At 63.0% G+C, this 57,671-nt stretch carries 47 protein-coding genes (2 of these 47 running past the window's edge); 26 read left to right on the top strand and 21 right to left on the bottom strand.

The genetic code is table 11. The annotated features are described in order from the left end of the window. A protein-coding gene (locus LJ737_RS08755; RefSeq protein ID WP_227764751.1) for a class I SAM-dependent methyltransferase crosses the window boundary here: on the bottom strand, positions 1-245 show its beginning. It extends 529 nt beyond the left edge of the window; only the first 245 of its 774 coding nucleotides appear in the window; the start codon lies at positions 243-245; the stop codon falls past the left edge of the window. Between the two features lie 195 nt (positions 246-440). Between LJ737_RS08755 and LJ737_RS08760 the strand changes: the two genes are divergently transcribed. Continuing rightward, entirely contained in the window at positions 441-1,001 is a 561-nt protein-coding gene (locus LJ737_RS08760; RefSeq protein WP_227764753.1) for a hypothetical protein, read from the top strand. A 75-nt stretch (positions 1,002-1,076) separates the two neighbouring features. Here the strand turns inward: LJ737_RS08760 and LJ737_RS08765 are convergent, their stop codons facing one another. The 7 genes from LJ737_RS08765 to rpsF all read right to left on the bottom strand — a co-directional run bounded on the left by LJ737_RS08765 (position 1,077) and on the right by rpsF (position 10,345). Further along, complete coding sequence (locus LJ737_RS08765) at positions 1,077-1,700, bottom strand: TM2 domain-containing protein (RefSeq protein WP_227764755.1); 624 nt, start codon at positions 1,698-1,700, stop codon at positions 1,077-1,079. Positions 1,701-1,973: 273 nt separating this feature from the next. Further along, entirely contained in the window at positions 1,974-4,529 is a 2,556-nt protein-coding gene (priA, locus tag LJ737_RS08770; RefSeq protein WP_227764756.1) for a replication restart helicase PriA, read from the bottom strand. A gap of 159 nt (positions 4,530-4,688) precedes the next feature. After that, positions 4,689-6,752 (bottom strand): thioredoxin domain-containing protein, encoded by a 2,064-nt coding sequence (locus tag LJ737_RS08775; RefSeq protein WP_227764759.1) that lies wholly within the window; start codon positions 6,750-6,752, stop codon positions 4,689-4,691. A 96-nt stretch (positions 6,753-6,848) separates the two neighbouring features. Then, on the bottom strand, positions 6,849-9,020 hold the full coding sequence (locus LJ737_RS08780) for a GSCFA domain-containing protein (RefSeq protein ID WP_227764760.1): 2,172 nt from the start codon (positions 9,018-9,020) through the stop codon (positions 6,849-6,851). Between the two features lie 221 nt (positions 9,021-9,241). After that, positions 9,242-9,685: a 50S ribosomal protein L9 gene (gene rplI / locus LJ737_RS08785; protein ID WP_227764763.1), complete on the bottom strand. Its 444-nt coding sequence runs from the start codon at positions 9,683-9,685 to the stop codon at positions 9,242-9,244. Positions 9,686-9,714: 29 nt separating this feature from the next. Continuing rightward, positions 9,715-9,966 (bottom strand): 30S ribosomal protein S18, encoded by a 252-nt coding sequence (gene rpsR, locus LJ737_RS08790; RefSeq protein ID WP_078012240.1) that lies wholly within the window; start codon positions 9,964-9,966, stop codon positions 9,715-9,717. Positions 9,967-9,970: 4 nt separating this feature from the next. Further along, positions 9,971-10,345 (bottom strand): 30S ribosomal protein S6, encoded by a 375-nt coding sequence (gene rpsF / locus LJ737_RS08795; RefSeq protein ID WP_227764765.1) that lies wholly within the window; start codon positions 10,343-10,345, stop codon positions 9,971-9,973. Between the two features lie 378 nt (positions 10,346-10,723). On the opposite strand from rpsF, the gene LJ737_RS08800 reads away from it, so the two are divergent. The 23 genes from LJ737_RS08800 (at position 10,724) to hmpA (ending at position 39,195) form a co-directional block, all read left to right on the top strand. Next, positions 10,724-12,052: a cytochrome c3 family protein gene (locus LJ737_RS08800; protein WP_227764766.1), complete on the top strand. Its 1,329-nt coding sequence runs from the start codon at positions 10,724-10,726 to the stop codon at positions 12,050-12,052. 137 nt (positions 12,053-12,189) lie between these two features. Beyond that, on the top strand, positions 12,190-15,258 hold the full coding sequence (locus LJ737_RS08805; RefSeq protein ID WP_227764768.1) for a TAT-variant-translocated molybdopterin oxidoreductase: 3,069 nt from the start codon (positions 12,190-12,192) through the stop codon (positions 15,256-15,258). Between the two features lie 28 nt (positions 15,259-15,286). Beyond that, positions 15,287-16,741, top strand: coding sequence for an NrfD/PsrC family molybdoenzyme membrane anchor subunit (gene nrfD / locus LJ737_RS08810; protein WP_227764770.1), 1,455 nt, complete (start codon positions 15,287-15,289; stop codon positions 16,739-16,741). Beyond that, positions 16,734-17,258 (top strand): DUF3341 domain-containing protein, encoded by a 525-nt coding sequence (locus tag LJ737_RS08815; RefSeq protein ID WP_227764772.1) that lies wholly within the window; start codon positions 16,734-16,736, stop codon positions 17,256-17,258. Before nrfD ends, LJ737_RS08815 begins: the two co-directional genes overlap by 8 nt. Beyond that, positions 17,258-17,980: a c-type cytochrome gene (locus LJ737_RS08820; RefSeq protein ID WP_227764775.1), complete on the top strand. Its 723-nt coding sequence runs from the start codon at positions 17,258-17,260 to the stop codon at positions 17,978-17,980. Before LJ737_RS08815 ends, LJ737_RS08820 begins: the two co-directional genes overlap by 1 nt. Positions 17,981-18,090: 110 nt before the next feature. After that, complete coding sequence (locus LJ737_RS08825) at positions 18,091-19,314, top strand: quinol:cytochrome C oxidoreductase (RefSeq protein ID WP_227764777.1); 1,224 nt, start codon at positions 18,091-18,093, stop codon at positions 19,312-19,314. Between the two features lie 43 nt (positions 19,315-19,357). After that, positions 19,358-20,431 carry a cytochrome c oxidase subunit II gene (locus LJ737_RS08830; protein WP_227764779.1) on the top strand — a complete coding sequence of 358 codons (1,074 nt, stop codon included), beginning with the start codon at positions 19,358-19,360 and terminating at the stop codon, positions 20,429-20,431. 23 nt (positions 20,432-20,454) lie between these two features. Continuing rightward, on the top strand, positions 20,455-22,314 hold the full coding sequence (locus LJ737_RS08835) for a cytochrome c oxidase subunit I (RefSeq protein WP_227764782.1): 1,860 nt from the start codon (positions 20,455-20,457) through the stop codon (positions 22,312-22,314). An 18-nt stretch (positions 22,315-22,332) separates the two neighbouring features. Further along, positions 22,333-23,505 (top strand): COX15/CtaA family protein, encoded by a 1,173-nt coding sequence (locus LJ737_RS08840; protein WP_227764784.1) that lies wholly within the window; start codon positions 22,333-22,335, stop codon positions 23,503-23,505. A 52-nt stretch (positions 23,506-23,557) separates the two neighbouring features. Then, the gene (cyoE, locus tag LJ737_RS08845) at positions 23,558-24,421 is read left to right on the top strand and encodes a heme o synthase (RefSeq protein WP_227764786.1); all 864 of its coding nucleotides are present in this window, start codon (positions 23,558-23,560) and stop codon (positions 24,419-24,421) included. A gap of 84 nt (positions 24,422-24,505) precedes the next feature. Then, positions 24,506-25,093, top strand: coding sequence for a cytochrome c oxidase subunit 3 (locus LJ737_RS08850; RefSeq protein WP_227764788.1), 588 nt, complete (start codon positions 24,506-24,508; stop codon positions 25,091-25,093). 21 nt (positions 25,094-25,114) lie between these two features. Continuing rightward, positions 25,115-25,882: a cytochrome c oxidase subunit 3 gene (locus LJ737_RS08855; RefSeq protein WP_227764790.1), complete on the top strand. Its 768-nt coding sequence runs from the start codon at positions 25,115-25,117 to the stop codon at positions 25,880-25,882. A gap of 91 nt (positions 25,883-25,973) precedes the next feature. Beyond that, the gene (locus LJ737_RS08860) at positions 25,974-26,324 is read left to right on the top strand and encodes a cytochrome C oxidase subunit IV family protein (protein WP_227764792.1); all 351 of its coding nucleotides are present in this window, start codon (positions 25,974-25,976) and stop codon (positions 26,322-26,324) included. A 122-nt stretch (positions 26,325-26,446) separates the two neighbouring features. Continuing rightward, positions 26,447-27,001 carry an SCO family protein gene (locus tag LJ737_RS08865; RefSeq protein WP_227764794.1) on the top strand — a complete coding sequence of 185 codons (555 nt, stop codon included), beginning with the start codon at positions 26,447-26,449 and terminating at the stop codon, positions 26,999-27,001. Next, positions 26,988-27,551: a DUF420 domain-containing protein gene (locus LJ737_RS08870; RefSeq protein WP_227764796.1), complete on the top strand. Its 564-nt coding sequence runs from the start codon at positions 26,988-26,990 to the stop codon at positions 27,549-27,551. The genes LJ737_RS08865 and LJ737_RS08870 overlap by 14 nt, the downstream gene beginning before the upstream one ends. A gap of 66 nt (positions 27,552-27,617) precedes the next feature. Next, positions 27,618-27,881, top strand: coding sequence for a hypothetical protein (locus tag LJ737_RS08875; RefSeq protein ID WP_227764798.1), 264 nt, complete (start codon positions 27,618-27,620; stop codon positions 27,879-27,881). Next, positions 27,871-28,284: a DUF983 domain-containing protein gene (locus LJ737_RS08880; RefSeq protein WP_227764799.1), complete on the top strand. Its 414-nt coding sequence runs from the start codon at positions 27,871-27,873 to the stop codon at positions 28,282-28,284. Before LJ737_RS08875 ends, LJ737_RS08880 begins: the two co-directional genes overlap by 11 nt. A 102-nt stretch (positions 28,285-28,386) precedes the next feature. Beyond that, the gene (locus LJ737_RS27105; protein WP_227764802.1) at positions 28,387-32,082 is read left to right on the top strand and encodes a sensor histidine kinase; all 3,696 of its coding nucleotides are present in this window, start codon (positions 28,387-28,389) and stop codon (positions 32,080-32,082) included. A gap of 108 nt (positions 32,083-32,190) precedes the next feature. Beyond that, positions 32,191-32,952: a CPBP family intramembrane glutamic endopeptidase gene (locus LJ737_RS08890; protein ID WP_227764804.1), complete on the top strand. Its 762-nt coding sequence runs from the start codon at positions 32,191-32,193 to the stop codon at positions 32,950-32,952. A 145-nt stretch (positions 32,953-33,097) separates the two neighbouring features. Beyond that, entirely contained in the window at positions 33,098-36,964 is a 3,867-nt protein-coding gene (locus LJ737_RS08895; protein WP_227764806.1) for a DUF8818 domain-containing protein, read from the top strand. Positions 36,965-37,117: 153 nt separating this feature from the next. After that, positions 37,118-37,333, top strand: a complete 216-nt coding sequence (locus LJ737_RS08900; RefSeq protein ID WP_227764808.1) for a hypothetical protein — start codon at positions 37,118-37,120, stop codon at positions 37,331-37,333. Positions 37,334-37,498: 165 nt separating this feature from the next. Further along, complete coding sequence (locus LJ737_RS08905; RefSeq protein ID WP_227764809.1) at positions 37,499-37,936, top strand: RrF2 family transcriptional regulator; 438 nt, start codon at positions 37,499-37,501, stop codon at positions 37,934-37,936. 50 nt (positions 37,937-37,986) lie between these two features. Further along, a complete protein-coding gene (gene hmpA, locus LJ737_RS08910; protein ID WP_227764812.1) occupies positions 37,987-39,195 on the top strand; it encodes an NO-inducible flavohemoprotein in 1,209 nt (402 codons plus the stop codon). Between the two features lie 170 nt (positions 39,196-39,365). On the opposite strand, the gene LJ737_RS08915 is transcribed toward hmpA, so the two are convergent. The 9 genes from LJ737_RS08915 to allB all read right to left on the bottom strand — a co-directional run bounded on the left by LJ737_RS08915 (position 39,366) and on the right by allB (position 48,615). Continuing rightward, positions 39,366-39,983 (bottom strand): 3'-5' exonuclease, encoded by a 618-nt coding sequence (locus LJ737_RS08915; RefSeq protein ID WP_227764814.1) that lies wholly within the window; start codon positions 39,981-39,983, stop codon positions 39,366-39,368. A 174-nt stretch (positions 39,984-40,157) separates the two neighbouring features. Then, positions 40,158-41,435: a tetratricopeptide repeat protein gene (locus LJ737_RS08920; RefSeq protein WP_227764816.1), complete on the bottom strand. Its 1,278-nt coding sequence runs from the start codon at positions 41,433-41,435 to the stop codon at positions 40,158-40,160. A 332-nt stretch (positions 41,436-41,767) separates the two neighbouring features. After that, entirely contained in the window at positions 41,768-42,319 is a 552-nt protein-coding gene (locus tag LJ737_RS08925) for a hypothetical protein (protein WP_227764817.1), read from the bottom strand. 162 nt (positions 42,320-42,481) lie between these two features. After that, the gene (locus LJ737_RS08930) at positions 42,482-43,918 is read right to left on the bottom strand and encodes a DUF6986 family protein (RefSeq protein ID WP_227764820.1); all 1,437 of its coding nucleotides are present in this window, start codon (positions 43,916-43,918) and stop codon (positions 42,482-42,484) included. A 148-nt stretch (positions 43,919-44,066) separates the two neighbouring features. Beyond that, positions 44,067-44,408 (bottom strand): hydroxyisourate hydrolase, encoded by a 342-nt coding sequence (uraH, locus tag LJ737_RS08935; RefSeq protein ID WP_227764823.1) that lies wholly within the window; start codon positions 44,406-44,408, stop codon positions 44,067-44,069. Positions 44,409-44,492: 84 nt separating this feature from the next. After that, on the bottom strand, positions 44,493-44,999 hold the full coding sequence (uraD, locus tag LJ737_RS08940) for a 2-oxo-4-hydroxy-4-carboxy-5-ureidoimidazoline decarboxylase (protein ID WP_262907869.1): 507 nt from the start codon (positions 44,997-44,999) through the stop codon (positions 44,493-44,495). A gap of 155 nt (positions 45,000-45,154) precedes the next feature. After that, complete coding sequence (gene allE / locus LJ737_RS08945) at positions 45,155-45,901, bottom strand: (S)-ureidoglycine aminohydrolase (RefSeq protein ID WP_227764827.1); 747 nt, start codon at positions 45,899-45,901, stop codon at positions 45,155-45,157. A 132-nt stretch (positions 45,902-46,033) separates the two neighbouring features. After that, positions 46,034-47,275, bottom strand: coding sequence for an allantoate amidohydrolase (locus LJ737_RS08950; RefSeq protein ID WP_227764828.1), 1,242 nt, complete (start codon positions 47,273-47,275; stop codon positions 46,034-46,036). Positions 47,276-47,280: 5 nt separating this feature from the next. Beyond that, positions 47,281-48,615, bottom strand: a complete 1,335-nt coding sequence (allB, locus tag LJ737_RS08955; protein WP_227764831.1) for an allantoinase AllB — start codon at positions 48,613-48,615, stop codon at positions 47,281-47,283. Between the two features lie 355 nt (positions 48,616-48,970). Here allB and LJ737_RS08960 point away from each other — a divergent pair, with 355 nt between their 5' ends. Then, on the top strand, positions 48,971-50,374 hold the full coding sequence (locus tag LJ737_RS08960; protein WP_227764832.1) for a urate hydroxylase PuuD: 1,404 nt from the start codon (positions 48,971-48,973) through the stop codon (positions 50,372-50,374). A gap of 92 nt (positions 50,375-50,466) precedes the next feature. Here the strand turns inward: LJ737_RS08960 and LJ737_RS08965 are convergent, their stop codons facing one another. Genes LJ737_RS08965 through LJ737_RS08975 form a run of 3 tightly spaced genes read right to left on the bottom strand, consistent with a single transcriptional unit; the run spans position 50,467 to position 54,372 of the window. Further along, positions 50,467-51,348, bottom strand: coding sequence for a hypothetical protein (locus LJ737_RS08965; protein ID WP_227764835.1), 882 nt, complete (start codon positions 51,346-51,348; stop codon positions 50,467-50,469). Between the two features lie 17 nt (positions 51,349-51,365). Then, complete coding sequence (locus tag LJ737_RS08970) at positions 51,366-52,265, bottom strand: hypothetical protein (RefSeq protein WP_227764837.1); 900 nt, start codon at positions 52,263-52,265, stop codon at positions 51,366-51,368. Positions 52,266-52,308: 43 nt separating this feature from the next. Beyond that, entirely contained in the window at positions 52,309-54,372 is a 2,064-nt protein-coding gene (locus LJ737_RS08975) for a beta-N-acetylhexosaminidase (protein WP_227764839.1), read from the bottom strand. 184 nt (positions 54,373-54,556) lie between these two features. Between LJ737_RS08975 and LJ737_RS08980 the strand changes: the two genes are divergently transcribed. Then, on the top strand, positions 54,557-56,365 hold the full coding sequence (locus LJ737_RS08980; RefSeq protein ID WP_227764841.1) for a glycosyltransferase family protein: 1,809 nt from the start codon (positions 54,557-54,559) through the stop codon (positions 56,363-56,365). A 29-nt stretch (positions 56,366-56,394) separates the two neighbouring features. Here LJ737_RS08980 and LJ737_RS08985 read toward each other — a convergent pair whose 3' ends face one another. Beyond that, positions 56,395-57,671, bottom strand: the 3' portion of a protein-coding gene (locus LJ737_RS08985) for a DUF58 domain-containing protein (protein ID WP_227764843.1). 79 nt of this gene lie beyond the right edge of the window; 1,277 of the gene's 1,356 nt are visible here — the last part of the coding sequence; its start codon lies off the right edge, out of view — the gene reads right to left on this strand; its stop codon occupies positions 56,395-56,397.

A 57,671-nucleotide genomic window follows, 5' to 3' on the forward strand; every position in this document is an offset into this window, starting at 1 on the left:
TCCAGCCAGGGCGCGGCCTCGTGGCCCATCACGTGGGCAATCTGCCGGCCCATGTAGTACTTACCGATGCCATTGGGGTCCTGGGGAGCTTTGCGCTGGTAGCCGGCGGTGTCAGGGGCGGCGCCGAGGCGGCGCTGCGCGGCTAGGCCCGCGCTGCTTTCCGCAATGGGCGTTTGGGTGCACGACCAAGCCAGGGCGGGAGCCAGCAAAGCCACTGGCAGGCGAAATCGGAACGGAATGAGCATAGGTAAGTGCAAAGAAAGCGGCATTGGGCTAACAGCGCACGTACCGAGTACGTTCGCGGCCCAGGATTAACCCTGGCCGCGCCGGTGCCGTATGGCCTGCCAACGCCGCCCGCGAGCGGTTTCGTTCGTCCGTGTATAATTTGCGGCCGTAGCACTGCTGACAGCGCCTTTCTTTCACCTCTTTCCTTTTTCCAGATGAAGCACTTTGCCCACCTGTTCGGCCAGCTTGCCAGCGCCGCGCTGGTTGCCTTGGCTCTCACCGGCTGCGGCCGCGGCGACTACGCCATGCTGCCCAAAACCAGCCCCTACCACGAAACCCACACGGCCGCGCGCGTGGCCCCGGCGCCCCAGCCCGTAGCCGTGGCTGAACCCGCCGCCGAGCAACCCGTCGCCCCGGCCGCCGTGGTGGCCGCGCCAGTAGCCGAGCCCGCCGCTCCCGCACCGGCCGCTAAGGCCGCTACCGTGGCTGCCAAGCCGGTTACCAAGCCCAGCTTTGCGCAGCAGGTACTGGTGAAGAAAATGCTGCACAAGGCCGAGAAAATGGCCGCTAAAACCCAGCTGAAAAAACACCAGAATGCCGCTTCCGCCGAGCAGGTGCAAGCGCAGAGCCATCTGCGTTTGGGCATCATTCTGCTGGCCATCGGTCTGATTCTGGCCCTGTTCTCGGGCATCAACGCTATCTTCGGCGTGCTCGGCACCATTGCCATCATCATCGGCATTGTGCTGCTGGTGCTCTGGTTGCTGGAGCAGGTATAAACGGCCCGACGCCCTTAACTAAAAAAGCCCCGGCTGCCAGTGCAGCCGGGGCTTTTTGCTGTTGCGCGGGGCAACTTAGAGCGTCTTGGCGTAGCTGCCGTTCTTCGGCTGCAGGCCACCCGTCAGGATGCGCACGAAGTCGATAATCACCAGCACGAACAGGGCAATGGCGGGGATGATCAGGAAGCTGGTCACAGCCAGGGCAATGTAGAGGATGCCGCGGCCGGTGTAGCCCAGGTAGAAGCGGTGCACGCCCAGGCCGCCCAGGAAGAAGCAGAGCAGGGCAGCGGTCAGCTGGCTTTTGCCCGAAGCCATCGGCGAAGCGGCGTTGGCTTTCTTAGCGGCCTTGTGCATGGCCTTCAGCGTAGCCTTGGCTTCTTTGATTTCGGCGCGGGTCGGAGCGGCTTTGGTTTCGGCTACCGACGAAGCCTTAGCGGCTTGCGTGTGGGCGGCGTAGGTGCGGGCCGTGTGGCGCTTGGCAGCCACCGGGGCGGCGGCCGTCGAAGCCGTCAGGTCGGCGGCGGGAGCAGCGGCTTCGGTAGCGGGCGCGGCGGTTTCGGTTACGGGCTCAGCCTTTACTGCGGCGGTGTAGGTGGCGCCGTAAGGAGCCGAGTTGCGGAACGTGTAGCTTTCCTTGCTGCACGAAGCGAGGGTAACAATGGCCAGAGCGGTGGCGAAAAGGGAGGAAAACTTACGCATTGGATGTGGTTGGAAAGGGAAGGAAAAGAGGAATGAAAAAGCCGTTAAGTCAATTTTAGCTGGTAGAGTTACCAAAACTTGGCGGCAATATAGAATGAAATATTGCACGTCAAACCATGCTCAGATTAAAGTTTATATCACATAAAAGGGGGATGCTGCCACCGAAAGCCCAGAAAATTCCTAGTTAAGTTGCAGGTTTTTTAATGCAAAACTCCCCCGGGCTAAGTCAAGTCGACCAGCCCGGGGGAGTTCAGTTTGCTCGCGACGAAGCAGTTACATCGGGTCCACGTCGGCCACGAAACGGGCCTGGCGGAAGTCCTTGTCATCGCGCATCAGGTTCAACGACTCCAAAATCTGCGCTTTGGCGTGCTTGAGCACGGTATGCTCCCGGCTGAGCTTGATGGTAATTTCCTGCAAGTAGAAATTCCGGATGCGGAAGATGTAGGGCGCTTCGGGGCCCAGCACGGCGTCGCGGCCGAGGCGGTCGACCAGCTCCTGGGTCAGGCGCACGGCTGCGTCGAGGGCTACGCGCTCCTCCACGTGCTTCACCGTGAGCTTGATGACGCGGGCAAACGGCGGGTACATATGCTCGCGGCGCTGGGCAATTTCGTACTCGTAGAAGGCCACGTAGTCGTTACGCATCACCTTCTCGAAAATCTGCTGCTGCGGGTCGCCGGTCTGGATGATGACCTTGCCCTTCTTGCCTTTGCGGCCGGCCCGCCCGCTCACCTGCACAAACATCTGGTAGGCTCGCTCGTGCGCCCGGAAATCGGGGTAGTGAATGATACTGTCGGCATTGATGATACCCACCAAGCTCACGTTGCCGAAATCCAGGCCCTTGGTCACCATCTGCGTGCCCACCAGCACGTTGGTGCGCTGCTGCTCAAAGTCGCTGATGATCTGCTGGTAAGCATTTTTAGCGCGGGTCGTGTCCAGGTCCATGCGCTGCACCTGGGCCTCGGGCAGCATCAGCTTCAGGTCGTCCTCGATGCGCTCGGTGCCGAAGCCAATGGCCTTGATAGCCCGGGAGCCGCAGGCCGGGCACTCGCGCGGCATCTGGTCGTGGTGGCCGCAGTAGTGGCAGCGCAGCTCGTGGGCGTGCTTGTGGTAGCTCAGGCTCACCGCGCAGCTTTTGCACTTCGGAATCCAGCCGCAATCGAGGCAGCTGATGAATGGCGAGTAGCCGCGGCGGTTCTGGAACAGAATTACCTGCTCGCCCTGGCTGAGCTTGCCTTCGATGGCGGCCGTTAGTTCGGGGGTGAAGTGGTGGGTAGGCTTTTTCTGGCCCTGAGCGGCGTTGCGGCGGGTGTCAATCAGCTCGATGTCGGGCAGACCGGCCTCGCCGAAGCGCTTGGTCAAGGACACCAAGCCCCAGCGGCCGGCGCGGCACTGGTAATAGGTTTCGACGGAGGGCGTGGCCGAGCCCAGCAGCACCTTGGCGCCCTGAAACGTGCCCATCATTAGGGCCACTTCGCGGGCGTTGTAGCGCGGGGCCGGGTCGTACTGCTTGTAGCTCGATTCGTGCTCCTCGTCGACGATGATGAGCGAGAGGTTGTCGAAGGGCAGGAACACGGCCGAGCGCACGCCCACGACTACCTGGAAGCGGCCCGACAGTACGCCGTTCCACACTTCCACCCGCTCGTTGTCGGAAAACTTGCTGTGGTACACGCCCAGGCGCGAGCCGAACACGCGCATCAGGCGGGTCACAATCTGGGCGGTGAGGGCAATTTCGGGCAGCAGGTACAGTACCTGCCCGCCGCCTTCCAGGGCCGAGCGGATCAGGTCGATGTAGATTTCCGTTTTGCCGGCGCCCGTCACGCCGTGCAGCAGCGTGATGTCCTTCTGCCCAAACGAGTCCATGATTTGGTCGCGGGCCGTGGTTTGGGCTTCGCTCAGGGCGAAAGGCATCTGGTTCCGGTCGTTTTCATCGAGCGGAAAGCGCGACACAATCTGGTCGAACTGCTCCAACACGCCGTTTTTGATGAGCGTGTTGACGGCGGAAGGAGAGAGGTGCGGACTGCTGGTCAGCGCGGCCTTCTCGATGCCGCTGTGGTTAAGGTGCTCGTTTTGGTACACCGGCACGCGCTGGATGTAGCGCATGAGCACGTCGAGCTGCTTGGGCTTGGCGGCCAGCTGCTCAAATAGGCCTTCCAGCGCCGCTTCGGCCACGAAGTGGTGGGCCAGGCGTACTTTCTTCACCACCTTGGGCGCGTACTTGTCGGCAATGTGCTCGAAGAGGAAAATAACGTCCTTCTGAATCAGGCTCTTGATGACCTTGTGGAAGGAGTTGATTTCCAGGATTTCCCCAACCTCGGAAAACGTCAGCGCTTTGCCGTCCTCGGTACCCAGCGCGGCCACGATGCGCTGTTCCTGCTCGGTGAGCGGGTAGGGCGTGCCTTCGGAAAGGTACTGCGGGTGCAGCTGCACGCGTGATTCGGAGCTGAGCTTGAGCGCCGAGGGCAGGGCCGCGTTGATGACCTCGCCCAGGGTGCACAGGTAATAATCGGCAATCCAGCGAAACAGCTTCAGCTGGGGCTGCGTCACCACCGGCGCATCGTCGATGAATTCCAGAATGTACTTGGCCTGGTAATCCTTGGGCGGCGTCTCGTGCACCGCCGCCACGATGCAGCTCAGCGTCTTTTTCGCCCCGAACTGCACCAGCACCCGCCCCCCGATGACGACCTGGTCGTTCAGCTCGAAAGGCACGCGGTAGGTATAGAGCTTGGGCAGCGGCAGGGGCAGCACCACGTCGGCAAACAACGTGACGCGGTCCGCGGGCGCGGCGGTGGGCTCGTCGGCAGGGAGGGCAAAGAGGTGAGTCTGGGACACGGCAGGGGCAACAGCGAACAGCAAAGATAGACCGCCGAGGGGCTAAGATTGTTCGCCGATTGCCAAGATGGCGTCCTTGCGGCGGCCACATGAAAGCATGGCTATTTCAGCATGTTGCGGCTTTTCAAGGTGTTGTGTTGCCGCGCCTCAAGCAGGCGTTTACGCGGGCAAGCCCGCCGCCCGAATCTGTGCCAGCGCCTCCGTTACGCTCGTCACGGGCTGCTGGCAGGCGTGGTGGTAGCACACGTAAATCGTCGTTTGCCCGCCGGTCGCGCCGCGCCCTTGCAGCAAGGGCAGGGTACTGGCCGTGGTGGTGCCCGTCAGCACCGCGTTGGGCAGCAAGTGGCGGCTCAGCTCCCGCCGGAACGCCTCCGCTTCCGGCCCGACTATGGCCACCTCCGCCAGCGGAGCCAGCAAGCTCAGATAAAGCGAAGCCCAACCGGCCAGGTGTTGTGGCTCCTGCACGGCCAGGGCCTGCGTGGCGGCTAGCATGGCCGCGGCCCGTTCGCGCCACTCCGCGCGGTCGAGCAGCGTGCCCAGCTGCAGCAGGTTGTGGGCCATGACGGAGTTGGAGCCAGGAATTACGTTATCGAACAGCTCCTTTTTGCGAGCAATCAGCGCTTCGGCGGTGGCGTCGGTGTAGAAGAAGAGCGGATCGGCTGGGTCGTGAAAATTAGCCAGCACATATTCCGTCAATTCCTCGGCGCGCCGCAGCCACTGCTCGGCGAAAGTAACTTCGTAGAGGGCCGTATACGCATCGATGAGCAGCGCGTAGTCCTCCAGAAAGGCTGGAATAGTGGCCCGACCATGTTTGGTAGTGCGCCACAGCCCGCCGCCGGCCCGCCGCAGGTTCTGCTCGATAAAGTTTGCGTTCTGCAAAGCTAGTTGCAGGTAGTCGGCTTGGTGAAAAGCCCGGTAAGCATCGATGAGGCCCCGCAAGGCCAGGGCATTCCAGCCGGTGAGAATTTTGTCGTCGAGGCCCGGGCGCACGCGCCTGTCGCGGTAGGCAAGCAGCTTAGCGCGCCAGCCCTGCACCAGCTCGGCCACCACGCCCGGCGTGAGCTGGTGGGCCTGGGCAAAGTCCGTTTCCGAGTGGCGGCGGTGCAGGATGTTGCGGCCGTGCTCCCAGTTGCCCACGGCGGTGCAGCGGTAGTAGTCGATGGCCAGCGGGGCTTCATCGCCCAGCGCCTCGCGCAGCTCGTCGAGGGTGTAGACGTAGAACTTGCCTTCCTCGCCCTCGCTGTCGGCGTCGAGGGAAGAATAGAAGCCGCCCTCGGGGCTGAGCAGCTCGCGCCGGAGCCAGCCCACCGTTTGCGTCACCACGTCGCGGTACAGCTCGTCCTGGGTGAGCTGGTAGGCTTCGGCGTAGAGGCTCAGCAGTTGCCCGTTGTCGTAGAGCATCTTCTCAAAGTGCGGCACCAGCCACTCGGCGTCCACGCTGTAGCGGGCAAAACCGCCGCCAACCTGGTCGTACAGCCCGCCCCAGGCCATTTCGCGCAGGGTCAGCTCAGTTTGGCGCCGCTCGACGTGGTTGCCGGTCAGGGCATGGGCACGGAGCAGAAACCGCCAGATAACCGGCATAGCAAACTTTGGGGCTTTGGACGTACCGCCCAGCTTGGTATCGAAGCCCTTTTCCAGGTTGCGCAGCAGTTGCTGCAGCTGCAGGCGCGACAAGCCCGTCGTGGCCGCTTTCACCCCGTATTTTTCCAGGTCATGGGCCCGCAGCACCCGCGCAAAATCCTCCGCCGACTTGTCCAGCGCCGGGCGGTGCTCGGCCGTGGCGTACGCATTCGAAACCTGCTGCAACAGCTCAAACCACTGCCGCGGCGGAAAGTAGGTGCCGCCGTAGAAGGGCTTGGCCTCGGGCGTCAGAAACACGTTTAGCGGCCAGCCGCCGCCCACGCCCATGGCCTGCACGGCGTCCATGTACACCTGGTCCACGTCGGGGCGCTCCTCCCGGTCCACTTTGATACACACAAACCGCTCGTTCATCACGCGCGCAATCTGCTCGTGCTCGAACGACTCGCGCTCCATCACGTGGCACCAGTGGCAAGCGGCGTACCCGATGCTGACCAGAATGAGTTTTTGCTCGTCCCGGGCCCGATTCAGCGCTTCTTCGCCCCAGGGGTACCAATCGACTGGGTTGTGGGCGTGCTGCAGCAGGTAGGGACTGGATTCGTGGATCAGTCGGTTGGGCCGGGTAGCAGGGGGCTGGGTAGTCATAGGCAGGAGGCAAAAGTGGGGCGGGCCGCTCAGCTACAGTACGAGAAACCAGCCAAAAACAACAAACCCGGCCAGCAGGGACCGGGTTTGTTGTTTCTAACTGGCAGCGGGCTCGTCGGGCTTGCGGCGCGGCGGCCGGCTCCGGCGTTTAGGCGCCGCGGCCGGCTCGCTTGGTGCTTCCGGAGTCGGGGTTGGCGCTGGCGTCGCTTCGGCCGCGGGCGGGGTAGATGGCGCCGGTTTGCGGCGCGGGGCTGCCCGGCGCCGGGGCGCGGGCGTTTCCGGCGCGGGGGCTGGCTCCGTGGCCGAGGTTTCTGGCGCGGCAGCTTCCACCATAGCCGGTAGCTCAGGCAAGGCCGGCGCGGCGGGCAGCGGGAGGCTTTCCGCCCCGGCGTCAAGAGCCGGCGTGACCTTGCTGGGCTTGCGCGGGCTGCGGCTGGCACGACGCGGCTTGGCACGCGGCGTTTCCTCGACTGGGCTAGCCGCCTCGTCCGAAGCCGCCGTCGGCGCTTCACCAGTGGCAAAATCTGCCGGTGCGGCGGGTGTTTCGTCAGGAATTGCTACCGCCGGGGCGCCCAATGCCGACTCCGCCAACGCAGGCGCTTCTGCCGGCAACAGGGGGGCAGCCGTAGACTCAGCCGCAGGTTCGGAATTCGCCGCAGCATCTTGGGCCGACGCTTCCTCAGTAGCAACGGGTTCGGCATACAGTGCCGGCTTTTTCCGCTTCGAGCGGTTGCGCCGCTTGGCTGCCGAGGTCGGGATAGGCGCCTCAACGGCGGGCAGCTCCACGGGCGGAAGCGCCGGTTCGGCATTCACCGGCAGTTCAGCTTCGTCGGCCGACGCGCTGGTAGCTGCTTCAGCGTTTTCGGCCGAAGCCGGGACTAGCGCCGTTTCAGCTGCAACGGTAGCCTCAGCGCTTACGGCAGCCTCACTGCCTTCAACCGTGGCTGCGGCCGCATCATCGGCGCCCGTGCGGTTTTTCTTTTTGTGCTTGCGGCCGCCGCGCTTGCGTTTGCGCCGTTTGCCGGCGCCCAGCTCACCCGGCAAGGCCGCTTCGGCTTCGTTGCTGCTGGTTGATTCGCTGGTTTCGAACTCGTCTTCTTCCTCGTCAGCTTCCGCCTCCGCTGACAGGATTTCGGCCCAGGTCGGCTCGGTTACTTTCGGCGGAGCGGCCTCTACGGGTTCCACCGCCTTGGGCGCGGCCGGCGTAGCAGCTGCGTCTTCGTAGCCAACGTCGATTCGCTCTTCGCCGTCGTCCTCATCCTCCGCCGGTGCGGGGGGCGCAGGGGCGGGCAGCGCCGCCAAGCGGTCCTGTACGTCGAGCAGCTCCAAGCGCACGTCCACGTGGCGGCTGAGCAGCCGCTCCAGACGTTTGAGCGTTTGCTCCAGGAATTCGCGGTGTTCCGGCGCGCCTTCGTGCAGCGGCCGGTGGTGCAGCGCCCGCTGAATGCCGTCCCATTCCTGTACGAACTGCTTGAAGCCGGGCTCGAAATACACCCCGGTAAACTTCTCCCACACGTACTGCTCGGCCACGTTCGACGGATGAATCATATCGTCCCCGTAGAAGCGGTAGTCGCGCAAGTCGTCCAGCAGCAGCTCGTAGGCCGGGAAATAAGAGGCACCGGGCAGCAATTCGCTGAGGTAGTGGCAGGCCACCCGCAGCACCGATTTGCTCACCGCATTTAGCGGCAGGGTGTCCTTCAGGTGACGCACCGGGCTGACCGTCAGCACCAGCCGCAATTGCGGATTCTGTTGCCGCAGCAGTGCATACGCTTCGGTCACCGCCGATACAATTTCCTCGGCCGTCAGCAGCTCTTTTTCGAACCGGTCGGCGGGCACTTTGTGGCAGTTGTTCACCACCTCCCCAGTGTCGCGCAGGCGGTAGGCGTAGGCCGTGCCCAGCGTCCAGACCAGTACGTCGGCGCGTCGGGCAAAGGCCGCCGTTTCGCGCACGGTTTCCTCGATGCGCTCCAGCAGGGCAGGGGGGGAGTCAGCCCCCACGCTGGCGTGCAGGTCGTAGCTCTGCCAGCGGCCCCGGGCCTCTACCAGATGCTGCTGCCAATCGGTGTCCTCGCCGGCCACGGCGCGCAGCAAGCGGGCGGCGGCCAGCGGGTTAAATACGGTGCCGAAGGGATTGACTAGCGTCCGAACCTTGTGGTCGGTCAACCGCTCCCCGATGACGTCCGAAAAACACGACCCGATGGTGAGAACCCGCGCCCCGTGGGAGAGCAGCTGCGCGGCAGGTCGAAGGGATAATTCAGTGCGAAACATTAGCAAAAACAGTCCTGGCGGCGGCAACCCGGCGGCCAACCTACGCAACGGCAGGCGGAAGGCCAAACGATGGCGCCGACGCGGCCTCGGGCCAGCGGCGCCACTGGGGCGGGGTGCAGATAAAGCGGCGTACGCGCTTCCGCCTACGCAAGCTAAGGCTTATACGACAAAAAAAGCCCCACCACGAGGGCGGGGCTTTCTAAAAGCGGGGCAGCGGCCGATTACTCAGCTACTACGTTTACGCGAATCTTGTGCTTCACCTCGCGGTGCAGGTCGATGGAGGCGGTGTATTCGCCCACGGTCGACGGGTCCGAGTCGAGGCTGATGCGCTTGCGGTCCACGTCGAAGCCTTTGGACTTCAGCGCGTCGGCAATCTGCAGCGTGGTCACGCGGCCGAAGATCTTGCCCGAATCACCCACCTTGGCGGGGATGTCGATGCTCAGGTCGCCGATGTTGTTGGCCAGGGTCTGAGCGTCGGTTTTCACCTTCTCAGCCTTGTGCGACGCCTGGCGTACGTTCTCGGCTACGATTTTCTTGTTGGTTTTGTCGGCCACTACGGCCAGACCCTGGGGCAACAGGTAATTGCGGCCGTAGCCGGGCTTTACCGTCACGACGTCGTTCTTGTAGCCCAGGCCTTTTACGTCGTCTTTCAGGATAACTTCCATCTTGCGGAGTCGTCGTTAAGGGTAATGGACTATTTCAGCTGGTCAGCCACGTAGGGCATCAGGGCCAGGTGACGGGCTTTTGCCACGGCCTGGGCCACTTTGCGCTGGAATTTCAGGCTGGTGCCCGTGATACGGCGGGGCAGAATGCGGCCCTGCTCGTTCACGAACTTCAGCAGGAAGTCCGGGTTTTTGTAGTCGACGTAGCGGATACCAGCTTTCTTGAAGCGGCAGTACTTGGTGCGCTGCTCCTGCTTGTGGATGCGTTCGTTGGCGAGGCTCATCTGATTACTGGGCTACGGCTTCGGTTTGCTTTGCTTTCTGCGAGTTCAGTTCGCCCTTGCGGCGACGCTCGTTGTAAGCCACGGCGTGCTTATCGAGCACCGTGGTCAGGAAGCGGATTACCCGCTCGTCGCGGCGGTAAGCCAGTTCCAGCACGTCGATAGCGGCGGCGGGAGCGGTGAACTCAACCAGGTAGTAGTACCCAGTCGATTTTTTCTGAATCGGATAGGCCAGCTTGCGCAAGCCCCAGTTTTCCGTGTTCAGGAGGTCGGCGCCATTTTCCTTAAGCACCTGCGTGAACTTCTCGATCGTCTCTTGAACCTGCGCGTCGTTGAGGACGGGCGTCAGTACGAAGACGGTCTCATAGTTTCTGTTAGCCATTGCGGAACAGAGAAAAAGTAAGTGAGACGATGAATGAGCCGGCAAAGGTAAGACTTTTACCAATTCGACCAGCCTGTGACTGACAAATAATTTACCGAAACAGTTCGACAAACTTCTGATTACCAACCCGCAAACCTTGGTGGCCGTAGGCGGGTTGAAAGCACGAGAGCCAAGTGGCGTCGGAAACTAAGTTGGATGTTTCGGAGGCCAACCTTTTATACCTATATATAATAAGGTGTAAACGAGGCTTTTTAGAATGGTTCTAAGTAGGCTGAATAGGCCGAAAATTAGCCTAGGCTGGTTTGTTCTCTGGCATTCGTGGGCTACATTTGTGGCCCTAAAGCACCCTGCTTTTACGTTTTTCCAGCACGTTTTGCAATGAGTAGCTACCGACTACGTCCTTTTTCACACTGGCTTCTCGCTCTGTTCCTGACGTTTACTGCCGTTGGCCAAGTGGCCGCGCAGGATGCCGCTACGGTGAGCAAAGAAGGTGTGACGCCCGGGGCCACGGCCGCTGCTGCCCCCGCGGCAGCCGCTGGCAGTGCCGCCGGTGCCGGTGATGCCGCCGCTATTGCGGCCGGCGACGCCCTCTTCAAAGGCAACTGCGCCCAGTGTCACGCCGTCAATGACGTCGTAGTTGGTCCGGCTCTGGCTGGCATCGACAAGCGCCGCCCCCTGCCTTGGATTATCAAATGGGTGAAGAACTCCAGCAAGGTTGTCGCCAGCGGCGACGAGTACGCGGTGAAGCTCTTCAACCAGTACCAGAAGCAGCAGATGCCCAGCTTCGCCCTGAGCGACGCTGAAATCACCTCCATCGTGGCTTACGTGAAGTCGCAGGAGGGCGCTGCCAAAACGCCGACCGCCCAAGGCCAGCCCACGGCTGATTCGGGCCAAACGGCTGCCGCCGGCGACGACGCGGCCGGCTCGGGCAAGTACGTGAACGTCGTGCTCATCGTCCTTATTGTGGTGCTGATTGTGCTGGTGGTAACGCTGGTTATCATCGCCAACATCATGAAGGACGTGCTGCGGGGCCGCAAAGACCTCGACGGCCGCGACGTAGAAATCCTCGAGCAGAAAACCGACTGGATGGGCGTCCTGAAGTCGGGCTGGTTCAAAGGGGTAGTCGGCACGCTGTTCGTGCTGGTGGTGCTCTACGAATCCATCCAGGGCATTATGGCCGTAGGCCTGAGCCAGGGTTACCAGCCGGCGCAGCCCATTGCCTTCTCGCACAAGCTGCACGCCGGGGAGCACCAAATCAACTGCGCCTACTGCCACACCTCGGTGTACAAGAGCAAGTCGGCCAACATTCCCTCGGCCAACATCTGTATGAACTGCCACTCGCAGATCAAGACGACCTCGCCGGAAATCAAGAAAATCTACCGCGCTATCCAGCGCCAGCAGCCGATCCAGTGGGTGCGTATCCACAACCTGCCGGACCTGGCTTACTTCAACCACTCGCAGCACACGCAGGTGGGTGGCATCGAATGCCAGACCTGCCACGGCCCGATCCAGAACATGGACGTGGTGTACCAGTACTCGGCCCTGACCATGGGCTGGTGCATCAACTGCCACCGCGAGACGCCGCTTAACACCAAAGGCAACGGCTACTACGACAACCTGGTGAAGCTGCACAACGAGGCTAACGCCGGGGCTCCGTTCACCGTGTCGTCGAACGGCGGCACCGAATGCTCGAAGTGCCACTACTAATAGGTTGATTGGAACCCAGGAGGCGCTGGCCCAGTTCGGCGCCTCCCGTTCCGCTTTCACGTCGAAACAGAGAAACACTTGGGCCCTGTGACGGCCGCTTATACGTCACCGCGCAGTCCCTAAGTACCCATACACACATGCAAGAGTCGCCTAAGTACTGGAAGGGAATCGAGGAGCTCGAAAACTCGCCGGAGTTTCTGCATAACGCCCTGAGCGAGTTCGGCATTCCGATGAAGGAAAGCCGTCCCTCGACGGACGATACGGTAGCCCCACGTCGCGACTTCCTCAAGCTGATGGGCTTCGGCCTGGCTGCTGCCACGCTGGCTAGCTGCGAAGCACCCGTGCGCAAAGCCATTCCGTACCTGAACAAGCCCGAAGAAGTTGATCCGGGCATTGCTAACTTCTACGCCTCGACCTACTTCACCGGTCAGGACTACAACAGCGTGCTGGTCAAGACGCGCGAAGGCCGTCCGATCAAGCTCGAAGGCAACCCCGAGTCGCCGGTAACGCGTGGTGGCCTGTCGGCCCGCGCGCAGGCCTCGGTGCTGAGCCTCTACGACGGCGCCCGCCTGCAGTCGTTTGCCATCAACGGCAAGCCCGCTGACAAGGAAAAAGTAGACCAAGAGCTTCGCGGCCGTCTGGCTTCGGCTGGCCGCATTGCCATCGTTTCGCACACGATTATCAGCCCGAGCACCAAGCGCGCCATTGCGGACTTCGCGGGCCGTTTCGGCAACGTGGAGCACGTGATGTACGATGCCAACTCGGTATCGGCCCTGCTGCGCGCCAACGGTGGCGTGGTTCCCGGTTACGACTTCAGCAAGGCCTCGGTTATCGTGAGCCTGGGCGCCGACTTCCTCGGCACCTGGATTTCGCCGGTGGAATACGCCGCGCAGTACGTTGTTAATCGCAAAGTTTCGTCGGACAAGCGCAGCATGTCGCGCCACATCCAGTTCGAAACGAACATGTCGCTGACCGGCTCCAACGCCGACATCCGCGCCGCGGTCAAGCCCTCGCAGATTGGCACTATCGCCCAGCAGCTGCACGCCGCCATCGTGGGTGGTAGCATGCCCGCTAAGCCGGCCGATCCGAAGAAGGACATCATGGCCAATGCCCTGTACATGGCGGCCTCGGAACTGAAGGCGGCCGGCAACGGCGGTCTGGTGGTTTCGGGTTCGAACGACGCCAACGTACAGGCCCTGGTAGCTGCCATCAACGCCGCGCTCGGCACCGCCGCCATTAACCCGGCTGCTCCGTCGTACGTGCGTCAGGGCGACGACCAGCGCATGGCCAACTTGGTGAATGGTATCGGCAGCTACGGCGCCGTTATCTTCTACCACGCCAACCCGGTGTACGACCACCCGATGGGTGACAAAGTCGCCGCAGCCCTAGCCAACAAAGGCCTGCTGTCGATTTCGTTTAACCACACGGCTGACGAAACTGGCTCCCTCTGCCAGTACCAGTGCCCCGACCACCACTGGATGGAGTCGTGGAACGACTACGAACCCAAGCGCGGTTTCCTGAGCCTTGCGCAGCCGGTAATTACGCCGCTGTTCAAGACGCGTCAGGCACAGGAAAGCCTGCTGACCTGGGCCGGTAACCCTACCTCTTACTATAACTACCTGCGCAACAACTGGCGCGGTATTCTGGGAGGCAACTTCCAGGCTGGTTGGGACAAGGCCGTGCACGACGGCGTCGCCACCGGTACGCTGCTGCCGGCTCCGGCCGCGCAACTGGCTCCGGCTGGTCAGGCTACGGCTCCGGCCGCTAAGTCGGGCGGCGTTGAGCTGGCCATCTACGAGAAAGTAGCCCTGGGCAGCGGCGCGGAAGCCAATAACCCCTGGCTGCAAGAACTGCCCGACCCGGTATCGAAAGCTACCTGGGGCAACTACGTGACGGTGCCGCGTGCCATGGCCAAAGAAAAAGGCTGGGAGCAAGGCGACGTAGTGAAAGTAACCGCCAACGGCAAATCCCTGGAACTGCCGGTGCTGATTCAACCGGGTCAGGCGCAAGGCACCATCGGCATTGCACTCGGCTACGGTCGCACTAAAGCTGGCATGGTGGCTGACAAAGTAGGCGCTAACGCCTATCCGCTGGTGTCGCTGGCCGACAACGCCCTGAACTACACTGCTACGGCTACTGTCGAAGCTACCGGCTCGCGCGAGCCGCTGGCCCAGACGCAGACCCACCACACCATCATGGACCGCAAGCCGGTCGTGCAGGTGGCCACGCTGGAGCAGTACATCAAGAATCCCAAAGAGGTAACGGAGTACGACAAGATTGCTACGCCGGACGGGCTGGAGAAACCCAGCAAAGTCTCGCTGTGGCAGGACTATGAGTACAAGAACCACCACTGGGCCATGGCCATCGACCTGAACTCGTGCATTGGCTGCGGCTCGTGCGTGGTGGGTTGCCAGGTGGAAAACAACGTGCCCGTAGTCGGCAAGCAGGAGGTTATCAACCGCCGCGAAATGCACTGGCTGCGTATCGACCGCTACTACAGCTCCGATACCCACAAGGACTCGTTTGAGGACAAGGGCAAGCTGTCGACCTACGCTTTGATGGAAGACCCCTCGGACAACCCGCAGGTTATCTTCCAGCCGATGCTCTGCCAGCACTGCAACCACGCTCCCTGCGAAACGGTGTGCCCGGTACTGGCTACCACCCACAGCACCGAAGGTCTGAACCAGATGACCTACAACCGCTGCGTGGGTACGCGCTACTGCGCCAACAACTGCCCGTACAAAGTGCGTCGCTTCAACTGGTTCTCGTACTACTCCAACGAAAAGTTCGAAACCGTAAACGGCCACATGTTCACCGACCTGGGCCGCATGGTGCTGAACCCGGACGTGATGGTGCGCGCCCGCGGTGTAATCGAGAAGTGTTCGTTCTGCGTGCAGCGCATTCAGCTCGGCAAGCTCGAAGCCAAGAAGCAGAAGCGTCGCCCGGTGGACGGCGAAGTGGTTACCGCTTGCGCTCAGTCCTGCCCGACCCAAGCTATTGTGTTCGGTGATTTGAAAGACCCGAACTCGCGTGTGGCCCAGATCTGGCGCCGCGAAGACGGCGAGCGGGGCTTCAAAGTTCTCGATGCCGTCAATACCCAGCCGAACATTACGTATCTGACCAAGATCCGTAATAGCGCCACCAGCGAGTTCTTCGCGCCCGAGGTGGAGAAAGCCGAGAAAAAGGCTGAAGCCCACAACGCCTAAGTCAACACGAACCAATTAACCAACCAATATGCAGCACGTTTCGCCTGTACGCATACCGCTCGTAACCAGCGGTAAGACGTACCACGACGTCACCGAGGACGTGTGCCGCCAGGTAGAGGCCAAGCCGAACGTCCGCTGGATGGCCGCGCTGGCAGTTGCCCTGTTTTTCCTTGGTGTATTCCTCTACTCGGTATACCGCACCTTGTGGTACGGTATCGGGGAATGGGGTCTGAACAAAACCGTTGACTGGGCCTGGGACATCACCAACTTCGTGTGGTGGGTCGGTATCGGTCACGCCGGCACGCTGATTTCGGCGGTACTGCTGCTGTTCCGCCAAAAGTGGCGGACCTCCATCAACCGCGCGGCCGAGGCCATGACCATCTTTGCCGTCATCTGCGCGGCCATGTTCCCGGTGCTGCACATGGGCCGTCCCTGGCTCGCGTTCTGGGTACTGCCGCTGCAAAACACGTTCGGCTCGCTGTGGGTTAACTTCAATTCGCCGCTGCTCTGGGACGTATTCGCTATTTCGACCTACTTCTCCGTGTCGCTGGTGTTCTGGTACACGGGCCTGGTGCCCGACTTCGCTACCATCCGTGACCGCGCCAAAGGCCCCATCGCCCGCCGCGCCTACGCTCTGCTGAGCTTCGGCTGGAAGGGTGGTGCCAAGCATTGGTCGCGCTACGAAACGGTGTCGCTGATTCTGGCCGGCGTGTCGACCCCGCTGGTACTTTCGGTACACACCATCGTATCGATGGACTTCGCCACCTCGGTGGTGCCGGGCTGGCACACGACCATCTTCCCGCCCTACTTCGTGGCCGGCGCCATCTTCTCGGGCTTCGCCATGGTGCTCACCTTGATGCTCATCACCCGCGTGGTATTCAAGCTGGAAGACTACATCACGCTCGAGCACATCGCGCTGATGAACAAAATCATGATGATTACGGGCTCCATCGTGGGCGTGGCCTACATCACGGAGTTCTTCATTGCCTGGTACTCGCAGGTGGAGTTCGAGCAGTACGCCTTCATCAACCGCGCCACCGGCCCCTACTGGTGGGCGTACTGGTCGATGATGACCTGCAACGTGATTTCGCCCCAGCTGGTGTGGATCCGCCGCGTGCGCTACAGCATCCCGATGACCTTCGTGCTGTCCATCATCGTGAACATCGGCATGTGGTTCGAGCGCTTCGTGATTATCGTCACCTCGCTGCACCGCGACTACCTGCCCTCGTCCTGGGCCATGTTCTCGCCCTCCATCATCGACATCGGCATCTACGTGGGCACGCTGGGCCTGTTCTTCACCCTGTTCCTGCTCTTCGCCAAGTTCTTCCCGGTCATCAACATGGCCGAAGTGAAGTCCATCCTGAAATACGGGGTGGACAACGGTCCGACCTACGGCGGCCCCAACACGGGTGCCCAACAGTCGACCTACCGCCCCACCGGCGCTCCTGCCTCCGCCCCCGTAAACTACAACAAGCATGACTAAGCGTTACGCGCTCGGCATCTTCGAGGACGAAGACGTGCTCCTGCACGCCATTGAGAACGTCCGTGCTGCCGGCGTAAAAATCTACGACGTTTTCTCGCCCTACCCGGTGCACGGCATCGACGACGCCCTGGGTATCGAACGCTCCCGTCTGCCGATTGCCGCCTTCTTCTATGGGCTGTGCGGTCTGTCGTTTGCGCTGTGGATGCAGATTTACATGCTGGGTTTCGACTGGCCGATGATTATCGGTGGCAAGCCCCACATCGGTCTGCCCGCGTTCATTCCGGTTTCCTTCGAGCTGACGGTACTCTTCTGCTGCCACGGCATGGTGATTACCTTCTACACCATCAGCGGCCTCTATCCTCGCATGAAAGTGCCGGTGATGGATGTCCGGTCAACTGACGATAAGTTCGTCATGGCCATCGAGCTGAAGGAAGACGCCGACCTGGGCAATCTGACCCAGCTGCTCCGTGCCAACGGGGCTTCCGAAGTGAACGAGAAAGAAATGACCAAAGAATAATGACGCACTCCTTTAAATACGGCGTCCAGGCTTCGGCCATTCTGTTTGCTTCGGTGCTGACTACGGCCTGCAACGATGCCAACAACCCCGGTCTGGAATACGCGCCGCAGATGTACGAGTCGCTTCCGTACGACCCGTTGCGCCAAGTTGATGCTAACACGGTAAACCCGATGGGCATTAACGAGCGCACCCCGGCTGTGGGCACGGTGCCCCGCGGCAAGCTCAACTACTTCGACCATATTGGTAAGGATAGTGTGGGTATTGCCGAGCGTGTGCTGCGCAACCCCTTGCGCTACACCCAGGCCAACCTCGAAGAAGGCAAAGTTCTATACACCCGCAACTGCCAGCACTGCCACGGCGAGCAGGGCGACGGCCAAGGCCCAGTAGGGGTGAAGTTCAAAGGCGTGCCGAATTACTCGCAGGGCGCCTACGTGAACATGAACGAGGGCCACATCTACCACGTCATCCAGTGGGGCAAAGGCCGCATGATGCCGCACGGCTCGCAGGTCAACCCCGAGGAACGGTGGAAGATTGCCATGTACGTCCGCGTGCTGCAGAAGGGCAAAGGCCCGGACGGCATGAGCGAAATGGTACAATCGGAACTCGAACCTTCGGAGAAAACCAATCCTGAAAACACCGCTCCGCTCGGTCAGGCGCAAGCCGACAAGGCTTCGGAAACTCCGGGCCAGGGCGACCAGGCTCGTAACGGCTCGGCTCAGTAATTATGGCAGCAACGCATCATCATCATGAGCCGATTTCGGCAGAGTTCCTGGAGCTACCCGCTTCGGCTCGTCGTCGGTTCATCCTGTTCATCGTCGCCGGGGTCGTTCTGATGGCCATCGGTCTGATCATGGCCGCCATGAACATCGGCGGCCACCACGAAGTAGCCGGCGCGGCCCACGGGGCTGCTGAGCATGGCGCGGGTGCCGGGGCTTCGGCTCACGGCTCCGAGCACGCTCCGATTTGGCTGCGTCGCCTGTTTGCTTCGCTCTGGCAGAGCAACGTATTCTTCCTCGGCATCTCGGCCGTGGGCACGGTATTCGTCGCCATCCACACTGTAGCGTACGCGGGCTGGTCCATTATGGTCCGCCGCATTGCCGAAGCGTTCAGCGCTTGGATTCTGCCCGGTGGCATCATCATGCTCATCGTGTTCTTTGCCAGCGGCCACAACCTGTTTCATTGGCGCACTGAAGGCATTATGGAGCCGGGTCATCCGAACTACGACGCCATCATTGCCGGTAAAGCAGGCTTCCTGAACCTCGGGTTCTACGTAGCCCGCATGGTGGTTTTCATCGCCATCTGGTGGTTCTTCTCCAAGCGTTTGCGCGACCTGTCGCTGCAGGAAGACCAAATTGGTGGTACCGGTTTCTGGGACAAGAGCATCAACGTATCGGCGCTGTTCCTGGTGCTCTACGCCGTGTCGTCGTCGATGTCGGCTTGGGACTGGGTGATGTCGATTGACACGCACTGGTTCTCGACCATGTTCGGCTGGTACGTCTTCGCTTCGTGGTGGGTCTCGGGCATCGCCGGAATTCTGCTGACGGCCATTTACCTAAAGCAAGCTGGTTACCTGCGTTTCCTCAACGCCAACCACCTGCACGACCTGGGCAAGCTGATGTTCGGCTTCAGCATCTTCTGGACCTACGTGTGGTTCTCGCAGTTCATGCTGATTTGGTACGCCAACCTGCCGGAAGAAGCGGTGTATTTCAACCAGCGCCTCGGCGGCTTTGATGGTAAATACACCTGGCTGTTCTTCTTCAACCTGATCATCAACTTTGCCTTCCCCTTCCTGGTGCTGATGACCCGCGACGCCAAGCGTCAGATCATCATGCTCAAGATTGTGGCTACGGCGGTATTGATCGGCCACTGGCTGGACTTCTACATGATGATCATGCCCGGAACATTGCAGGGCGATAGTGGGTTTATCATTGAGATTGGCACGGGCCTCGTGTTCCTTGGTGGTTTCCTGCTGCTGATGACCAAGCGCCTCTCGCAAGCTTCGCTGGTACCGGTAAATCACCCCTTCGTAGAGGAGAGCGTGCATCACACCACGTAAGCCTCGCGCTGTTCGGACGACTGACTTTCACAACGTACAACTAATGATTGCTCTCGGTATCCTGCTGGCGCTGGTGCTTCTGCTGGTCGTTTTCGGCCTTCTGTTCCGGCTCCAGATTCTCACTTCCATTTTCTCGGGTAGCTACGTGCGCCAAGTTGGCCTCAGCAACCGGGTAAATGCCATTCTGATGTTGGTGTTCATGGTGGTTGGTATGGCAGCTTTTGCCTACTCCTTCATCGCCAACTTCGATAAGATGAACCCGCCAATTGCCTCGGTCCACGGCCTCCACACGGAGAAGCTGTTCTGGATTACGATGATTGTTATCGGCATCGTGTTCGTCCTGACTCAGGTAGCGCTGTTCGTGTACTCGTACAAGTATCAGTACCGCGAAGGCCGCCGCGCATTCTTCTACTCGCACAACAACAAAATCGAGGTTATCTGGACGGTAATTCCGGCCATCGTAATGTCGGGCTTGATCTTTGGCGGCTGGAAGGAATGGACCAACATCATGGGTCCGGCGCCGAAAGACTCGGTTGAGCTGGAAATTGTTGGCAAGCAGTTCAACTTCCTCGTGCGCTACCCTGGCCGCGACGGTAAGCTGGGCAAAACCAACTTCCGCCTGATCGACGCTACCAACGAAATCGGCTTCAACCTGAACGATCCTAACTCGCTCGACGACTTCACCGCCGGTGAGGTGCACGTTCCGAAAGGCGTGCCGGTGCTGCTGCACATCCGCTCGCGTGACGTGCTGCACGCTGTGTACTCGCCCCACTTCCGGGTGCAGATGTACGCCGTGCCGGGCATGCCTACCAAGTTCTGGTTTATCCCGACCAAGACGACCGACGAAATGAAGGCGCAGACGGGCAACCCGAACTTTAACTACGAAATTGCCTGTAACCAAATCTGCGGCCGTGGTCACTTCGCTATGAAGTCGACCATCATCGTAGATGAGCCGGACGACTACGTAGCTTGGTACGCCCAGCAGAAGCCGTTTGCTGAACAAAACCCCGACGTACTGGCCGCCTTCAAGAACAAGAAGACGCCGGTGATTGATGAGGTGCCAGCCGTGACCACGGCTGCGCCTGCTGCGACGGAAAAGGCTCAGGCCGCCCTCTAACGTAACTAAAGCACGCTTTTCTGATGGCTGCAACTAATATTCCGACTGGCGGCGCCCACGCGCAGGAGGCACCGCACGTGCAACACCACGCCGCCGGTGACCACCACGACGAGCACGAGCACCACGACCAGCACTGGTTGTTTAAGTACGTCTTCAGCCAGGACCACAAGTGGATTGCTAAGCAGTTCCTGATTTCAGGTATCATCTGGGCTTTCATTGGTGCTACGCTCTCGACGCTGTTCCGCATTCAGCTGGGCTGGCCCGACGCTCAACTCACGTGGCTGGAGCCCCTGCTCGGCCGCTGGGTAGAGGGTGGTAAGCTCAATCCCGAGTTCTACCTCGCCCTCGTGACTATGCACGGCACCATCATGGTGTTCTTCGTGCTGACCGCGGGCTTGTCGGGTACGTTCTCGAACTTCCTGATTCCGCTGCAAGTGGGTGCCCGCGACATGGCTTCGGGCTTCATGAACATGCTCTCGTTCTGGTTCTTCTTCCTGGCCGGGATTATCATGTTCGTCTCGCTGTTCCTCGAAACCGGCCCGGCTGCTGCCGGCTGGACGATTTACCCGCCGCTGTCGGCCCTGCCGCAAGCTATTCCGGGTTCGGGTGCTGGCCAAACGCTGTGGCTGGTATCGATGGCGCTGTTCATCGTGTCGCAGCTGCTGGGTGGTGTTAACTACATCACGACGGTAATCAACCTGCGGACGGCTGGCATGTCGATGGCCAAGCTACCGCTGACCATCTGGTCGTTCTTCCTGACGGCCATCCTGGGTCTGCTCTCTTTCCCGGTGCTGTTCTCGGCTGCTCTGCTGCTGATCTTCGACCGTTCGTTCGGTACCTCGTTCTTCCTGTCGGATATCTACATCGGCGGTGAGGCCCTAAACCACGTGGGTGGTTCGCCCATCCTGTTCCAGCACTTGTTCTGGTTCCTGGGTCACCCTGAGGTGTACATCGTAATCATGCCCGCCATGGGTATCGTATCCGAAGTACTGGCTACGAATGCCCGCAAGCCCATCTTCGGCTACCGCGCCATGATTGGCTCGCTGATTGGCATCTCGCTGCTCTCGTTCGTTGTGTGGGCTCACCACATGTTCGTAACGGGTATGAACCCCTTCCTCGGATCGGTGTTCATGTTCCTGACGCTGATTATCGCCGTGCCGTCGGCTGTGAAGACCTTTAACTGGCTGGCGACGCTGTGGCGCGGTAACATCCGCTTCACCACGGCTATGATGTTTGCCATCGGCTTCGTGTCGCTGTTCGTGTCGGGTGGTCTGACGGGTATCATCCTCGGCAACGCTGCGCTGGACATTCAGATGCACAACACCTACTTCGTGGTAGCTCACTTCCACTTGGTAATGGGTTCGTCGGCCTTCTTCGGTATGTTCGCCGGGGTGTACCACTGGTTCCCCAAGATGTTCGGCCGCATGATGGACGAAAAGCTGGGCTACGTACACTTCTGGCTGACCATCCTGGCTGCATACCTGGTGTTCCTGCCGATGCACTACGTTGGTATTGCCGGTTTCCCGCGTCGTTACTACGCTTACACTGCCTACGAGACGTTCAACCAGTTCGGTGACCTGAACACGTTCATTTCGATTGCCGCCATCATGGCGTTCTTCGCGCAGTTCATCTTCCTCTTCAACTTCGTGTACAGCATCTTCCGTGGCCGCCGCGCTACGGAAAACCCCTGGAACTCGAACACGCTGGAGTGGACGACGCCGGTGGAGCCCGGTCACGGCAACTGGCCCGGCGCTATTCCCGCCGTGTACCGCTGGCCCTACGACTACAGCAAGCCCGGCGCCCCCGAAGACTTCATTCCGCAGCACATTCCGTACTCGCAGACCGTTGCTTCGAACCTGCCGTACGAAAAGGAAATGGAATAGTCTTAGTTGACTAATCTCATGCAGAAGGAGACCCAAAAAAGGGTCTCCTTCTTCTTTTTCAACGGTTTCCGTCGGACCTTTGCGGCGCGAAACACTGTTGCTGTACTGATGGAAATTCCTGCTTTTGCCCGCCGCTTCCGCGCCACGGCGACGCTGACGGTAATGGCCGTGTACGTGCTCATCTTGGTCGGGGGCATAGTGCGCAGTACCGGTTCTGGTATGGGCTGCCCCGACTGGCCGAAATGCTTTGGGCAATGGGTACCGCCCACCGATATAAGCCAACTGCCGCCGAATTATAAGGAAGTGTACACGGCGCAGCGCGTGGCCAAGAACGAGCGGTTGGCCAAAACGCTCAGCAAGCTGGGCTTTGCAGAAGTAGCGGCTAACATTTTTGCGCACCCCACGCAGTACATCGAAACGGATTTCAACCCGACTAAAACTTGGATTGAATATCTAAACCGCCTGACTGGGGCCCTTATTGGCGTATTCATTTTCGCCACGGTGCTAGCGGCCTGGCCCTACCGCCGCCGCGACCCGGCCATCTTCTGGGTCGCAGTGCTCAGTTTCATCACGGTGGGCGTGCAAGGCTGGCTAGGTTCGTTGGTGGTATCAACCAATCTGCTGCCGGTGATGGTGACCATTCACATGGCGTTGGCGCTGGTTTTGGTGGCTTTGTTAATCTGGGCGTTGGTTCGAGCCGATAACCAGCCCCAGAATCTGGCGGCTGCTCAGCCGTTGGCCCCGAGCATGACGGTTGGCTTGGTTGGGTTGGTGCTGCTGACCTTCGTGCAAATTGTGGTGGGCACGCAGGTACGCGAGGATATCGACATGATTGCCTTCGGGCTGAATTACCTGCACCGCGAGCAGTGGATAGGGGAGCTAGGGGGGATGTTCACCGTACACCGCGTCTTCTCGGCGCTGCTGCTGCTGGTTAACCTCTATGTGACGCTTAAACTGTACCAGACGAACGTGGCGACCCTAAGCCGACTGGCTACGGCTACCATGGCTATTATCGCCTTGGAAATCTTGGCGGGGCTGCTGCTGGCTTATTTCGCCATGCCTGCCACCATGCAGCCGGTGCACCTTACGTTGGGCACGCTGCTCTTTGGAGCGCAATTTTTGCTGTTGGTGCGCTACCGGCAAGCGCTAAAAGCCAGCCGCACAGCCGCGTTTCCGGCCGTTGTTGCGTAACTTTGCGGCCCGATTTGGAGCCGAACGGCCGGCTTGTTTGTTTTTGCTGCTGATGACCAAGGCCAGGGCCTATTTCCAACTTCTCAAGTTCCGACTCTCGCTCACCGTGGCGTTTTCGGCGGGTATCGGCTATATGCTGGGCCAGCACGAGTTTGCCTGGCGTATTCACTGGGTTGGGGCTCTTTTGGTGATGCTAGGCGGCCTGCTCGTCACGGGCTCGGCCAATACCATCAACCAGATTTACGAAAAAGACCTGGACCGCCTGATGAAGCGCACGGCCAAGCGGCCGCTGCCGCAGGGTGTACTTTCCGTGCCGGAAGCGTGGGTGTTTGTGGTGGTAACCGGGCTAGCGGGTTTGCTGCTGCTGGGTTGGTACTTCAATCCGCTGACGGCCGCTATTTCGCTGGTGTCGCTGATTCTCTACGGCTTTATCTACACCCCGCTCAAGCGCATTTCGCCGATCTGCGTGGCCGTGGGGGCCATTCCAGGCGGACTGCCGCCCATGATTGGCTGGGTGGCCGCAACGGGGGTAATTACCCCGGAAGCTTGGATTCTGTTCGGCATCCAGTTTATGTGGCAATTCCCGCACTTCTGGGCTATTGCCTGGGTGCTCGACGAGGACTACCACAAAGCTGGCTTCAAGATGCTGCCGACTGAAGGTGGCCGGGACCTACGCACGGCATTTCAGATCATGACGTACACGCTGATTCTGATTCCCCTGAGTTTGCTGCCCTTCTACTTCGGCATGACCAACAACATCTACCCGATGGTGGCGGCAATCTGCGGCGTTTTGTTCTTGATGCAGACCTTTTACCTGATGCGCACTGTTAGCAAGAAAGCGGCTATGCGCATCATGTTCGGCTCTTTCCTGTACCTGCCCATCGTGCAAATAGCCCTGGTACTCGACAAAATGTAAATGGTAGTTCGGGAAAGGGTAGTCGACTTCAGGACGCGGCTACTGATCCGACTGCTGGCTTCTTGTAACTGACTGCTTCAACTTATGCATCCTTCTGAGTCGTTGAACAACAAGCAGGTGGCGCTGGGCGTGCACCCGCTGCGCTTCCTGCTCTGGCTGATGATCATCAGCATCACCATGATGTTTGCTGCTTTCACCAGCGCCTACATTGTGCGCCGGGGCGAGGGCAACTGGCTGGAATTTGACTTGCCCACCGGCCTGCTCATCAATACCGTCATCATTCTGCTGAGCAGCGTTACCATTCAGTGGGCGTGGTTCTCGGCCAAAAAAGACGAAATCGGCCGCGTGAAGACGCTGCTGATGGTAACCTTCGGCTTGGGACTCGCCTTCCTCGTGGGGCAGTACCAAGTGTGGGGCGAACTAATACAAAACAAGATTTTCTTCGGCGGGGCCGACAGCAATCCGGCGGGCTCGTTCGTATACGTGCTCACGGGTGTCCACGGCTTCCACTTGGTTACCGGCCTGATCTTCCTGACGATACTGTTGCTAAAGGCCTTCCGCTACCAAATCCACTCCCGCCAGATGATGGCCATGACCAATGGCACCATCTACTGGCACTTCCTCGGCGGGCTTTGGTTGTACTTGTATTTGTTCCTACTTTTGAACCACTGATTTCGCCTTTTTTCCGCTCTTATGGCCAACCCGACCACGACGCTGACGAACTCGGCGTCCTACGAAGCTCCGCGTAGCGGCACCTGGGACGGCGGTAACGAACCCTTCAAGGTCAGCTATGGTAAGCTGATGATGTGGTTCTTCCTGCTGTCGGATGCTTTCACGTTCGCAGCGTTCCTGACCACCTACGGCATGGTGCGTCACCGCCACCTTGCCTACACGGGCACTGCCGCCGACTTCAAATTCAGCTCTGCCTACTGGCCTATCCCTGAGAAGGTGTTCAATGCCTTCCCCGGCCTGCACGGCATGGACATCCCGCTGGCCTTCGTGGCCTTGATGACCATGATTCTCATCGTGTCGTCGGTGACGATGGTACTGGCCGTAGAGGCCGGCCACCGCATGGACAAGGACGACGTGCAGAAGTGGCTGCTGTGGACGCTGCTGTTCGGCGCCATGTTCCTGGGTTGCCAGGCATGGGAGTGGACGCACTTTATCACCGGTTCGGAGCACGGCCTGAAAATGGCGGACGGCTCGATGGTGTACGGGGCTAACCTGCAGGTAAACGAATACGGCCCGGTGCTCTTCGCCGACCTGTTCTTCTTCATCACTGGCTTCCACGGCACCCACGTATTCTCGGGTCTCTGCCTGCTGACGTACGCCTTCATTGCCACCACCAACGGCACCTTCCACAAGCGCGGCCACTACGAGATGATCGAGAAGATCGGTCTGTACTGGCACTTTGTAGACCTGGTGTGGGTGTTCGTTTTCACCTTCTTCTACCTGATCTAATCAAAGGCGAAGTTGCGAGCTTGTGAAATTGTGAATGGTCGCTTTGCTCTTCACTAATTCACAAGCTCGCAACTTCACTAGTTCTCCGCTCATGGCTCACCACGCTCCCGAACACGAGTACACCGCCGACGGCCACGCCGTGCACGGCAAAGCCAACGTTAAGCCGATCCTGAAGGCCCTGGCCTGGATTGTGGGCATCACTGCCTTCGAATTCCTGCTGGCCTTTACCATGCCGGCCAGCACGCTGCGCAACAGCATCTTCATCGTGCTGACCATCTTCAAGGCCTTCTTCATCGTGGCCGAGTTTATGCACCTGCGTCACGAAACCAAGGGCCTGATCTGGTCGATTCTGGTGCCGATGGCCCTGCTGGTCTGGCTGTTGGTGGCCCTGATTACCGAAGGCAGCGCCGTCGGCGAGGCTATTTTCGGCGCCGCTCACTAAAGATGAGGCCGCAACAGGTTCTGATCCTGGGCCTCCTGCTGCTTGCGCCCGTACTGGCTTTCCTATTCCTGTACGGGTTTGGTACCAACCATTTCGCGCTGCCCACTTACTATCCCGACCGTGTGGACTCCACGCAGGTAGGGGGGAAGTGGCAGCGCGATACGGTTTTTCACCGGGTAGGTGATTTTCGCCTGCAAACGCAGTCGGGCCAGTGGCTGACCCAGCGTGACCTCGACGGGGACGTGTACGTGGCCAGCTTTTTCTTCGCTACCTGCCCGCAGGTGTGCCCGCGCCTGAACACGCAGCTGCAGCGCGTGCAGGAGAAATACCGCAAGGAGCCGCGCGTGAAGCTGCTGTCCTACACCGTCGATCCGCAACACGATTCGGTGGCGGTGCTGGCGGAATACGCCAAGCAGTATGGAGCCATGCCTGATAAGTGGTTTTTCCTGACTGGGCCCAAGGACAGCATCAACCGCTTAGCTCAGCAGGAATACAAAGTCACGGCACCCGGCCCGGCGATGATTGCCGGCACGCCCGGCCTGGTGCACAGCCAGCGGCTGCTGCTGGTCGACCGGGACAAGCGCATCCGCGGCGTCTACGACGGGCTTGACCCGAAGGAAATCGACCGGCTGATGACCGAAATCCGCATTTTGCTTTACACCTATGACCACGAATAACGCGGGTCTGACCTCCGCCCCGGCCACACCACGGGGCTACAAAATCGGGATGCTGGCCCTGGGCTTGATCATTCCCGTGGCGGTAGCGGTGCTCTACTACTTCCCCAACGTGTTCCGCATCGAGGGGGCCGACGTGAGCTTTTTGCCGGCCGTCAACGCCGGGCTGAATTCGCTGACGGCCGTGATGCTGCTGCTCGGCTACTACTTCATCCGCCACAAGGACGTGGCCAAGCACCGCGCGGCCATGGGCACGGCCTTCGTACTGGGCGCCATCTTTCTGGTGTCGTACGTGGTGTACCACTCGCAAGCCGAAACCACCCGTTTCGGCGGGGAAGGGCTGATTCGGGGCATTTACTACTTCCTGCTGCTGACGCACATCGTGCTGGCGGCCGTGACGGTGGGGCTGGTGCTCTTCACGCTGTACTTCGCCCTGACCAACCAGTTTGCCCGGCACCGCCGGCTGGCGCGCTGGACGTTTCCGATCTGGCTGTACGTGTCGGTGACGGGCGTCATCGTGTACTTCATGATTGCGCCGTACTACGCGCATTGAGTTTTCGTAGAGCGTAAAGCCGCGCGGCGGCCGGAACTCTACCCACCCGAAGCTGTTGAGAGAGGTATGAAAAAGTCATTAATTGCGCTGCTGCCGTTGCTGTTTGCCCTACTGCTGGTGCTGAGCCCGCGCCCGAGCCTGGCCCAGTGCACACTCTGCAAAACCAACGTGGAAGCCTCGCGCACCGAGCAAGACGGCTACGACATTTCGGGCCTGAACAAGGGTATTCTGTACATGATGGCTGCGCCCTACATCATGGGCGGACTGGTCGGCTTCTTCTGGTACCGCAACGTGCGCCGCAAGCGGCAACAGACGGCGGATGCTCGCTAAGCCGGCAACCTCGTCGGCGGGGGTGGCGCTGCTGCGCCTGCGCTGCCCGCGGTGTCACCAAGGGCCGTTGTTCACGCACTCGGCACTCAGCCTGACCAAGTTCGACGAAATGCCCGAGAGCTGTCCGGTGTGCGGGCAGCACTACGAGCCCGAAACCGGCTTTTATTGGGGCGCCATGTACATCAGCTACGGCTTGGCGGTGGGCGTGGTAGTCGTAGCCGGGTTCCTAACGTATTTCCTCGGGCACGACCCGAGTACCTGGGTGTACGTGACCGTGGTGGCCGGCTGCATGGTGCTACTCACGCCACTGATGTTTCGGTATGCCCGCGCCCTGATGCTGTACCTGTTTGGCGGTATCCACTACGACCCGGCGGCTGCGGCTCGCCGTTCTGCTGCCGACTGATGATTCAAATGCCGCCCGCTGGCGGCATTTTTGCTTATTGCCGGGCCTACTCCTTGCTGCAGGCCTTTGACTTCTCCACCCGTCCGACCCCGTGCCCCGTTTGTGACCAAGCGTTTTTTGCCGCTGGCCTTGTTGCTGCTGGCTTTGCTGTGTTTTCTGGGGGCATACCTAAGCAACCACGCAGCCGCGCCCGGCATGCTGGTGCGCGCCGACGTAGCCCGCCTGCAACAACAGTTGACGGCGGCCGAGCGCCGCGCTGAGCAGGATGCGGAGACCCTGGCCGTGCAGTTGCTGCGGGGGCAGGGAAGTTTTGCCACGTTGCAGGCTGCGGCGTATCCGACGTTCGTGTTTCGCGACGGGCAGTTGCTATACTGGTCTGAAAACACCATGCGGCCCGACGTGGCCAACGTGAGCCAACCGTTTGGCGACAAGCTGGTGGAAATGCGCTTCGGTAGCTACTTAGCCATCCGGCGGCCGGCGGGGCCCTTCGTCATTCTGAGCTACGTGCCCCTGCGCCGGCAGTACGGCATCATCAACCGCTACCTGCGCGAGGGCGGACGCGTGCTCTTCAAGGGCCTCGACGTGAGCTTGGTGCCCAATGCGCAGCAGGATCGTAGCCTGCCGGCGCTGTTTGCGCACGACGGGCACTACCTTTTCTCGCTGCGCAGCCTGCAGCCCGACCCCATCACCGGCAAATACCTGCCGCTGGCTTTGCTGCTGCTCGGTACCGCGTGCTACGTAGCCGCTTGGCTGACGCTAGCCGGGCAGCTGTTTCGGCGGCGGCAGCCGTGGGCGGGAGCGGCCGCCGTGGTTCTCCCTCTGGCGTTTTTTCGGGCCGTGCTGCTGCACTTCAACCTGCCCTTCGCCTTTATCGAACTGCCGCTGTTCGACCCGAAGCTGTACGCCGCGTCGTGGGTGTCGCCCTCCCTGGGCGACCTGCTCATCAACGCCCTGCTGCTGCTGATCATCGCCTGGTACGCGCTGCTGCTGTTTCGGCGCTACGGGGTGGCGCGCTACGTGCGGCGGGTGCCCGGCAGCACCGGGCAAGCAGTGGTGGCTGCCGTGGCCTGCCTGTGCTTTTTCGGCGGGCTGCTGATGCTTTATTCCTTTTACCTCAGCTCGGTTAGCAACTCCCAGCTGGTGCTCGACGTGACGCAGAGCATCCAGTTTTCGGGTTTCAAGCTGCTGCTGTGCTTGGCCGTTGTGCTGCACACGGGCAGCTACTTTATCGGGTTTTGGTTGCTGACGCAGCTGTACCTGGCCGCTGTGCCGGCCGAGCCGCAGCCTGTGCGCCTGCTCATTCTGGGCGCGGCTACGCTGTTAGTGCTGCCGGTGGGGCTGGCCTTGGGCGAAACCACCGTCGTGCTGCTCGGGCTGACGCTGCTGTTTTTCCTGGTGCTGCGCGTGGCTTCGTTGCGGCGACTGGCCGGCGTGCTGCCCTTCCGGGTGGTGGTGTTCCTGTTCCTGATGCTGGGGCTGAGCGCCAGCGTGGGCTCGTTGGCCTTGTACCAGCACTTCAAGGAGCAGTTGATTCAGAACAAGCAGCGTCTGGCCGGTAACTTGCTTGTCGACAATGACCTACAGGGTGAATTTTTGCTGGCCCAGCGCGCCCACGACATTGCCGCCGACGGCGCCGTCCGTACGCGGCTGGCCAACCGCTTTGCCAATCAGGACGTGGTGCGCCAGAAAATTGCCAAATACTACCTGCGCGGCTACTTCAATAAATACGAAGTGCGCGTGAGCCTGTTCGACGGGCAGGGCCAGCCGCTCAACGAAGCCGACGGCGTGCTGTCGTTGGCCGCCACGCGGGCGCAAGTGCTGCGCCAAGCTACGCCCACCGACCTGCCCGACCTCTACCTGGTGCACGGCAGTACCTTCTTCGATTCGCGTCGCTACGTGGCCTTCGTGCCCGTGCCGACGGTAGCCGGCACCCAGGCCACCGTGCTGCTGGAGCTGACGCTGAAAAAGCTCACGGCCAACAGCGTAGTGCCCGAGCTGCTCGTCGACCAGAATTACTTTCAGCCCGGGCTGGGCAACGAGCTGAGCTACGCCGGCTACGAAAAGGGACGCTTGGTGTACAGCGAAGGTGACTTTGACTACGTGAACGAGCTGCCCGCCACGGCCCTGCGCGACCCGCGCCTCTACGCGGACGGGCTGGTGCTCAACGGGGCGCACCACTTCGGCGTGAAGGGGCCGCAGCAGCGCACCGTGGTGGTGAGCACGCCCACCTACGCGGGGGCCGAGTGGCTGGCCAACTTCTCGTTCTGGTTTTTGCTGCACCTGATTGGCGGCGGGTTGGTGGCGCTGATTCTACTGGCCCTGCGTAACCCGCGGCGGCGCTGGTTTCGCACCACCTTCTCGGCCAAGATTCAGCTGTTCATGACGGTGGGCATCCTGGCCACGCTGCTGGTGGTGAGCCTGGCTACGGCCAGCCTTTTCACCGACAGCTACAAGCGCGACCTGCGCCGCAGCTACGAGCGGCGCGGGCAGCTGGCCCAGGCCAGCATCTTGCGCCAGCGCAGCCTGCTGGCCGACTCCACCAGCCGCGGCCGCCTGGGCCTGCTGGCCGATAACGTGTCGGCCCTGACGGAAACCGACCTCAACATCTACGACGCCCGGGGCGAGCTGCTGGTGAGCAGTCAGCAGCTCATCTTCGAAGCCGGCCTGATCAGCACCCTGATGAACCCCGAAGCGGTGGTGGCGCTGGCCGAGCGCGGGCAGCCGCGTATCCTGCTTACCGAGCGGGCCGGCTCGCTGCTCTTCAACACGCTGTACTTGCCCATCCGGGCGCAGTCGGCCTCGCCGGGCGGCGGGGCGGTGCTCGGCTACGTGGGCATCCCCTTTCTGGACTCGCAGAAGGACCTGAACACCAAGCTCACCGAGCTGACCACGACCATCCTGAACATCTTCACGGTGATGTTCATCGGCTTTCTGCTGCTGACCTTCGTGGCCACGCGGGTGCTCACCCGCCCGCTTAAGCTCATCACCGAAAAGCTGCGCCACACCACGCTCACCGGCAACAACGAGCCCTTGGCCTACGAATCAAACGACGAGCTGGGGCTGCTGGTGCGCGAGTACAACACCATGCTCCACAAGCTAGAAGACAGCAAGCAGGAGCTGGCCATGCAGGAAAAAGAGGCTGCCTGGCGCGAAATGGCCCGGCAGGTGGCCCACGAAATCAAGAACCCGCTCACCCCGATGAAGCTCAGCCTGCAGTTTCTGCAACGGGCCCTGACGGAAAAGCGCGGCAACCTGGAGGAAATGATTGGCCGCATTTCACAGACGCTCATCACGCAAATCGACGTGCTGACGGACATTGCCACTTCCTTCTCCAACTTCACCAACCTGCCCGCCATGCGCCCCGAGCGCCTGGTTATTGCCCAGGTGCTGCGCCGCTGCGTGGCCCTGCACCAGCACGTGCAGCTAGAGGTAGGGCCCGGCGCCGAGGAAGCCAACGTCTTTGCCGACGAAAACCTGCTGGTGCGCACCTTCAACAACTTGCTGCTCAATGCGCTGCAAGCCATTCCCAAGGACCGCCCCGCCGACGTGCACGCCCGCGTGGAGCTGCCCGCGCCCGGTACCGTGCGCATCAGCATTCAGGACAACGGCAGCGGCATCGAGGAGGACGTGCGCGACAAGGTGTTCCGCCCCAACTTCACCACCAAGGAAACCGGCTCGGGCATCGGGCTGGCCGTGGCCAAGCGCGGCATCGAAAGCGCCGGCGGCAAGGTGTGGTTTGAGACGGTGGTAGGGGAGGGCACCACCTTCTTCATCGAGCTGCCGCAGGCGCCGGGGTAGCAGAGTAAGCCTATCTTCGGGCTCCACCGGTTTGGCGCGACCCGGCAGTCGTCGGCGCTACCAGTTTCTTGCCCATCAGCCGCTAGTTGCTCTATGCCAGCTCCCGTTTTGCGCCCTGCCGCGCCGCTTGTCAAGGCCTTTGCCGCCCCGTGGTTCCGCCTCGACTGGCGTACGGGCGCTTGGTTGCTGGTGGCGTTCAGCCTGCTGCGGTTTGCCCTGGTCATGCACGCCAACGTCACGCGCAGCTATCAGGTCGTCGCGCTCATCTTCGTGGCAATGGTTCTGCTGCCCTTCTTGGTACTGACGCGGGCGGGGCGGCAACAAATCGGGCTGCGGTGGCCTGCCCGGTGGCGGGGCGTGTTGCTGGGCGCGGTACTTGGAGCCCTGAGCTGCGCCGTGCTTTTCTACCTTACCACGCTCTGCTTCGGGCTGGGTGAGGGCAATAGTCTGGCGTACATCGCGCAGAGTTATAGCAACCTGCCGCCGGTGCTCACTGAGCAAAACCGCTTGATGTACTTCCTGATTTTCACCGGGCCGAGCATGATTTTCAGCCCCATTGGCGAAGAGCTGTTCTACCGAGGGCTGGTGCACGAGTGTTTTGCCAGCAGCATTGGCGACGGAAAAGCCAGTTTGGCCGACAGCGCGGCGTTTGCGCTGGTTCACCTAGCTCACTTCGGCCTGGTGTACGTGGCGGGCGGCTGGCAGCTGCTGCCCGGTCCGGCGTTGTTGTGGGCGGTTTCGCTGTTTGGGGCCTGCCTGCTGTTTTCGGTGGCATGTCGGCAGAGCAGTTCGGTGCTTGGCGCGGTGGTGGCACATGCCGCGTTTAACCTGGCCATGAACTACTTTATTTTCTGCCACATTCTTCGGTAGCAGCTCATCCGAAGTCAGGCAGACAACCCGGCGGCCGTACCGAGTAGCTGCAAGTGCCGCGGTACCGGGATTTTTCCGCTCGCGCACGACGTTAGGCCGGCTGGGCGTTATTTCGTCCTGTCGAGTGGCCCACCCGCCGCGTTCTATGCCGCATTCCTTACGCCTGATTGTCCGCTTGCTGCTGCTGTTGGCCTTGTTGGCGGGCGGGGCTGCGGGCGTGCGGGCGCAAGTGCGGCCGGGCGCGGTGCCCTCGTCGCGGCGCTGCGCGTGGGTGCGCGTGCCCGCCGGGCGCGACACCACCACGTTCAGCCTCGCCGATACGCTGACGGTGGTGCCCTCCTCGGTGTCGACGGACGGGCGCAGCGTGAGCTACGACGCGCGCACGGATAAGTACCGCATCATCTGGCCCAGCAGCCGGGTGGCCTCGCCCGAGCCCGGGCAGCCCGAGTTGCGCCTGCCCACCAACCGGCCCGATTCGGTGCTCGTCTGCTACCGCGTGCTGCCGGTGCGGCTGGCCGCCCCGCGCTACCGCCGCCCGCGCAGCCTCATGGACTCGCTCAGCTTCGAGAGCCGGCCGTTTATGGGCTACGCCGACCTGGGGCGCAAGGAGCAGATTCTGGCCACGCCGGGCATCAACAAAACCGGCTCCCTGACCCGCGGCATTTCCTTTGGCAACGCCCAGAACGTGTTCGTCAACTCGGCGCTGAACCTGCAGCTGGAGGGCAAGCTCACCGACAAAATCAACCTGACGGCCGCCATTAGCGACCAAAACGTGCCTTTTCAGCCCGAGGGCAACACCCAGCAGCTGCAGGAATTCGACCGCATCTACGTCACGCTCACGCACCCGAATTGGGCTCTGACGGCCGGCGACGTGGTGCTGCGCAACAAGCCCGACTACTTCCTGCGCTTCTACAAAAACGTGCAGGGCGCCGCCGGCGACTTGTTTCTGGGCCAGCAGCTCGGCGCTACCACGGCCGCGCCCGGCGCGCTGCTGCCCAATCCGCAAAATCCTATTCCCATCGGCAGCCCGGGCGTACCGCCGTACCCGGGCGCCCTGTCGGGTATTCCGGGCGGCTCGCCGGCCAATAACCCGGTGACGACGGTGACGGCCTCCAGCACGCCGACGCGGCTGGAAAAGGCCCTGGGCGGGGCCGTGCGCAGCTCCACCACGGCGGCGGCGGGCGTGGCCAAGGGCAAGTTTGCCAGCGTCACCGTCGAGCCCATCGAGAACGTGCAGGGGCCTTACCGCCTGCGCGGGCCCAACGGGGAGCAGTTCATCATCATCCTGGCCAACTCCGAGCGGGTGTACCTCGACGGCCGTCTGCTGGTGCGCGGTTTCGACAACGACTACGTCATCGACTACAACACGGCGGAGCTGACGTTTTCGCCCCGCCACCTGATTACCCGCAACTCGCGTCTGCGCGTCGATTACGAGTATTCCGACTTCAACTACGCCCGCTCGCTTTACCACCTGAACCACTACCAGGAGGCCGGCCGCCTGCAGGTGCACGCCAACTACTACCGCGAAGCCGACAACCCCGACAACTCGCCCAACCTCAGCCTCACCGACGCCGACCGCAACCTGCTGCGCACCATCGGCGACAACGTGGGCCTCGCGGTGACGGCCGGAGCTGATTCGGTGGCCTACGACCGGCGCCAGATTCAGTACAACCGCGTGCGCTACACCGACGCGGCTACCGGCGCCCGGCGCTGGACGTACGCCCTGCTCACCGATTCGACCCGCGGCGTCTACAACGTGCGCTTCACCGACGTGGGCCAGGGCGCCGCCGGGGCTGATTACGTGCTCAGTACCGACCCCACCAAAGTCAACGCCAACGGCCGCGTCTACGAGTTTGTGCCGCCGGTCGACGGCGTGTCGCAGGGGCGCTACCGGCCCGAGCGCCTGCTGCCCACGCCGCTGGAAAAGCAGGTTATTTCGGCCGGGGCCTCTTTTCGCGTCGATTCGACCACCACGGTGTTTGTCGACCTAGCCTCCTCCAAGCTCGACCTGAACCGCTTTTCGCCCGAGGCTGAGCAGGGCCAGGCCATGCGCATCGGCTACGTGATGGAAGGCCGGCCCCTCGGCGGGGGGCTGAGCACGTACCGGCTGGCCGACGGCCGTCCGGCCTACGCCCGCCGCGCCGGTCTGGCCGGGCAGCTGCAGGGCTACCGCCTGCGCACCGCCCTCGACTACGAGTACACTAGCCGCCGCTTCGCGCCCATCGACCGGTACCGCGACATCGAGTTTGACCGCAACTGGAGCACCACGGCCACCCAGCAAAGCAACGCCACCGGTGGCCGCATCTCGCGCGAGGACAACATCTTCAACTTCTCGCTGGGCTTGGTGCGCGACCCGAATAACAGCATCAACTACCGCGTGAGCCGGCGCTACCGGGCCGGCGAGGTCAGCGGCGTGCAGCACTGGCTGGATGCGGCCCAGCGCGTGGGCGACGTGGAGCTGCGCGGCTCCTTGTTTTTGCTCGGCGCCGATGCCGGCCGCAAGCGCAGCTCCTGGACGCGCGGCGAAACCGCCGTGCGCTACCTGCGCGGCCCGGTGCTGCCCGGCTACGCCTACCGCTTCGACAAAAACCGGGTGCGCCTGCCCTCCGGCGACTCGCTCAGCACCGCCAACTACTTCGACGAGCACGCCCTCTTCCTGACCAGCCAGGACAGCGCCAAGACCAAGTTTCGCCTCGACTACACTTTCCGCCGCGACCAGACGCCCGCCGCCGACCTGCGCACCCTGCAGCAGCGCGGCCGCGCCCAAACCTGGCAGGGCCAGCTCACCACCCGGCTCGGCAAAAGCCAGGACCTGAGCCTGCTGGCCACCTACCGCGACCTGGCCGCCCGCGACTCGGCCCGGCAGCGCACCGCCCTCGGCCAGCTGGGCTGGAACGTGTCGCTTCTGCAGGGCCAGGTGCGCTCCGAGCTGACCTACAACGTGGCCACCGGCCGGGAGCCCAAGCGCGACTACGTGTTCATCCCCGTGCCCGCCGGGCAGCAGGGCCAGGGCACGCACTACTACGCCGGCGACCTGAACAACAACGGCCGCCAGGACAAGGAGGAGTTCCTCGAAGCCGCTACGCCCGACGCCGTCTACCGCACCCACATCAAGGTCTACCTCTTCACCGATACCTACGTCACGGCCTTTACCAACCGCTTTGCCTACCGCCTCTCCCTGGGCGCCCCGCGCCAGTGGCGCGACGCCAAGGGCTGGCGCGCCACCGCGGCCCGCTTCAGCTCGGTCAGCACCGTAAACCTGGACCGCCGTACCACCGAGCGCGACCTGCTGGCCCGGTTGAACCCCTTCGCCTACCAAACCGCCGACGAGCAGCTGCTGTCGTTGAGCAAGCTGCTGCGCAGCACCCTGTACTTCAACCGCTCCAACCCCATCTTCGGAGCCGAGCTGACTGTGCAGCAAACCCAGCAAAAGACGCTGCTGGCCCAGGGCTCCGACACCCGCAACCTTGCCAGCCAGAGCCTGCTGCTGCGCCGCACCCTGGCCACGGCCCTCACCAGCCGCCTTTCCGGCACGCGCAGCATCCGCGAAAGCCGCAGTTCCTACCTCGCCGACCGCAACTTCCTGCTGGAGCAGTACGAGCTGCAGCCCGAGCTGAGCTACCAGCCCACCGGCATCTGGCGCTTCACCGGCGCTTACCACCGCACCACCAAGCGCAACACCCTGCCCCTCGACCCCGACGACCCCAACGAAGTACTGGCCCGCGGCGTGTTCGACGAGTTGAGCGTGGAAACCCGCGTGAGCCAAGTGGGCAAGCGCACCCTCTCCGGCACCGCCAGCGTGGTGCGAGTGGGTTTCCGCGGCACGGAAAGCTCGGTGGTGGGCCTGGAAATTCTGCAGGCCCTGCGCCCCGGCAACAACCTGACCTGGAACCTGAACCTGGAGCAGCGCCTCAGCAACGGCCTCAACATCACCCTCAGCTACGACGGCCGCAAACCCAACGGCCTCAACGTGATTCACACCGGGCGCATGCAGGCGGCGGTGCTGTTTTAAAAGGAATTAAGGACACCTTACCCACATTTAATCACTCTTAATTCTTTTCAACTTATGCGTATGTTTTCGTTGGTGAGGTGGGTAGTGGCGTTGTGATTATTGCTCGGTACAGTGCAATCCTGTGGCGCCAATACCGGGGCGGATTTCATAGATATGCTGCCCTCAAAACTGTTGTTGTCGCACAAAGACCAGGGGCTTTACTACTTCTGGAACGGAGGCGGCGCCCTAATGGACGGGCCCACTGAAATTCACGGCGCTGAAGAGTTTACGTTTCGGCGCGGCGTGGGCATTCTGACGGGCACCTACACCAACTTCGCCCAAGCCGAAGGCCGCGACTTCAAGGTCACGCGCATCCGGCGGCTTACGTAACCGCCATTCCCCAGCCGCGGGCTGCTCGTCTGCAAGTGTTGCCTGATTGCAACCGGCCGGCCCGGTCACGTGCCTTCACAGTGCCTGGGAGCATGAAAGCTTATATCGGATAAATTTGTCCGGTATAGAAACGGCGTGTAACTTTGCCTGCCAATTCGGTAGGATATGTTTTCGAAAGCGTGTGAGTACGGCATCCGGGCTCTGATTTACATCGGGCAGCAATCGGCCGATTTCGGCCGCCGGGTAGGCCTGCGCGACATTGCCGCCGAAATCGACTCGCCCGAGGCTTTCACGGCCAAGGTGCTGCAGCAACTGGTACGCCAGCAGCTGCTGACCTCCGTCAAGGGCCCGGCCGGCGGCTTCGAGCTCACGCCCGAGCAGCTGCGCACCGTCACGCTGCGGCAGGTGGTGCTGGCCATCGACGGGCCGGGCATGCTGCAGGGCTGCGCCCTGGGTCTGCCGCAGTGCTCCGCCAAACAGCCTTGCCCCATGCACTACCAATTCCTGCCCATCCGCGACCAGCTGAACGAGCTGCTGCGCACCTACACCATCGGCGAGCTGGCTGGCAAGGTGCACGAGGGGCTGGGCTTTCTGAAGCAGTAACTTTTTTTGCTCACATACCGGACAAATTTGTCCGGTAATAACCCATTTGCATGACCCCTGACCAGCAAGCCCTCGTTTCAGCTACGGTAGGCGTATTGAAAGAACACGGCGTGGCCCTGACCACCCACTTCTACCGCCGCATGTTCGAGCACAACCCCGAGCTGAAGAATGTCTTCAACATGGGCAACCAGCAGAACGGCAAGCAGCAGATGGCCCTGGCCCTGGCCGTGCTGGCCTACGCCGAGCACATCGCCGACCCCTCGGTACTGCTGCCAGCCGTCACCAAAATCGGCCACAAGCACGTGAGCCTCGACATCCGCCCCGAGCACTACGCCATCGTGGGCCGGCACCTGCTGGCCTCGATCGGGGAAGTTTTGGGGGCCGCCGCTACTCCCGAACTGCTCGACGCCTGGGCCGCGGCCTACGGCGAGTTGGCCGCCCTGATGAGCGGGCTGGAAAACGGCCTGTACCGCGACGCCGTGGCCCAAACCGGAGGCTGGACGGGCTGGCGCCCCTTCACCGTGAAGCGCAAGGTGATGGAGTCGGCGGAAATCACCTCGTTCTACCTGTACCCCACCGACGGCGGCGCGGTAGCTGATTTCCAGCCGGGCCAGTACGTGAGCCTGCGTTTGTTCCTGCCCGAGCTGAATCTGTTTCAGCCCCGGCAATACAGCCTTTCCTGCGCCCCGAACGGGGAATACTACCGCATTTCGGTGAAGCGCGAGGCCGGTGCCCCCCAGCACCCCGACGGCATGATCAGCAACCGCCTGCACGCGTTCGTGCAGGAAGGCGACGTGCTGGAGCTGGCCGCGCCGGCCGGCGACTTTGCCCTGGACACCCGCAAGCAGACGCCCGTGGTGCTGGTGAGCGGGGGCGTGGGCCAGACGCCGCTGCTGAGCATGCTGGAGCACCTGGTAGCCACCGGCAGCCCGCGCGAAATCGTGTGGGTGCACGGCTCGCGCAATCCGGAGGTACACGCCTTCCGCGAGCCAGTGGCCCAGTTGGCCGAGCGCCACGCCAACGTGCAGCGCCACATTTTCTACGACGCGCCGGCGCCGGAGCAACTGGGCCAGGGCCACTACCAAGGCATTGTGGACCTGCAGAAGCTCGACGGGGGCAGCCAGCTGCCGGAAGCCGAGTACTACCTATGCGGCCCGGTGCCCTTTATTCGCAAGCAGGTGCAAGACTTGCAGGCCTTGGGCGTGCCGCGCGCAGCCATTCACTTTGAGGAGTTCGGTCCCGCCACGCTGAGCCTGTAAGCGCCGCGGGCAGTAATTGACAGACTAGCATAGCTTTGTTGCCGTCATCCTGAGCAAAGCGAAGGACCTTATCACCGCAGCACGAGTCGTTGTCACGATTGTCGTTCACGTGTGATAAGGTCCTTCGCGGCGCTCAGGATGACGTTTTTCTTCCCTCATTCAAAGACGCGCTACCAGCGCCACGTGCGCGCCACGCGCGGCTTGTTGGCGCTGCCGATGCCCTTGGTCAGCTCGCGCTGCTTGAGGGCCCAGTTGAACGGGTGGCCGCTGCGTAGGGCGCGGATGGTCAGCTCAGCGCAGGCCACGGCGTCGGAGAGGCTGTCGTGGTGGTTCAGGGTGAGGCCAAAGTGCTCGGCCAGATTGTTGAGGCGGTAAGAGCCCAGGCCGGGGTGGCTGGCGCGCATCAGCTTCACCGAACACAGGCTGTGAAAGGCGGGCACCGGCACGGCATAGGCGCGCAGGGAGTGTTCGAGCACGCTCACGTCGAAGGGCGCGTTGTGGGCCACCACCAATTGTCCGTCGATGAAGGGCTGCAGCACCGGCCACAGCTCGGGCAACGGCGCGGCCGTCATTACCTGCGCCAGCGAAATGCCGTGCACGCGCTGGTTCATGGAGGCCATACGCAGCTCCACCGGCCGGATCAGGTACTGGTGGGTGTCCACGATTTCGCCGCCCTGCACGCGCACCAGCCCGATGGAGCAGGCACTGTCGCGCCGCTCGGTGGCGGTTTCGAAGTCGATGGCGGTGAAGTTGACCTCGTGCAGGTCCTGGAGTATGCGCTGCTGCATGGCGGGCGGGGCTAAGGACCCGCAAGGTACGCAGTATCGGCAGCCAACCGGCGCGCAGCCGGCGCACACGTGGATGCATCGGTTGGCGTCTCGGCAATGCCTATGTCCCAACGGGGCGCACGACGAGACGCAACCGTGCGTCTCTACACGCTACGCTAGCTAGGTAGCCAACGGCTACTTCTTCAGCTTGTGGGTTTTCAGGTAGGCCTTGGCCTCCTTCTGGTTGGCCGATTTGCCGTCGGCAATGTCGGCCACCTCGGTGTAGTAGCGGCGGGCTTCCTTGATGTCGCCGGCCTTGTCGGCCATGCGGGCCAGGTTGAGGTTGGCGTAGAGGTAGAAGCCGCCGTGGGTGTCCTCGGTGCTTTCCGAGAAGACGATGCAGCGTTGGTAGTAATCCTTGGCCTTGGTCAGGTCCTTGTACTTGTTCTGCATCAGCCAGCCCATGAAGTAGGTGGCGTAGCGCCCGCTGATGCCCTCGTAGCCGGGCATGCCGCGGTTGATTTTGTCGAGGATTTCGCGGCTGACCCGCTCACACTCGCGGAATTCGCCCTCGTTGAAGCTCAGCAGGGCGTAGAAACGCTGGAAATAGCCGTTGTCGGGGTACTTGGCGGCCAGTCCGCGCGAAATCGGCATGGCCTGGGTGGGGTTGCCCTCCTCGTTGTTGAGGATACGCATCAGGAATACCTTGGCCTCCGGGCCCACGTACACGCCGTTGTCGGCCACGTTGCGCAGCTGCTGCAGGCCCAGCTCCTTGTTGCCCTTCGGAAAGAGCAGCAGCACGGGCTTGAGCAGCGGGTAGTTGTCGGGAATCCAGACGGCGTAGTAGTTAAATAGTGCCTGCCCGAACAAGAACTCCGGGCTCAGGCCGTTGGCTTCCTGGCTGAGCTCCAAATATTTCAGGGCCCGTCGGGCGCTGACGGTGGCCTTGGGCCAGCTGCCGCGCTCGGCCTGCAGGCGGCCGGCAAACCCGTAAGCGGCCGAGAGGAAAAAGCAGGCTTCGTAATTCTTGCTGTCCTTCTCGTACAGGGCTTCGGCCTTGGCAATGGTCGTGTCCATGTAGGCGAAGAAGGGCTTGTCGTAGAGCTTACTCTGCACGTTGGTCGGCACGATTTTCCACCAAGTGCTCAGCCCCATCAGGAAGTAGGGCATGGGGTGGTTGGGGTAGCGCCGGCGCAGGGAGCGGAACTGCCGCTCGGCCTTGTCGTACTTGAAGTTGTAGAGGTTTTGCACGGCTCCGTCGAGCTCCAGGGCAATGTCCTGGTTGAGCAGCAGCCAGCCCTTGGTGTCCACCGCGCCGGGCTCCACGTCGATGTTGTCGAGGGTCACGTCGCGGACGGGTTTGGGGCCGCGCGTGGTGTCGGTCGTTTGCGCCTGCGCACCGCCAGCCAGCAGCCACAAACCGAGCAGCAACCCGATGCAGTGGCCGGAGAAAAGGCGGTGGAAGCGGTTCATCGGGTTCAAAATAGGATTCTGCCGGCGGGTAATGACTCTACTCGTACGTAAAGCTACGGGTTCAGATGCAGTTCGGCGCAGGCGAGGTTCCCGCAGGTCGCGCGGATGATGCTTGGTGCCGCTGCCGAACCGGACCCCAAACTACATCACTGCCAAGGCGCTAGCCGGCTGGTGTATAGCACAAGGCCCACTAGCCAGACGAGGTTCCGTAGCCGCCGGTTTTTGGGCGTCGGACGCAGGATAAGTTATTAGTAATATGTCATTTACTGACGTGTTTTTTTGTACTTACCGCCGTTGAGCACCCTCCCCGGAATAGCGGTATTCAGTGCGGCTTACGGGTGCGCCAGCCGGTCGGCGGCCAGTTCGCCCACGCGCTCCAGCGGCTTGCCCGTAAACTGTGCAATTCGTTGGGCCACGGCCAAGTCTTTGCCCTTCGCGAGGCCCTCGCCGATGACCAAGCGCCCGTGCGTGCGGGCCGCCACGTAAAGCAAGTAGCCGCAGAAGTGGTCTTCCGTGTCGTGCACGGCCTCCAGCACCACTTGGCTGATGTCGTCGAAGGAGCAGAAGGGCGCCTCGTCGTTGCGGCGCACCACCCCGCGCCCGCGGTCGAAGATGATCCGGTCGCGGGTGAGCAGTTGCCGGCGCAGGTGCCGCAGCAGCCCGGCCAGCAGCACCAGCACCACCGCGCCCAGGCCCACGGCCCCGAGGCTGAGGTAGTCGGGCGTGGGCTCGCGCAGCAGCGTCACGAACTCGACCACGAGGCAGCCGGCGGCCAGCAGCAAGGCCAGGCCCAGCCACAGCATGTCGCGCCGCAAGGATTTCTTGGTGCGCCCGATGGCCAGCACCGTTTCCGGTCCGGCCAGTACTTTGATGCGACGAATCATGGCGAGGGGTCAGTGAATACAGGTAAGAACGTCATGCCGGGCGCAGCCGAGGCCTCTCGCGAGCTGGCGCTTGACAGTCACCTTCGTTCAACGAAGAATTTACTGCTGAGCGAGAGGCCTCGGCCGCGCCCGGCATGACGAATAGAAAACCTACGGCGTGTTCTACGCCGGCTGCTGGCGGCGGCCCTGCAGGATGCGGTAGAACGAGCGGGACTGGATTTCTTCGGTAGTCAGGCCGGTAGCCAGCACTTCTTCCTCGGTGATGGCGCCGCAGTTCAGGGCGCGCAGGAAGAAGTTGAGCAGGCCCTGCCCGGTGGCCGCGTCGTCGAAAATATCGCCGGTGAGGGTGCTGATGGCAGCCCGCTCCACGAAGGTCTTGAGGCGGTGCAGCGCGTCGGAGTAGGAGCTCAGGAAGAAGGTGTAGGTGGCCGCGTAGCGCATGGGCAGCTGGGCCGGGTTCAGGTCCCAGCCTTGGTAGAGGCCGTTGATGAGCGAGTGGGTGGTGTGGTGGAAGCCCTGCCGCCACGCATTGTGCACCGATTCGCGGTTTTCGCGCAGCTGCTCGTAGCTCAGCTTGTCGCCGCGGTGCGGCCCGATGGGCATCACGTTGGTAGCGCCGTCGGAGAGGAAAATGCCGGTGCCGCCCAGCGCCACCTTGGTCATGTGATGGGCAAAGTCGCAGACGGGATGGGCCATGGTCTGGTAGCGCGCCGTGATGCCGGCCGAGGCGGTGTAGTCGTAGGTACCGAAGTGCGCGGCAATGCAGCGGCCCTCGCTGGCGCGGATGATGCGCATCAAGGGGTTGCGGCCCTCGTCGTCCATGATGATCTGGGTGGCCTCCACCATCGTTTCCATGCGCAAGGTGCCGGCGGGCAGACCGTTGGCCTGTTCCAGCAGCTCAAACAGGCGCACCATCGTGGCCATCTGCTCGGGGATGGTCACCTTGGGCAGCATCACCACGAAGTTGTCGGGCAGCCGGCCGCCGGTTTCCTGCAGCAACGTGGTCAGGAAGATGTCGAGCGTGCGCACGCCGCGGGCTTTCAAGTCTTCGGTGAAGGGCTTGATGCGGATGCCGATAAAGGGCGAGATGGTGCCCTGCTGCATGCCGCGGGCCAGCTCCTTGGCCGCTTGCACGGCGGTGGCGTCTTCCTCCTCGTCGGGGCGGTTGCCGAAGCCGTCCTCGAAGTCGATGCGGAAGTCTTCCACGGCCTCGGTCTGCAGCTTGCGCACGACTTTGTTGTAGACCGAATACGCCAGCCAGGCGTGCTCCTTTTTGCGCTCCTCCTCGCTCATCGCGTCGAGGCGGGCGGTAAGGTCGGCCACGTCGGCGGCGAGGGTGGGCAGGTGCTCGTGGCCGTCGAGGCGCAGCACCCGGGCCAGCTCGGCGAAGTTGGGCGCGTAGGTCTGCAGGCTATTGAGGGCAATGTCGCCCATGCGCTGGCAGGTGTCGGCCTTGAAGAGGTTGGCCCCGCCGTAGACGGTGTGCACCGGCTGCCGGTCGGGCCGGTCGCCGGGGTAGGTGCGCTGAAACTTCAGGTTGGCGGTGCCTAGCTGCTCCAGCAGCTGGTGTTTATCGGATTCGGAAAGGCTGAGGTGCATGTGTGGGAAGGAGCTGGAAGCTGCTAGAAGTTAGGAACAGGAAGGGCCGAAGCGGACGTCATATCGGGCTGAGTTGGACAACTCCGGAACGTCATGTCTCGACTGCGCTCGACATGACGGGCTGATGGCTTCGGTCAGCGCTGCCGAATCAACTACCGCGGTAAGTGCTGTAACCGTAGGCGTTCAGCAGCAGCGGCACGTGGTAGTGGGAGGCATCGGAGACGGTGAAGACGATTTCGACGTAGGGGTAAAAGGTGGTGGCGTTGGTGCGCTCGAAGTACTCCTGGGTGAAGAATTTCAGCTTGTAGGGGCCCACGGGCAGGCGCAGGGTGGGGGAGAGCAGGTCCGGGATGCGGCCGTCGTGGTTGGTCACGCCGCGGGTCATTTCCAGCCACCCGTCGCCGGGCAACGGGGTGTAGAGCACCACCGTTACGTCGGCGGCGGGGCGGCCCTTGGTGGTGTCGAGGATGTGGGTAGTGAGCTGACTCATAGTCGTGCTTGGTGCTTGGTACGTAATGCCTGGTGGTAGTTTTTAGGCTGTTCTTGAACGAACCTAAGCACTACGCCCCAAGCATTAGGCACTGAGAAGCTTTTCCAGCCGCAGCCGGGTGATTTTACGCTGCTCGCCGGCGGCAACCCGCAGCTCCACCTCGGCCGGGTTGGGCAGGCGGGCCTGCAGCAGATGCAGCATCTCGTCGGCTGATTTGCCGGTGGCGCAGACGATGAAAATGTAGCCGAATTTCTGCTCGTAGGCATCGTTGCCGGCGGCCAGGGCCCGCAGTGTGTCGTCGGAGGCTTGCGCGACGGCGCCTTGCTCGCCGGCGGCCCAGGCGCTGGTGCTGGCGAATTTCTCCTTGAGCGCGTTCAGGTCACCGATTTTGGGGTGGTGGGTGAAAGCTTCGCGCCAGTCGGCTGCGGTGAGTTCGTCCCAGATGGTATCGGCTTGGCCAAATAAGGTGTCACGGTCGGCCACGGGAAAGACGTCGAGCATCTGCTCCACCCAGCGCGTGGCGCCGCAGCATTTGCGCAGCGCCTCGGCCCGGGCCGGCCGGTCAAGGTAATTGAGTTCGTCGAGGGTCATGGGCGGGATAGTTGAACGTCGTATCTGAACGTCATGTCGAGCTTGTCGAGACATCTCGCGTGCTGACGCTAAATAGTACCTGACGATTGGAATTACTATTATACATCAGCACGCAAGATGTCTCGGCTGCGCTCGACATGACGGGCGAGAGGCCGTCAGATTACCGTCGGGAAGCGGTTCACGTTTTTGTAGTAGATGTACACCGAGGGCTCCTGGCCCATGGCGGTGGCCCATTGCTGGCAGTATGGCGCCATCCAGATGGAGTCGCCCTTTTTCACCGGGTACCACTGCTGGTCGAGCATATAAATGGCCTGGCCCTGCAGGTACATCAGCCCGTGCTCCATGATGTGGGTTTCGACCATGGGCAGGTGGCCGCCGGTGCCGTAGGTGAAGATGTTCACGGCCATGTCGAAGCCCAGCTCGTTGGGCAGCAGCTCCTGGATGCGCAGGGCCTCGTCGTTCATGTAGATGGGCGCCTTGCTCAGGTCCCGCTCGCCGAAGTACACGCCCGGCGCGTCGTAGCCTTCCAGCGGCTCGTAGACTTTGTGAAAAGTCAATACCTGCGTGCCCTCGGCGGGCTGCTCGAAGCGGTAATCCTGCCCGGTCGGCACGTACACGTACTGCCCTTCGGCCAAGGTGCGCGTCTGCCCGTCCACGCTCACCTGCACCTGCCCGCCCACGATGTAGAAGAAAATCTGGCTGGCTTCGGTGCGGCCCAGGAGCTGGCCGCCTTCGCGTAGGGTGATGAGCGTCTGACAGAGGCGGGCGCCCATCTGCTCGTTGATGATGACGTTGACGGTGCAGTTGGTCCAGCCCGGCACGTTGCTGTTGATGTAGCCATCGGGGGCAATGATGGCGTGGTTGCGCTTGACGACGGACCGGGTAAGGGCGGAAATTTCCATGGAAGGCGTGAGGTGGGAAAGGGGCAAACGGCCGGCGCAACGCCCGGCCGCGGGTTCGGAATAAGGAAAAAAACAGCCCGCTTGCCGTGGCGGAAGCGCCCGAGCAGCGGGGAGGTATGACAAGTAAGCGGTTTAGCCGGCAGAAATCAGCCCGGCCAAAAATTGCTCAGCCACTTGCAGGGCGGCGGCCAGGTCGGCGGGCTCCACGTTTTCCAGCGGGTTGTGGCTGATGCCGCGGTAGCAACGCACGAACAGCATCGTAGCCGGTGCCACCTGCGACACCGGCACCGCGTCGTGCCCGGCGCCGCTGACCAGCTCGATTAGCTCGTGGCCGGCGCTGCGCACGGCCTGCCGCAGCGCCGCGTTCAGGCCCGCGTCGCAGGCGATGGGCGCGGTTTGCTGCACCAGCTGCCAGTCGAGGGTGAGGCCGCGGCGGGCGGCCTGGGCTTGGGCCTGCTGGCGCAGGTGCTCGTAGGCGGCGGCCAGCTCGGCTTCGTCGGGGCTGCGCAGGTCGAGGCTGCAGACGACCTCGCCGGGAATCACGTTGCTGGCCGCGTGGGGCACCTGCAGCTTGCCCACCGTGGCCACGAGGCTGCGGCCGTGGGCCGTGGCAAACTGCTCGGCCAGGAGCACAAACTCGGCGGCGCCGGCCAGCGCGTCCTGGCGCATAGTCATCGGCACGGTACCGGCGTGGCCGGCCATGCCGCGGAAGGTCAGCTCCACCCGGCGCTGCCCGGCAATGGCCGTAACCACGGCCACCGGCACCTGCCGCTCCCAGAGCACCGGCCCCTGCTCGATGTGCACCTCGAAGTAGCCTTGCCACTCCGCGGCCGGCAGCGCGTCGGCGGCCAGCCGGGCGGGGTTGCCGCCCAGCGTGGTAATGGCCTCGGCCAGTGAAACGCCGGCGGCATCGGTGCGGCCGAGCAGCTCGGGTTCGAAGGCGCCGGTCAGCACTTTCGAGCCCAGGTAGGTGGTGTGAAAGCGCACGCCTTCCTCGTCGCTGAAGGCCAGCAGCTCCAAGTGAAACGGCAAGTCGGCGTGCTGAGCGGCCACCTGCTCCAGCAGGTCCAGCCCGAGCAGCACGCCCAGCGGCCCGTCGAAGCGGCCGGCATTCACCACCGTGTCGATGTGCGAACCGATGACGAAGTTTTTGGCGCCCGGCCGCGTACTCGCCAGCCGGCCGCGCAGGTTGCCGATGTTGTCGACGTGCACCTGCAGACCGGCCTGCTGCATCCACTGCTGCACCAAGTCGCGCCCCTGCCGGAAAGCTGGGGTGCCGAAGGTGCGCGTGACCACGCCGGGCTCCTCGCTAATGGCGGCCAATTGCTCGATGCGGCGCATGATCTGCGCCGCGCGTTCTGAATAGCTGGGCATGGGGGCTAGCGGGTAAGAATCTGGCCTTGGTTGAGCCGCACAACATCGGGCCGCTGGTAGGCCAGCGCGCCGGCCAGATATGTCTGCTCCACCACGCCGCGCAGTGTCTCGCCCACGTAGGGCGACACTTTGTGGCGGTGCTGCAGCCCGGCCTCGGTCACGGTAAACGTGGCGTCGGCGTCGAGCACCAGCAGGTCGGCGGCGTAGCCGGGCTCGATGCGGCCGCGGTGGTGGGCTTGCCCGATGAGCTTGGCCGGGTTGGCACTCAGCCAACGGGCCAGGTCCAGCAGCGTGGCACCGCGGGGCTGGGCGGCCGTCCAGAGCGCGGGCAGGGCGAGCTGCAGCGAGGCAATGCCGCCCCAGGCCGTGGTGAAGTCGCCCGCGTCAATCTGCTTGAGGGCGGGCGGGGCAGGGGAGTGGTCGGTGGCCACGAAGTCGATGAGGCCGGTTTGCAAGGCCTGCCAAAGCTGCTCGTTGTTGGCCCGCTCGCGGATGGGCGGGGCGCACTTGTAACGCGTCTGGCCGTCGAGCAGGTCTTCGGCGTTGAAAAACAAGTAGTGCTGCCCGGTTTCCACGGTCAGCGGCAGGCCCTCGGCCTTGGCCTGGGCCAGCTGGGCCAGCGAGTCGGCGGAGGAAAGGTGCACGATGTGCACGGGGCAGCCCGTGTCGCGGCAGAGCCGGATCATCAGGGCTATGGCCTCGTCTTCCCAGCGTTTGGGGCGGGAGGCGAGGTAGTTTTGGTAGGAGCGTTTGTCGCCCTGCTTCCACGCGTCGTCTTCCTCGCTCAGCTCGCAGTGCACCAGCAGCGGCAGGCCGTGGCGGGCCAGCACGGGCATGACGGCGCGCAGGTCGGCTTCGGTGGCGTTCGGAAAATCATCGATGCCGGAGTGGGTTAGAAAGGCCTTGAACCCGAGCACGCCGCGGGCAATAAGCGGCTCCACCTCGGCCGCGTTGCCGGGCACGATGCCGCCCCAGAACCCGCAGTTGACGTGCAGCTGGCCCGGCGTGGCGGCCAGTTTCTGTTCAAAGTTGGCCACCGAAGTGGTTACCGGACTGGAGTTCAGCGGCATATCAACCAGCGTGGTCAGGCCGCCGGCCAGCGCGGCGCGGGTGCCCGTGTCGAAGCCCTCCCAGTCGGTGCGGCCCGGCTCGTTCAGGTGCACGTGCGGGTCGATCAGGCCCGGCAGTACTGCCCATTCGCCCGCGTCGGTGACGGGCCCATCAACGGGCGCGTCGTGGGGCAGCACGGCGGCAATGCGCCCGCCTTCAATGCGCACCACGCCCGGCCGAATACCGGTCGGGGTGACAATTTTTTTACTTTTTATTGCGAAATCTGGCATGAAGGCAGGGATACTGTGCTACAAAATGAGAATATTTCAAACACGAAGCACTGCCTCTCCTCAGTTCTTCGGGCGGAAAAGTTGGGAATATGCGTCGCCGCCAGCCAACGTGCTGACTGCTAGCTCATCCGCTTCTTCGGTCCCCGCCGCGCCCGACCGGTAAGCCCATCCTCGTGTGGGCGGGCCGGTCAGACGCCGTCTTCCTTGGCTACGCCCACCTTCGGCTTGCTCTGCTCAGGATGACAAATGCCCCATAACTTCCTGAACGAGTTCGTTCTGTTTCTCGCAGGCGCCCCTCCGGTGTCCGCCGTTTCTTTCAGTACCAGGTCCGGCTGCGGGCCGAGCTTACGCGTTTATGATTTCCTTTCTCGTTTTGGTGGTTGTGCTGGCGGTATTCCTGGTAACCATTGGCGTCAGTGCGTTTCTGCACCGGCTGGCCCGCAGCCACGGCCGCGGCGGTGCCCTCGGCGAGGGCGGCCTGACCCTGCAGGGCTTCGGCTACGCCCTGACGGTGCTGGCCGTCCTGTTTTTGCTGGCCGTGGGCTACAACTTCGCCGCCGGCACCGCCTACGAAGGCCACCTGATGGAGTGGCTCAACATTGTGGTGCGGCTCATGCACGTCACCTTCGGCATTGCTTGGATCGGGGCCTCGTTTTACTTCGTGTTCCTCGAAAACGCCCTGAACCGCACCGACAACGTGCGCGAGGAACTGGCCGGCAACCTCTGGGCCGTGCACGGCGGCGGTTTCTATTACCTGGAGAAGTACAAGCTCGCGCCCAAGGAAATCCCCAAAGCCCTGCACTGGTTTAAGTACGAGGCCTACTTCACCTGGCTGACCGGCTTCAGCCTGCTCTGCGTGGTGTACTACTTCAACCCCACGGCCATGCTCATCGACCCGCAGGTGCTCGATATCAGCCCGCTGGCTGGGGTAGGCATCGGCATCGGCTCCTTCGTGGTGGCCTGGGTGCTGTACCACCTGCTCTGCCGCACGCCGCTGGTCAAAAACAACCTGGCTATGGCCGCGCTGGGGCTGCTGATCGGCACCGGCTTCGCGTGGTTTTACTGCCAGGTGTTCAGCGCCCGGGCCGCGTACCTGCACTTCGGGGCAATGCTCGGCACGCTGATGGTGGGCAACGTGTTTTTCATCATTATCCCGGCCCAGAAAGCCATGGTGAAAGCCGCCACCGAGGGCCTGCCGCTCAACCCCGAGCTGGGCAAACACGCCGGGCTACGCTCCCTGCACAACAACTACTTCACCCTGCCGGTGCTCTTCGTGATGGTCAGCAACCACTTTCCGAGCACCTTCGGCCACAGCTACCCCTGGCTGGTGCTGGCCGCCATTGCCCTGGGCACAGCCGGTATCAAGCATTGGCTGAACCTGCGCGAGAAGCACCAACCCAGCGGCTTGGTCTTTCCGCTGGCTGCGGGCCTGCTGCTGGCCGTGGCCTTCGTGACGGCGCCCAAAACCGACAGCAGCGCCGCCGCCGGCTGCACCCCGAACGTGTCGATGGCGCAGGTGCAGGGCATCGTGCAGCAGCGCTGCCTCCGCTGCCACTCCGCCACGCCCACCGACGACGTGTTCAAGTCGCCGCCGAACGGGGTGGTCTACGACTCGCCCCAAGACATTATTCGCCTCAAGGACAAGATCATGCAGCGCGTGGTCGTCACCAAGACCATGCCCCAGAACAACAAAACCGGCATGACCCAGGAAGAGCGGGATTTGATTCGCTGCTGGATCGAGCAGGGCGCCAAAGAGTAAGGCCCGCGTCCTTTGCACTTGAGGGGAAGCCGGCGCTTGAAATCAACGCTGGGGAGCAAACCAGCGCGTACTTGTCCCCCTTGCCCGGCCGCTTACCGCTGCCGCACCAGCGTGTAGTGCAGCTTGCCTTGCAGCAGCTGCGGCTCGGGCGTTTGCACGATGCGGGCGGCGTAAAGGCGCAGGGTGTCGCCGTGGAGGTGGTAGGTCATGGTGCGCGCGTGCTTGCCGGCCTGCACGCGCATGTTGTCCCGGTCGTTGGCCAGCGTCACCACGAAGTCGAGGTTGGGCTCGTAGCGGCGCAGCGGGCCGAGGCCGCGCACCTGGCCGTCGGCGGTCAGCTCGGCGGCGGCAGTGCGGCCGCTCGAGTCGGTGGCGGCGTAGCGGCCGGCGAAGAGCAGGCCGCGCACGGTGCTGAGCAGCACTTCGGGCACGTGGTCCTGCTCGGCGTTGCGGTCGTAGCGGCGGCGCACGCGTTGGTAGCGCACGGCGTCGCGCAGCGTCTGGCTGGCGCCGTAGCGGTTGAGGCGCAGGGTGGTGTCGGTGGGGCCGAGGTAGTAGGCCAGCTCGTAGGCCGAGCGTTCCTGCTGGTCGGGGTTGACGTGCGAGGTCGGCAGGGCCGTGGGAGTGCGGCCGGGCTGCAGGCGCAGGTTCAGGTCGTAGCCCTCGTGGTTGTTCAGCACCGCATCGACGGGCACGCTGCGTCCCAAGGGCGGAACCATGCTGATGCCCATGGCCACCACATCGGTGGCCTGCGCGGCGGCTTGGTAGGGCGACTGGGTGCGCGCCAACGCCGCGAGGTAGTCTTGGCGCACCCACACGCCGCGCATCACCGGCTCGAACTGCGCCGCCAGCTGCTGCGGGCTGGCCGCGGGGGCGGCCTCCGTCGTCGGGTCACGTTCGGAGTCGGGCTGCCCGCGCTGGCAGGCGCCAAGGGCAAAGAGGGCAGAAGCGGTAAGCAGCAAGGGCAGGCGCATGGCGGAAAACGGATGCGTTAGCGACGAATCAACGTGTAGTGCAGGCGGGCCGGGCGCAGGTCGATGTGGTCGGCATCGGGGCGCAGCGCGTAGAGGCGCAGGGTGTCGTGGCCGAAGCGGTAGGCAAAATTTTGCCGGGCCGAAGGTCCTTCGAGCGTCAACACGTCCAGGTTGTTTTCGGGGCCGCTGCCAAAGTCGGTGGCGACGAAGTACCGTTTGGCGGCGGGAAAGCCGGTCACGGTGCCCTCGGGCTGAAAGCGCAGGCTAACCGCGCGTCCCGCCGAATCCTGGCCCGCGAAGCGCCCGGTCAGCAGCAACGCATTGACCGCGTACTGCAGGCCCAGCCCGAGGTCATCCTCCGCCAGCAAGCGGGCCGGCAGCTGCACCCGGCGGTAGCTCACCGACGAGAGCCGGCGGTGACGCCGGTCGTACTTGTCGAGGTGCAGGGTGGTGTCGGCCCCGGCGGGCTGGTAACGCAGCTCGTAGTAGTTGCCCGGCTGCTGGTAATCGGGGAAGCTAGTGGGCAGCGTCTGCGGGTGGCGGCCGGGGCGCAGGTACACCGCAAACTGCCCGCCTTCGTGGTTGCCGAGGCTGGCGCCCACCAGCAGGCTATCGGCGGAGCGAGCCGGTGGCGCCAGGTGCATTTCCGTGACTTCCGCCAGCGACTTCCACCCTTGGTAGGGCGAGCGGGTGCGCGCCACCGCGTCGAGGTAGGCCGACTGCACCCACACGCCGCGCAGCTGCGGCACCACGCGGCGGATGGCCGCGGCGGTTTCGGCGGGCGGGGAGGAAGCCTCGGTAGCCGAAGCCGCCGAGTCGCCGACGGCTTCCAGGGTGGGGTTACGCTCGGCGTCGGGTTGGCCGGTCTGGCAGGCAGCCAGGCCCGCGACGGCCGCAATCAAGGGGAAATAGCGCATGAAGCAGAAACAGGAACGGCTGCAAGCTACTCAGTGGCGGCGGTTAGGGTTGCGCCCACAGCTCCTTGGGCAGCTTGGTGGCCAGGGCCAGTTCGGCCTGGCCGGCGGGCTTTTGGGCCGTTTCGAGTTGCTTTTGGGCCCCGGCCAGCCATTCCGCCGACGCGGGCTGGCCTTTCTCCAGTTGCTCCAGCCGCTGCAGCAGCAAGGTCGCTACCACCGTCAGTTGGGTCGAGAGCGGGGCGTACTCGCGCAGGTCGGGGTTGAGCTGCAGCAGCGGCTGCACGCGGGCGTCGTTCTGCTGCCAGGTGTTTAGCTGCTGGCGCAGGTACGCCAACTGGCGGCGCGAAGCCGGTGTTTTCGGCAACTCGGTGAGCTTGGCCCGCGGGGCCTTCAGCAGCGAGTCGAGCGTGGCGTGAAACACCCGCGCCGCCTCCGACTCCGCGGGCGCCGCGTCGACGAGGCGGTTCAGGGGCGTCTGCGGGGTGTAGGTACGGCCCTGGAAGTGGCGCTTGTATTCCTTGACCGGCTCCAATACCGCGGCCAGCGTCTGCAGCGGCGCCACCGGCTGGCCGGCGGCCATCATCGTCAGAAGCTGCTGCGGGGCGCGGCGGTGCTGCAGGCCGAGGGTTTCCAGCTCGGCCGCAACCACCTGCAGGCGGCGGTACATATCGGGTACGTCGGTGACGGTAGCCGGCGACCAAAGTCGCTCGGCCACGGCGGCGGCGCGGGGCCAGATGCGCGAGTCGACGACGACGGAATCGGCATATTCGGCCCACATGGCCGCTTCCCCGCCCAGAACGCGCTTTTTTTCCTCGGCCGTCAGCGGGGCGTCGGCGGGCAGCGGGTCGGGGGCGTAGTGCGAGGCGGCGGTCAGGTTCAGGTCGATGTAGTACCCGCTGGAGAGCAGGGCCGGGTGGCCTTCCTTGACGGCGTTGTACAGCGACTTTTTGCCCTGCCAGCTCTGGATGACGGCGTCCGGCGGCAGGCCGGGGCCCAGGATTTCATCCCAGCCCACCATCTTTTTCTGATACTTGGTGAGCATGGCCAGCACCCGGCGGTTGAACTGCGTCTGCAGGGCGTGCTTGTCCACCGTGCCGTCGCGCTTTACCATGCCGTTGGCGCGCATGTACTGGGCAATGCGCGGGTTGCGCCGCCACTGCCGCCCGTCGTTTTCGTCGCCGCCCACGTGGAAGTAAGGGTCCGGAAACAGCGGCGTCAGCTCGGCTAGCAGGGAGTCAATAAAGGTGTAGGTGGTTTCCTTGGTCGGGTCGAAGGCAATGTTGGAGAGGCGCCAGCTCTGGTAGGGCGGGTAAATGGTGTCGAGCGAGGCCAGGCGCGGGTACGCCACCTGCCAGGCCGTGGTGTGGCCGGGCATGTCGAATTCGGGCACCACCCGGATGCCCCGGGCGGCGGCGTAGGCCAGCACGTCCTTGATCTGGGCGGCGGTGTAGAAGCCGGGCGTGGTGTTGCCGGCCCGGTGCAGGCGCGGGAACACCTTGCTTTCCACCCGAAACGCCTGGTCATCCGAAAGGTGCCAGTGCAGCACGTTCAGCTTCACCGCGGCCATGCCGTCGAGGTTGCGTTTGATGACCGACACCGGCATGAAGTGCCGGGCCGCGTCGATGAGCAGGCCGCGCCACGCGAAGCGCGGCTGGTCCTGGATGTCTACTTCGGGGAAGTAGTAGCGGCCGCGGTCGGCCGTGAACAGCTGCTCCAGCGTGGCCAGGGCCCGCAGCGCCCCCAAGCTGGTGGGCGCGTCGATGGTCACGCCGGTGGGCGTCACGCGCAGGCTGTAACGTTCCTCGTCGAAGCTTTCCATTCGGCCCGCTTTGCCGTAGCGAATCTGCAGCAGCGGGGCCTGGGCGGTGGGCTTGGTGCGGCCCGCCTGCCGACCCAGGCGCGCCAGCAGCCGTTCGGTGGCGGGGGCCACGGCTGGGTCGGCGGGGCCGTCGAGGCGCAGGCGCAGCGGTGCCTGCCAGGGCAGCCGGCTCTGTCCCCAGCTGACGGCGGCCGGAACGGGTAGCAACTGGCGGGTATCGGGGCGGGCGGCGGGCTGGGCCAGGGCGGCCAGCGGCAGGGCCAGCAGCAGGAGAAGCAAACGGAGCATGGGGCGAGTTTACGGGGAAAAGCACCAGCCCAGGCAAATTCCGGGCAAAACCCGGCCCCCGACTCCCCCGCCTCGGCCCCGCCGCACGGCGTTTCAGCGGGCGCGTTTTCCGGGTGAACTTGGGCGGTAATGCCGGATTCGCCCTAATTTGCAAGGCCATTTACGGGCTTATTCTTTCTTGCTGATGCCGTTGCGCAAATCTCTCTCGTTCTGGACGCTGGTATTCTGCTCCGTCGTCGTGCTGCTGACTTCCTTCGTGTATTATCCCAAGTGGGGCAAGCCCGGCTCGGAGGCCATTATCAGCTGGGACGCGTCGGGGTATTATATGTACCTGCCGGCGGCTTTTATTTATCACGACCTGAAGCAAGTAAGTTTTCTGCCGGAAATCACCCGTAAGTACAGCCCCGACCCGTACCAGAACCAAGCGCACCTGGATTCGCTCAGCGGCAACCAAGTGCTGAAATACTCGGCCGGGCTGGCCGTGCAGGTGCTCCCGTTCTTTGCCGTGGCCCACCAAACGGCCAAGGCCCTTGACTACGAAGCCGACGGGTTTTCGCTGCCGTACCAACTGGGCCTGCAGATAGGCTGCGAAACGATGGCCGTGCTGGGACTATTGCTGGTGTGGTTCGCGCTGCGCCGGCGCTTCGGTGAGTGGCCCACCGCCCTCACGCTGGTGGTCATCGTGCTCGGCACCAATTACTTAAACTACGCGGCCATCGATGGGGCCATGACCCACAACTGGCTGTTCACGCTCTACGCCGCGCTGATGCTGCTCACGCCGGCCTTTTACGCCCGGCCCGGGGTGGGCCGCGCTCTGGCCATCGGGGCCGTGTGCGGGCTGATGGCTCTCACGCGCCCGACGGAAATTCTGGCCGTGCTCATTCCGCTGCTGTGGGGCCTGCGGCCCGCACGCGCCGTTCTCATGGAACGGGTACAGTTCTGGCGGGCGCACCTGGGCCTGCTGCTGCTGGCGGCGGGGGCGCTGCTGGCGGTGGGCAGCCTGCAGCCCTTGTACTGGCACTACGTCACCGGCCGCTGGCTGGTGTACAGCTACGGCGACCAAGGCTTCAATTGGCTGCAACCCAACCTGCGAGCTGGCCTGATCGGCTACAAGGGCGGCTGGTTGGTGTACACCCCGCTGATGCTCACGGCACTGCTCGGCTTCGGGGCGCTGCGCCGGCAGCAATCCAGCGCGTTCTGGGCCATTCTAGGCTACCTGCTCCTGTTTATGTACGTCACCTTCGCCTGGAACGAGTTCTACGGCGGCATCGGCGCCCGGGCCATGGTACAGAGCTACGCCGTGCTGGCGTGGCCCCTGGCCGCGGCAATGGGCTGGGTGCTGCAGCGGCGGTGGCGCGTGGCCGCGTACGCGGTGTGCCTGCTGCTGGGCATCAGCTTCAACTTGTGGCTGATGCACCAAGCGCACCGCGGCACGGTGTACATCGGCGAAATGAACCGGCCCTACTTCTGGGCGGTGCTGCTGCGCAGCGGGGTGCCTTCGAGCACGCGCTGGCTGCTCGACAATTCCGAGCAAGTGCTCGATGACGCGAAGCGCAAGAACGTGCAGGAGCTGTGGCGCACCGATTTTGAGCAGGCGGCGCCCGAAAGCTGTTTTACGCCGGCGCTAAACGGCCGCTGTTCGCTGGCGCTTGACAATGAACACCAGACGAGCCCGCAATTCCGCATTCCCGCCAGCCCAGGCGAGGTGAAGTGGGTGCGCGCCCGGGCGCAGGCCAAGTGCGTGCAGAAGGAGTTTGATATGTGGAAAATGACGCAGATGCTCGTGCGTTTCCGCCGCGGCGACACCACCGTCAAAGAAGGCATGATTCGCTTGCAGCGGGCCGTGGAGGAAGGGTGGCCGAGCGAGGTTTACCTGGACGTGGAGGCGCCGCAAGACGAAGACTTCGACAGCATCACCGTGGAATTCTGGAACGCGGGCAGCCCGGCGCGCATCCTAATCGACGACCTGAGCGTCGAAAAGTTTGAGCGGTAAGTAGTGCCCGCACGCGCGAGCTAAGGCCCTTAGATCAGCCCGCGCGCTTTGAGTTCCAAGTAGCGGTTGATGGTGTTGGCCGTTAGGTTTTGCGGAGCGGTGAGCAGCGCCTGAATGCCGTAGCGCTGCAGTTCCAGTACCATGCGGCGCTTGTCCTGGGCAAACTTGTCGGCCACGGTCTGTTCGTACAGCTCCTCGGTCGTGGCGGCGGGCTTGTCGAGCACTTGCTGCAGCTCGGTGTTTTCGAAGAACACCACCAGCAGCAGGTGGCGGGCCGCGAGGCGGCGCAGGTAGGGCAGCTGGCGCTGCAGCCCGTGCAAGCTCTCGAAGTTGGTGAAGAGCACCAGCAGGCTGCGCTGCTTGATCTGGCGCTGCACCAGCGCCGCCAGCCGCTCGTAATCCGATTCCAAAAAGCGCGTCTGCTGGCGGTAGAGCACCTCGAGCAGGCGCGGCAGCTGCCCGCGGCGGCGGTCGGCGGCCACCACGTCGCCGGGCTCGTGGGCGAAGGTGACCAGGCCGGCGCGGTCGTGCTTGAGCAGGGCGATGTTGCTGAGCACCAGCGCGGCGTTGATGGCGTAATCGAGCAGGGCCAGGCCGGCGAAGGGCATGCGCATCACCCGGCCCTTGTCGATGACGCAGTACACCTGCTGGGCGCGTTCGTCCTCGAAGTGGTTTACGAGCAAGGCCTCGCCCTGGCCGGGGCGGCGGGCGGTAGCTTTCCAGTTGATGGCCCGCGGGTCGTCGCCGAGGGCGTAGGGGCGGATGTGGTCGAATTCCATGCTCTGCCCGATGCGCCGGATGCGCTTCACGCCCACCTCCGTCAGCCGGTTCGAGAGGGCCAGCAGCTCGTAGCGCCGCATCTGCAGAAACGAGGGGTACACGGCCACCACCTGGTCCTGCTCGCCGAAACGGTAGCGGCGCTGCACCAGGCCCAACGGGGAGCGAACGAGCACGTTGGTCTGCCCAAATATGTACTCGCCGCGGCGCGTGGGGCGCAACTGGTAGTGCAGCGTGGTGCTGTGCCCGGCGCCCAGCGGCACCGGAAACACCAGGTCGCGGCGCTGAAACTGCACCGGCACATCGTCGACGACGTCGAGGCGGGCGGCAAACGGGTAGCGGTTTTCGAGCACCACCTGAATGTCGTTGTCGTCGCCGTTGGAGAGGCGTTGGCCCAGCACCCGGCGCGCAAATACCCCGCCCCCGCGGCCCAGCCCGAACAGCAGCACTGCGTCGAGGGCGGTGAGGAGCACCAGCAGCAGCGCCAGCACCTGCGCCGGCACCAGCAGCGCCGGCCAGAAGTGCGCCA

Origin of the sequence: Hymenobacter sp. 15J16-1T3B, assembly GCF_020711235.1 — a bacterium.
In the GTDB taxonomy this organism is placed as follows: domain Bacteria; phylum Bacteroidota; class Bacteroidia; order Cytophagales; family Hymenobacteraceae; genus Solirubrum.

Coding starts and splice junctions, on each gene's coding strand:
- LJ737_RS08760 (WP_227764753.1), top strand. CDS start 441: ATGAAGCACTTTGCCCACCTGTTCGGCCAGCTTGCCAGCGCCGCGCTG.
- LJ737_RS08765 (WP_227764755.1), bottom strand. CDS start 1,700: ATGCGTAAGTTTTCCTCCCTTTTCGCCACCGCTCTGGCCATTGTTACC.
- LJ737_RS08775 (WP_227764759.1), bottom strand. CDS start 6,752: ATGACTACCCAGCCCCCTGCTACCCGGCCCAACCGACTGATCCACGAA.
- LJ737_RS08780 (WP_227764760.1), bottom strand. CDS start 9,020: ATGTTTCGCACTGAATTATCCCTTCGACCTGCCGCGCAGCTGCTCTCC.
- rplI (WP_227764763.1), bottom strand. CDS start 9,685: ATGGAAGTTATCCTGAAAGACGACGTAAAAGGCCTGGGCTACAAGAAC.
- rpsR (WP_078012240.1), bottom strand. CDS start 9,966: ATGAGCCTCGCCAACGAACGCATCCACAAGCAGGAGCAGCGCACCAAG.
- rpsF (WP_227764765.1), bottom strand. CDS start 10,345: ATGGCTAACAGAAACTATGAGACCGTCTTCGTACTGACGCCCGTCCTC.
- LJ737_RS08800 (WP_227764766.1), top strand. CDS start 10,724: ATGAGTAGCTACCGACTACGTCCTTTTTCACACTGGCTTCTCGCTCTG.
- LJ737_RS08805 (WP_227764768.1), top strand. CDS start 12,190: ATGCAAGAGTCGCCTAAGTACTGGAAGGGAATCGAGGAGCTCGAAAAC.
- nrfD (WP_227764770.1), top strand. CDS start 15,287: ATGCAGCACGTTTCGCCTGTACGCATACCGCTCGTAACCAGCGGTAAG.
- LJ737_RS08815 (WP_227764772.1), top strand. CDS start 16,734: ATGACTAAGCGTTACGCGCTCGGCATCTTCGAGGACGAAGACGTGCTC.
- LJ737_RS08820 (WP_227764775.1), top strand. CDS start 17,258: ATGACGCACTCCTTTAAATACGGCGTCCAGGCTTCGGCCATTCTGTTT.
- LJ737_RS08825 (WP_227764777.1), top strand. CDS start 18,091: ATGGCCATCGGTCTGATCATGGCCGCCATGAACATCGGCGGCCACCAC.
- LJ737_RS08830 (WP_227764779.1), top strand. CDS start 19,358: ATGATTGCTCTCGGTATCCTGCTGGCGCTGGTGCTTCTGCTGGTCGTT.
- LJ737_RS08835 (WP_227764782.1), top strand. CDS start 20,455: ATGGCTGCAACTAATATTCCGACTGGCGGCGCCCACGCGCAGGAGGCA.
- LJ737_RS08840 (WP_227764784.1), top strand. CDS start 22,333: ATGCAGAAGGAGACCCAAAAAAGGGTCTCCTTCTTCTTTTTCAACGGT.
- cyoE (WP_227764786.1), top strand. CDS start 23,558: ATGACCAAGGCCAGGGCCTATTTCCAACTTCTCAAGTTCCGACTCTCG.
- LJ737_RS08850 (WP_227764788.1), top strand. CDS start 24,506: ATGCATCCTTCTGAGTCGTTGAACAACAAGCAGGTGGCGCTGGGCGTG.
- LJ737_RS08855 (WP_227764790.1), top strand. CDS start 25,115: ATGGCCAACCCGACCACGACGCTGACGAACTCGGCGTCCTACGAAGCT.
- LJ737_RS08860 (WP_227764792.1), top strand. CDS start 25,974: ATGGCTCACCACGCTCCCGAACACGAGTACACCGCCGACGGCCACGCC.
- LJ737_RS08870 (WP_227764796.1), top strand. CDS start 26,988: ATGACCACGAATAACGCGGGTCTGACCTCCGCCCCGGCCACACCACGG.
- LJ737_RS08875 (WP_227764798.1), top strand. CDS start 27,618: ATGAAAAAGTCATTAATTGCGCTGCTGCCGTTGCTGTTTGCCCTACTG.
- LJ737_RS08880 (WP_227764799.1), top strand. CDS start 27,871: ATGCTCGCTAAGCCGGCAACCTCGTCGGCGGGGGTGGCGCTGCTGCGC.
- LJ737_RS08895 (WP_227764806.1), top strand. CDS start 33,098: ATGCCGCATTCCTTACGCCTGATTGTCCGCTTGCTGCTGCTGTTGGCC.
- LJ737_RS08900 (WP_227764808.1), top strand. CDS start 37,118: ATGCTGCCCTCAAAACTGTTGTTGTCGCACAAAGACCAGGGGCTTTAC.
- LJ737_RS08905 (WP_227764809.1), top strand. CDS start 37,499: ATGTTTTCGAAAGCGTGTGAGTACGGCATCCGGGCTCTGATTTACATC.
- hmpA (WP_227764812.1), top strand. CDS start 37,987: ATGACCCCTGACCAGCAAGCCCTCGTTTCAGCTACGGTAGGCGTATTG.
- LJ737_RS08915 (WP_227764814.1), bottom strand. CDS start 39,983: ATGCAGCAGCGCATACTCCAGGACCTGCACGAGGTCAACTTCACCGCC.
- LJ737_RS08920 (WP_227764816.1), bottom strand. CDS start 41,435: ATGAACCGCTTCCACCGCCTTTTCTCCGGCCACTGCATCGGGTTGCTG.
- LJ737_RS08925 (WP_227764817.1), bottom strand. CDS start 42,319: ATGATTCGTCGCATCAAAGTACTGGCCGGACCGGAAACGGTGCTGGCC.
- LJ737_RS08930 (WP_227764820.1), bottom strand. CDS start 43,918: ATGCACCTCAGCCTTTCCGAATCCGATAAACACCAGCTGCTGGAGCAG.
- uraH (WP_227764823.1), bottom strand. CDS start 44,408: ATGAGTCAGCTCACTACCCACATCCTCGACACCACCAAGGGCCGCCCC.
- uraD (WP_262907869.1), bottom strand. CDS start 44,999: ATGACCCTCGACGAACTCAATTACCTTGACCGGCCGGCCCGGGCCGAG.
- allE (WP_227764827.1), bottom strand. CDS start 45,901: ATGGAAATTTCCGCCCTTACCCGGTCCGTCGTCAAGCGCAACCACGCC.
- LJ737_RS08950 (WP_227764828.1), bottom strand. CDS start 47,275: ATGCCCAGCTATTCAGAACGCGCGGCGCAGATCATGCGCCGCATCGAG.
- allB (WP_227764831.1), bottom strand. CDS start 48,615: ATGCCAGATTTCGCAATAAAAAGTAAAAAAATTGTCACCCCGACCGGT.
- LJ737_RS08960 (WP_227764832.1), top strand. CDS start 48,971: ATGATTTCCTTTCTCGTTTTGGTGGTTGTGCTGGCGGTATTCCTGGTA.
- LJ737_RS08965 (WP_227764835.1), bottom strand. CDS start 51,348: ATGCGCCTGCCCTTGCTGCTTACCGCTTCTGCCCTCTTTGCCCTTGGC.
- LJ737_RS08970 (WP_227764837.1), bottom strand. CDS start 52,265: ATGCGCTATTTCCCCTTGATTGCGGCCGTCGCGGGCCTGGCTGCCTGC.
- LJ737_RS08975 (WP_227764839.1), bottom strand. CDS start 54,372: ATGCTCCGTTTGCTTCTCCTGCTGCTGGCCCTGCCGCTGGCCGCCCTG.
- LJ737_RS08980 (WP_227764841.1), top strand. CDS start 54,557: ATGCCGTTGCGCAAATCTCTCTCGTTCTGGACGCTGGTATTCTGCTCC.